This is a genomic window from Dapis brunnea BLCC-M229 (genome assembly GCF_050015995.1).
Classification (GTDB): domain Bacteria; phylum Cyanobacteriota; class Cyanobacteriia; order Cyanobacteriales; family Microcoleaceae; genus Trichodesmium.
This window is the reverse complement of the sequence record NZ_JBNHEP010000127.1, coordinates 41,524-99,194: the sequence shown is the minus strand read 5'-3', so window position 1 is coordinate 99,194 and position 57,671 is coordinate 41,524. Positions and strand designations below refer to the sequence as shown.

Here is a 57,671-nt window from a genome sequence, read left to right as displayed (position 1 = left end):
CGAAGTTGGTGACGACGTTGTAGTTGGTTTAGCAGGTCACTTCAACTTAGCAGATAGATTCAGAAACGTAAACTCAACTTTAGCAACCTTCTTAGAAGGTGTGCAAATGAGTGAAATTTTTGCATACGACATTGATGGAGTTACTGGTTTCGGTTGGGCTACAGAAACTACTAATGAAGAAGCTTTCTCAATTACTGACAGTGATGGGTTCTCTTACAATGGTAACTATGAAGTTACTCTAGAAGAATTCGGTGGTATTTTATCTGAACCTCCTGCTTCTACACCCGAGCCTTCTACATTATTAGGTCTAATGGCTATTGGTGGTTTGGTTGCTGCTACTAAGCGTAAGTCTGCAAAGTAAAATTAGAATAGCTTCTCTGTTTTTGTTAGTGAGTATAAAAGTCTGGAATAGGGAGTCGATGAGGCTCCCTTATTTTTTTGTGATGTTGTAAAACCTAGGAGCGGGTTCCGTATTAAATTAATGGGATTCAATATTTAATCAGATAAACCCGCTCCCCAATCATACAATGGTTTCAGCATTACCCGCCCAATAATGTAGGGGCGGGTTTTGATAACTATATTACTAATTTCCAGACTTTGGGTTAGGAGCCGTGTAAAAATAACCTGAACAGTTTTTTTAATGGCAGCTAGATTTCACAATCTATTTCAGATAAAATTTGTACAACTTATTTTTACATGATGCCTTAAACCAGCCCCTACTGAGCAATAAAATCAAAAAAAATAGGAGCCAGAATATATCAAACATTCTGACTCCTAAGTTTTAATTTTTCCCAATCAAAACCCTTTTTTACCGAAAAATTTTGGTTTAAAGCCTCCCCTTGGATAGGGGATAATAAATAAAAATTTTCATGATTAGTCAATCCTATCCGTTTTCAAGGAGGGGTAATAATGAATAATTAATAATTAATTATTCATTATTGAAAGGTAGTTTTTCAGTTCCTATTTATAACGGGGCGGGTCTTGAAAAGTTATCGCTAATTTCCAGACTTTGAGTTAAACCCACCCCCACTGCACAATAAAATCAGAACTTATGCATTTTTGAGTTCTAAACACTACATATTTATGGTGTTGCTGAATCAAGGGATGAAACTTTTGGGAATAGGTAAATCCCATCTTTTACTTCCTCTTTCTCCAAAACTACAATTCATCCCACAAATATGCAACGCCCCAATCAAAACTTCTGACTTCCGCGTAGCAGTACTAGGAGCCAGAATATATCAAACATTCTGACTCCTGACTCTTAAATTCTTTCGTTTGAAGGAAGTTGTTTACTCTGCTTTTATTTTAATGGGCAAGTGCCAGTTGTACAACTGTCATATGCACTGAAACCTCCTTTTTCAATAACACATTCTGCTCCAGCTTGTATACTCATACTCCCACCTGCAGTAGCAGCTCCACTACACTCGACTAATCCCCACGCACCTATTTGATTTTGCACACACATTAGATCGGCGGTACAACCTCCAAGGGTTACAGATGTATATTCGTTTAGCTCTGTATCTAAACCTAAACTTGCATCACCATAAGAACTTTCATTTGATAGTAACACCATTCCAAGGTCATCTATAGGAACATCAACAACTTCTGCCATACTAGGTACTGCAGCAGATAAAGTTAAAAAAGCTGTAGAAGCGATCGCTGTAAGTAATTTTTTCATGGATATATACCTGTAAATACTGAACAAAAATTATTGATTATCAGAACTTAGATATTTCGGAGCTAATAAGTATTTTTTTAATACTCTCAGTTTCCTAAATAACTAGGTTGCTTTAATAACTATAAACTCTAAGTTATTTGAACAAGAGAAAAAGCATTGGTAGGTTTTTAATTTTAGCTAATCCATACTCTTGTTTAATTACATTTCTATCGTAACTACAAAAAACAGGATAGTCAATTAGAGTAAATACGCAAATTTTTTGTAAAGATAATATGAAGATAGGATTATATGGTAGAAATGATATCTAAATAGATATAGACAGAGTATTAACTGTGGGCAATTTTTGCTCCAACTAGATTGACGTACATATTATAAATCTCAACCATGAAAGGAACTAATATCAGTCAAGTACCAGTCCAGGCAGTTAGATTTATGAAACTAGCTGGAATTATCTTGGTACTGTTTACCATTATCAATTATTTTTTGCTTCTATTCACTATCAAGATAGGAGATACAGACTGGAGTCTCAATTTCACGACCACAATAGTAGAAGAGGGTATTGTACCAATTTTAGGAATAGCCTTAATGTTTTGTGCTTATGGCTTTGAAGAAATTCTAGGTTTAGCTCCACCACAACCTAAACTTAAGTGGGATAGCTTAAAATTTTGGGTTTATTTATTATCTTTCTTTTTCGGTATCATATTTTTGCTAATTATTCCTCTGCATATTAGTAATGCTGTAGCAGTAAGTAATGAAGCAGTGGAAATAGCAAATCAAACTGCTAAAGAAGAAAAAGAAACATTAGCAGAACGTTTAGATGAGCAACAAAATGTAATAGGGGATATGCTCCGAAATAATCAGAAATTAGAGTCATTTACCAGAAAAAGACAATTGAGCGAAGAACAAATAGCTAATTTAGAAAAATTTAAAAGTAATCCTAATACTTTTAAAGTAAAAGTAGAAGAAGTTCGCGAAACTCTAACAAAACAAATAGAAAGGAAACAACAGCGAGAAATACAAAAATCACAACTATCAACGTTTCATTCTAGTATCAAAATAGGTTTAACCAGCTTATTGCTAGCAAGTTGTTATTTAACTATTGGTTGGAGTGGGTTTAAAGGCAATAAACCGAGAAGAGTTCGGTGAATAAATATTGTGAAATTAATGGTGATGGGGGATAGGTTTATTATTATTTATTGTTAGGTATGTAATTGAACGGATAAACCCACCCCTACGGGTTGATTTTTTTGATGAAAAATTGTCGGTGCATTTTGTCATTAATATTGTAGGGGCAGGCTCCATCATTGATTTTGATGTTAATAATTGAATTAACTAAACCTGCCCCCAACTCATGAATAAATATGGTGGAATTAATAGTTATGGGGGTGGGTTTATTATTATTTATTGTTGGGTATGTAATTAAACGGATAAACCTACCCCTACCGGGTTAATTAATTAATATTGTAGGGGCAGGTTCCATCATTGATTTTGATATTGATAATTGAATTAACTAAACCTGCCCCCAACCCATGAATATCCCACAAACGGATAAATAAATATGGTGGAATTAATGGTGATGGGGGGTGGGTTTATTATTATTTATTGTTGGCTATCTAATTTAATGAATTAACCCGTAAGGGTGGGTTAATTCTTGGGATTATATTGATTGTTGTGGCATTTCGTGATTAATATTAATATTGCAACATTTTAGGTGTGTCACACCAATACTATTATTTCTGCCGCTCTAATTTCAAAGCATTAATAACTTTTTCATACTCAATTTTCACCTCAGCAAAAATCTCTATTGCTTCTCCTGGAGTAGAATTTCCCGACTCATAAGCTAAACGAGCTAACACTTCTAATTCCTGACAAACTTTATAAAGATTCATCGCCCCTAAAGTACCACTAATAGACTTCAAAGAATGAGCAGCATTCTTAAGTATTAATGGGTTAGCTTGATTAATAGCAATATGAATATTCTCTAGCAGTTCGGGAGAAGTATCCAAATAAATTTCTATTACTTCATCTAGAGCTTCCACTTCCCTCAAACTTTCTATTACCTTACTCTCAAGAATAGTCTTTTCACTAGAAATATTATTATTATTTTCCTCAGTTTGTGTAAAAGTATTTGATTGTGGAAAATTCAGTTTTTCTTTCCCCTCAAAGACCAGAGGTTTACATTTACTCAAAGCTTCAATAAGCTGCTCCATTTGTATAGGTTTACTAATATAATCATCCATTCCCGCAGCTATACATTCCTCGCGATCGCCCTGCATTGCATTAGCAGTCATAGCAATAATTCGAGGTCTTTTTTGAGAAGCTTTTTCAGGATATTCTGTGGGATTTTCGTATTCTTGCCGAATGCGACGAGATGCTTCGAGACCATCCATCAAAGGCATTTGTACATCCATCAAAACTACATCATAAGGCAAACCAAATACAGCTTCTATAACTTCTAAACCATTACTAGCAACATCAGCACGATATCCCATCCGTTGTAAAATTTGCAAAGCTACTTTTTGATTAACTAAATGGTCATCAGCTAATAATATTCGTAATGGTAATTCTTCTGCCAATAAAGGAATTGCCTCAGCATTCCATTTACTATTATTTGTGACTCTAACTTGAATACCTTGACCAGAAAAAATATTTAGTAAGATTTCATAAAGCTGAGATTGTTTGACAGGTTTATTAATAACTGCTGCAAATAATTGTTGAGAAAGATTAATTTCTTGCTTACCTAAAGAGGAGAGAAGTACCAAAGGTAAATCTTGATAAATTTGATTTTGGCGAATTTTTGTAGCTAAAGTCAAACCATCAATTTCTGGCATTTGCATATCTACAATTGCTACATCAAACTTATTCTCTGTCGCCATTAATTCTAAAGCATGATTAGCATTTTCAGCAGTACTGACTATCATCCCCCAAGATTCAGTTTGTTTCAATAAAATTTTTCTATTCGTACTATTATCATCAACAATTAGTATTCTTTTATCTACTAAATTATGCTGACTACCATCTAAATAATTAGTTTCAATTAATTTATCCTTAACGGTCTGAATACTACATTTATTGACTATCGTAAAATAGAAAGTTGAACCAAATTTTTCATTTGTATTAGCCAACTTTTCATCTAAAGTAGATAACCTATAGCCTATTGGGGGAATTCCGCCAATTACACCCATACTCTCAACCCACATCTGACCACCCATCATTTCAGCTAATCTTTTACTAATAACTAATCCTAAACCTGTACCCCCATATTCTCGACTTGTAGAAGAATCAACTTGACTAAAAGACTTAAATAAACGATTCATACGACTAGCAGGAATGCCAATACCTGTATCTTTAACTGAAAATTGTATTTCATACACAGGCCAAATATCACAAGTATTAGATTCAGAAATATTTTTTGCTGCTAAATTTTGTAAATTTTCCTGTGTTTCTAGCCTTCTTCCACTAACAGAAACTAATACCTCACCATGAGAAGTAAATTTCACAGCATTGCTCAAAAGATTCACTAAAATTTGACGTACCCTAGTAATATCTCCGATAATCATAGTAGGAGTTTCTGGGTCAATAAAATAGGCAAGCTCTAATCCTTGCTCAGAAGCTTTTGCTGCTAATAAATCAATCGATTCTTCCAGACAAGTTTGTAAATCAAAAGGATGTTCTTCTAAGTCTAATTTTTCTGATTCTATTTTGGAGAAATCAAGTATATCGTTAATCAGTGATAGTAAAGCATCACCACTACTCCGAATAGTCTCAACAAAATCTTTTTGGTCTGATTTTAGAGGAGTATCTAATAGTAGACCAGTCATACCAATAACTGCATTCATTGGAGTTCTAATTTCATGGCTCATAGTTGCTAGAAATTCACTTTTAGCTCTAGTAGCAGCTAGTGCTTCATCTCTAGCTTTTTCTAGATCCCGTGCTGTTTTTTGACGCTCTAATTCTCCACCTATCCACTGAGCCATTAGTTTTAATAATTCTTTATCTACAGCTTTAAAAGGTTCGCTGAGAGCTTGAGGACTCCAGAAATTAAGAGTACCGTAAACTGAACCTCCTAACATAATTGGCGCTCCCATATATGCTTCGATGGGAAAAACCATATCTATGGTGTTATAAAAACCCGAATACTTGATAGATTCAAAACATATTGTTTCTTCTCCTATGGCTGCAAAAATAAAAGTTTTTTCTAAGTCGAATTTTTGTCCTGGAGAAATAGAATTATCGGGACTTTTAGCGGCGACAATAGTATATTGATTATCCTCAACTCGAGATAATACTCCTATTTCTAAACCAAACTTTTCACACCCCATTTCTAATAATTGTTGGAGGCGATGATTAAAACAAGAACTCAGACAATTATCTGGATTTTTATGTTGATAAGGAGTGGAAGTTATTTGATATAGTCTCCGAATAGCTGCTTCACTTTCTTGCAATTCTTCTTCTCTTTGTTTACGGTCAGAAATGTCACGAGAAACTGCAATAATTTCTTGTACTTTCCCAGTTTCAGGATGACGAATTGTCCGAGCAGTAGTTTCAAACCAAATGTATCTACCATCTTGATGAAGGATACGATAGGTAAGAGTATAAGTTACTGGTTTTTTGAGAATAGTATAATAAGCCTTAGCAAGTAGTCTAGTATCTTCAGGTGCAAAAAATTGTTCGGGATGAGTATGCACAAGTTCCGATGGAGAATATCCCATGAGAGTGCGACAAGCAGGTGATACATGAAGGAAAACGCCATCCCAAGAGTGACGAGAAATCATATCAGTGGAGTTTTCTGCCATTAGTCGATAGCGCTCTTCACTGTCTTGATAGTCAAATTGAGAATTTTCTAAAGCTTTTAGCATTTTATTCATAGTCTGCGCCAAGCTAGACAACTCATCATTCCCTGGCATTGATACACGGGTTGAAAGGTCTCCACTGGAGGCTATTTTCTTTACTACTTTACTGAATTGCGAAACGCGGGAGACGACCAATTTTTCTATAACTGCAATTGTCAGTACACAAAAAACGAAACCTACTATTACCCATGAAAGAATAAAGTAACCCCAGAGCGATCGACCGTGGTGGTGAATTATTCGATCTATTTCTACTTGTAAAATTAGAGCAGGTTGATTATAGATATCTTTGATAATTGTGTAGCCAGCTATTTTATTAGCGCTCAGGGGTTGTACGACTATTTCTGAAGTTTTCAGTTGCTGATTAGTTTGTAGGGAAAGGGAATTATTTTCCCACCGACTCAAAGTTAGTGATAATTTTGTAGATTCAGCTAACGTGGCTATTGTTGTATTATCTAAGTAACGTCCAACAATTAAAGTATCTTTGCTCAAACCCTCTTTTTCATTGGTAATAGAAGTAGCAGCAATTAGAAGAGGTGCTTCTGGTAAAACAATAATACCTGTTTTGGGAAAATAATTTTCCTGCTCTAGATTTTGAACTAAAAGTAAATGTTTTTCTAAACTTTCAGGTATTAGTATTTCTGTTTGTTTATCTCGATCAAATCCTTGACTAAATAAAATTTCTCCTTGAGAATTCAATCGTAATATTAAGTTAAGTTTTTGATTAATAAAAAAGTTTTTAACTAAATTGAAATTAATCAATTTCTCTATAGCTAAGTTAACATCAGGTTCTACTTTATTCTTATTAGCAAATTTTTTTGATAATAACAATATTGTATCCTGTTTGACTATGGCAGATAAATTGGACAACTGCTCATCTAGTTCATGTAATCCTCTCGCAACATCTAGACGAACATAATCTGCCTCCAAATCTTGGAAGTCATAAAGCAACATCATTGATGCTGTGGTACACAAGACCACTATAAGACTAGCGATCGCTGTACTAATAATAATTAGTGTCTTTTGACGAAGTTTCATCGGGTCGTTCCCTATTGCTCCTATTCAGCAACCAGCCACCCATTTTTATTACTCTTGTTGGAGTATAAAAATTGTGAATTGGGAATTTGCTTTTTTCTGACAGCTATTACCCTAGGCATGATTGTCTATAAAAATTTTCCTGGCATCAAATAGTTTCCTAATTACAGCCTAGCAATTTAGAACAACAGAAGGTATTAATCTCTAAATAATTATCAGGGTTTTCTCAGGATAGATAGCTAAATTAATAGCAATTATAATTCGAGTATTTTGTAGCAACAAAGAGTTAAATGAAGTTTCTACTTAAATGGCCAAAGAATTGGAAATTCGGACAATTTAATGATTCATCATCTTTACAAACACGTCTCACAGTCGGTATTGCAGTATTTTCAGTATTAGGACTAGGCAGTGTAGCTTTGTGGACAAGTTGGAAGATGCAGCAATTATTGGTAGTCAGTCATAAGCATAACATTGAGCAGATGGCTCAACGTTTTCCTAAAGATGTTGAAATGTATAGCAAAATGTGGTACTCAGAAAAAAGTTTACAGAAAGCCATTGATAATTTAACAAGGGCCAATGTATTTCTTTGGGTTAAGAGTCAGGATGGAAATATTTTGGCTGAATCACAAAATTTCCGCAACGATACTGACCACTTCATTTTAAAGTCTCTAGCTGAGATGCCACCCAAATCTTTAATATATCCGATTAATGGACGTGATTTTGTTTTCTGTGGCGGTCCATTAATAGTTAATGGAATGAATATTGGTAAACTTTATGTTGCTTTGGACATTACCCGCGACCAAAAGATGTTAGTGACTATGGTAATGACTCTGAGTGTAGCTAGTATATTAGCAATAATGGGAGTAACAGTAGCTATTACTATTTATATTCAACGTTCTCTCATACCTCTACGTCAAATTAGTCAATTTGCTGATAATGTTAATGCGGATCGTTTGGCTCAAGCAAGGGTTTCTTTGGAACAAGCTCCTAGTGAAGTAAAGGAGTTAGCAAGAACTTTGGATACTATGTTAGGTCGATTGTCTGATTCTTGGGAGCAGCAAAGGCAATTTGTGAGTAATGTTTCTCATGAGTTAAGAACTCCTTTAACTATTGTTTCTGGGTATCTCCAAAGTCTTCTGAGACGAGGTAATAATTTAACTGAGACTCAGAAGGAGGCAATTGTGGTTGCTTCTGGGGAAGCACAACGGACGATTGAGTTATTGAAAGATTTGCTGGACTTAGCTAGAGCAGATAATGGCCAAATTCACTTTCATTTGGAATTGGTAGTGCTGAATAATTTGGTGGCGGAGGTAGTGGAAATGGCAAAGCAGTGTAGCGATCGAGAAATTATTCTGAGATTGGAGAATGGGGGTAATATTGTTAATCAAGAAAAAGTATCTAGTTTCAGTAAAAATGAAGTTTTGACAGGAACAAATAATTTAGTTTCTTTTGATTTCGAAAACTCTAATAAATTATCCTCAGAGATTAATTTAGATGATAATTATCTGGGTACTGGGTTAAGTTTAAAATCAAAAAATATTCCTCAAATTAAGCAAGGCTATGTTGCTCAATCTAGAAATTTATCGTTAATTGAAGTAATAGTAGATCGTAATCGTCTTAAGCAGGTTTTACTCAATTTAATTGACAATGCTGTTAAATATTCTGACCAACATTCTCCTGTGATATTAAATGTGTATCAACAAAGTGGTGAAGCAATAATTCAGGTTTCTGACCAAGGTAAAGGTATTCCTTTGTCCCAACAAGCTAAGATTTTTGAACGTTTTTATCGAGGTGATGAAGCTAGAAATCGTTCTGGTAGTGGAGCTGGTTTGGGTTTGTCTATTGTCAAAACTTTAGTAGAAGGAATGGGAGGAAATATTCAGGTTTATTCTAAGTTAGATCAAGGGAGTGTATTTACAGTTAAATTCCAACTAAAAAAATAGCTTTTTTTTCAATGTTAGTATTAATTAATCTCAGCTCCATTTGCAGAATTACTATTGATAAGTAGTAGGAGATAAATCAACATTTCTGTTTTGTGTTAAGAAATGTAAAAAGATAAGTAATTTTTATGTCATAGATCTCAAGGTTAGAAACTCGCCATTTAAAACTGTAGGTGCTCTAAGCCTTTTCCAGTAATACTTTCAGTCTTGAAAGGAAATCGTTTTTCATAAGAACTTTGTACTATCCAGTAAAGTACCTGTGCAAAATTAATTTGACCTTATTTAAGGCAGTAGAGTGTAGGGTGTAGGAGAAAAAATATACTTGTATACTTTATAAGTAGATCAAAAATAATTTGGCCTACCTAGTTAATTTAAGCACCCAATATACAATTCATTCTGCTTGACTACTTATAGCAATTCTAAGAAACTGAATGGTAAGCATTCAGCCGTTAGCTAGCCTCCTTTCCTATGGAATGCTGCGCAAACGGAGGAACTACGTTAACAGCGGTCAGCTATAAGTTATTAACTTAAGTAGGTAGGCAAAAAAGTTATAAAATGCTATAGACGCGCATCTGAGGAAAACTTAAATTTTACAGCACAGAGCGTTTTATATTTAATTATGCCTAGCTAATTATTATCTTACTCATATGAAGGAGAAATTAGTCTCCAAGGAGAATTAAAAGTTACGACTAAAGTATACTTCTTTAACCATATAAGAAATTTTCATTCATGCATCTGATTGCTGACCGCGAGCTAGCTGAATCCTTACACTGAATGTATCATTCATTAATGGATAATGGATAATGGATAATTACTTCTCCCTTTTAGGGAGAGGATTGACGCGGTAGGGAAAAAATTTATTTCTCGAGGGGAGATTGGATATGGCGCACTTCGAAGCAGCTCTGTCAAGAGCGGGAAACCTCGCCATCCCATCCTACTCATGCTCCGAAACGACCGCTTTTTCCCCTTTATTGGGGAGGCTAACAAAGCTGAATTATTTAATTATTTAATTATTTAATTATTTAATTATTTAATTATTAATTCTTCGGTAAATCTAAAAGGAGTAGGAAATAGGGGGGAAAGCAAGAATACACAATTCTTGGCTACCAGAAAATAGTATTGGCAATACAACTAGATTTAAAAATTGAAACAAAACTAAGAGGAAGAGCAATTGCTCTAGATGCAGGAATTAAATATTTTTTGGCTGATAGTAATGGCAATACTGTTGAAAATCTTCACTTCTATATAAAGTTTGAAAAGTACTTATAGAGCAAATTGTCATTAAGTATAAGAAGTACAGACGATGCAGATATTGTAAATTTCACATCTTCTTTTATATTTTTTCATATACTTTTCTTTATCTGTTCCCTGCTCTGTGCTGAATTTGCAAGCTAATGTAGAATATTTGACTACCATAAAATTAAATATTAATCAGTTTTGGGCACAAAATTAAAATATATTAAATATTTTACTGATGGGATTTTTTATTACAGATAGTTTAGGTAATATTGTTGAAATTAATCAAAAAGCAAAGCAGATTTTTGGCTGGCTAGATCGGGAAAGTGAGTCACTCAAAGCTACAAAATTAAACTGGAAAATTATTAGAAATGATGGCACAGATATGCCAAAAAATGAGTATGCTTGGGTTGTTGCCTCCAGAGAAAAACGCAGTGTTGAAAATTTAGAAATGGGAGTAATAAAAGATTGCCAAGAAGTTATTTGGCTAAGTGTAACATCTACTCCTATATCAAGTTTCACTGATAGAATTTTCACAGCTTATGTGGATATAACAAAATGGAAAAAAGTTGAAAAAAAATTACAAAATTCAGAGATAAAGTACCGTGCATTAATGCAAGATGCTGGTGAAGCAATTTTAATTGCCAATTTACAGGGTAAGATTATAGAAGCTAATTATAAAGCTACAGAAATATTGGGTTATCAGAGAGAAGAGCTTGTGCAAATGCACACCAACCAAATTCATCCACCAGAAGCACAGCAAAAATTAATAACAGAAATACTTGAAACAGCAAAAAAAGGTAAAAAATTCATCCCAAATATTTTGGCTTTAAGAAAAGATGGGAATTGGGTTTGGGTGAATATTATCTATAAAATTATTCAGTTAGATCGAGATGAAAAATTGTATCAAGTAATTTTACAAGATATTACTCCCTATGTAATAGCTGAAGTAGCATTGAGAGATAGTGAAGAACGATTTCGTGCTATTTTTGAACAATCTGTACTGGGAATATTTTTGGCTACTTTATCAGGAAAAATTTTCCGCATTAACCAATCATTTACAGATATTTTAGGTTATAGTGATGCTGACTTATCAAATTTTAATTTTGTGGATCTTATTGAGCTTGAGCAACGACAAGCTTATGAGATTAATTTACGATCTATTATTGCTGGAAAAATACTAAATTTTGCAACTGAAAATCGTTTAATTCACCAAAATAGTAGGTTTATTTGGTCATCTTTAACTCTATCTTTAATCAAAATTTCTGAAGAAAAAAAATACTTAATTGGCTTGATTGAAAATATTAGTCAACGTAAACAAATAGAATTGGATTTGAAAAAAAGTGAAGAACGTTGGCAATTGGCATTGCGTGGTAATAATGATGGAATATGGGATTGTAATCTTCAAACTAATGAATGTTTTTATTCAGCCCGTTGCCAAGAAATTTTAGGTTATACAGAAATTGATATTTTTCATCACCTAGATAATTGGAAAAGTCGTATCCATCCTGATGATATTAATTTGGTAACAGAGTCAATTCAACAACATCTTGCTCGGCAAAAACCCTACTTTATTGCTGAGTATCGTATTCGGTGTAAAGATAATACATATAAATGGATTTTAGATAGGGGTCAAGCACTTTGGGATGAAGCAGGAAACCCATTGCGAATAGTTGGTTCCCATACTGATATTACAGAACGTAAACAGACAGAAGAATACTTACGCAGACAGACTCAACAAGAACAATTAATTCGTAAGATAATAGAGCGAATTTGTCAGTCTTTAAACTTATCAGAAATTCTACAAAATACTGTAGATGAAGTGCGGAATATTTTACAGGTAGAGGGAGTAATTATTCAACGGAAAATCTCAGATAAATCTGTTATTGTTGTAGCAGAATCTTTAGCTGTGGGTAAACCCTCAATGTTAGATTGGGAAATTAATGATTATATAATTACGACTCAGGAATTTAGACAAGAAAAAAAAACTGAGCAAGTCATAGTAATAAAAGATATGGAAAAATCCAATGTGTTAGATTTTTTTCAGATTAAAGATTGCCTAATAATGCCAATTTTTATCCAAAAATCAACAATTAATAATAGTCAAAAAACAAGTTTATTTACAAAGGAGCCATCTACTTCTGACCACCCACTTTGGGGAATATTAGTTGCTCATGATTTTAGTAATCAACGACAGTGGCAAGAATGGGAAATAAATTTACTAGAACAATTAAGAATCCAGTTAGAAATTGCTATTCAACAATCAAAACTTTATCAGGAACTACAAAATACTAATAAAAAATTATATAAACTTGCTACATTAGATGGGTTAACTCAAATAGCTAATCGACGTTACTTTAACGAATATTTAGAGCAGGAATGGTTACGAATGGCACGAGAGAAAAAACCATTGTCGTTAATTATGTGCGATATAGACTTCTTTAAAAAATATAATGATACCTATGGACATCAAAAAGGTGATGAATGTCTTCAGCGAGTAGCAAAGACTATCTCGGAATTAGTAAAACGTCCTGCGGATTTAGTAGCTCGTTATGGTGGGGAAGAATTTGCTGTTATTTTGCCTAATACTCATTTGGAAGGAGCAATTTATATTGCCAAAATAATTCGTCAAGAAGTATGTAACTTACAAATTCCCCATCAGGAGGCACTAATATATAAACAAGTTACTATGAGCTTAGGAGTATCTACTATTATACCATTTCTCGAAGCGACTTATCAAAGTCTAATTGCCGCAGCAGATCAAGCACTTTATCAAGCAAAAGAAAAAGGAAGAAATCAGGTAATTCCCTATGTTGGTGATATAATTATTTGTTAATATAATCTCCTTTGAACATAAATATTTATAATATAGCAGTTCCCATATTGGTGAGGTACAAAATTCGTTGGTTTTAGGGAGTAGGGAGTAGGGAATAGGGAATATAAAAGAAGAAAAACAACTGTACCTCAGTAACTTGAGACACCCTATACCAATTTGATAAAATATTGCAGAGGGTTATGGAGTAAGGAACAGGGAATAAGCAATAGGGAAAGAAAAGTATATGAAAAAATTTAAAAAAAATTTTTAATTATTTGAAATAATACAATATCTGCAAGAGCTCAAGTGTTGGATTTTAAGCATAAACAACTTATTAATACCAGTTTCAAAAAATAATGCTACATTGATTTTTTTTGTAGTTAGGTAAGACTTGGATTTGGCTATATAGGAAAATTAAATAAATAGCAAGTTTTTTCCCTATTCTCTATTCCCTTTTTGACTGTAACGACATTTTTAAAATTTGGTATAAGATGTAATTAATTGTGCTTTAATTTAGTGAAATGGTAGGCACTATAGTAATCCCAAATAAGTCAATAAATTAGCCATATTTCACAACAATTATCAATTATGAAAATCAATATTTTTTATAAACTAAAAGTTAGGTTTTTCAAATCATTAGGAAAACTTAAATCAATACATATATTAACAATATTTATCAGCTTATTTGGATTGTGGGTAGTCTTTGACTTATCAACCAATATATTGGCTGAATTTTTATGGTTTCAAGAACTGAATTATTTGCCTGTCTTAATAAGTAAATTGCAAACAGAAACTTTAATTTGGATAATTACTTTTTTAATTACAGCAGGCTTTTTTTTAGCAAATCTGAAATTAGCCAGTATATTTAAATATCCAAAAAAACAAGTTCGGATAACTCAAGTATCTGAAGAAATGATGCTAATTCCTCCAGTTACTATGCCGTCAAGTAAATTGCGTATTGAACCGTCACTAGGACTAGGCTGGTTATTATGTTTTATATTAGGATTAATTCTATTAGTAGGATTAATTTTAACTCATTATATAGAAGTATTTACAAATTACTGGCATCCTGATTTCACAGTTGCTAAGGTATCCCCACAAATCCCATCAGAATTTAGCATAGAATCAATTTGGAAAATACTCACGTCAATACCATCTAACTGGTGGTTCTTAGGATTATTTATTCTGTTATCTCTTGCTGTGATTATTAATCCTATATTCTGGCTAAGTCTATTTGCTATAGTCCTCAGTTTAATTTTTAGCTTTATTCTTTCCAGCCATTGGGGAAATATATTACAGCTATTGAATGCTACTCCCTTTAATAAAAATGAAGATTTATTTCAGATAAATATCAGCTTTTATGTTTTTCAACTTCCCGTTTTACAACTATTAAAATTTTGGTTAATCGGATTATTTTTATATGGACTAGCTGCCTGCACAATTATATATTTATTGTCAGGTAAAAGTTTAAGTAAAGGGAATTTTTATCAATTTTCTCAAGAACAACAACGACATCTTCATACTTTAGGTGGAGGTTTTATATTAACCGTAGCATTTAGTTACTTTCTGGCTTGTTTTGAATTGCTTTACTCTCGACGCGGTGTAATCTATGGTGCTAGTTATACCGATGTAAAAGTTCAGTTTCCTGTCTATATCTTTTTGGCAGTTTTGGCATTATTAATTGCATTTTTTCTATTTTCGCAAGCAATTTTTTCAGTCAAAACTATTCAGCCTTATATTGAAGCAAGTCTGTGGTTTATCCGTTTAGGTCGTAAGAGGAAAAGAAAGAAAAAAGTTAGCGCAAAATTATTTGCTAATAGCTATTCATTAAGAGCTATCTTGACATGGTATTTAACAATAGCAGTAGTAGCTAGTTGGCTTATACCAGAAATTGTACAAATAGCAATCGTACAACCTAATGAGATAGAACGAGAAATTCCTTATATTAAACGTAGTATTAAATTTACAAAAGAAGCTTATGTTGACGTAGATAAATTAGAAGTAAAACTTTTTGACCCAGATAATAAACTTACCTATACTGACTTAATCAATAATAAATTAATTATTGATAATATTCGCCTTTGGGATACAAGACCAATTTTACAAACAAATCGGCAATTACAACAAATTCGACCCTACTATGAATTTATAAATGCCGATATTGACCGTTATACATTTCTGAAAAAATTTTCAGAAAGAACAAAAGATAACTCTACTGAAAAACAACAAGTAATTATAGCTGCTAGAGAACTAAATTATGAATCTGTACCTAAACCAGCACAGACTTGGGTGAACAAACATTTAGTCTATACTCATGGTTATGGTTTTACTATTTCTCCAGTTAATCAAGTTGAAAATAGTGGATTGCCAGAATATTTTGTTAAAAATATTGGACCCGATCCAACTATTGAAAAGAATAGCACTTTAGAAGTATTAGACAGAATTAGATACAGCATTCCTATCGGTAAACCGAGAATTTATTATGGAGAACTTACTAATACTAATGTCATTACTTCCACCGCAGAAAAAGATAGAGAATTAGATTATCCTAGTGGAGAAGCAAACTCCTATAATACTTATGATGGAACTGGAGGAATTGTTATTGGTAAAGGGTGGCAAAGATGGATATTTGCTAAATATTTGAAAAACTGGAGAATGTTATTAACTAATAAATTTACACCCCAAACAAAACTCTTATATCGTCGCAATATTAATGCTAGAGTCCGAGCGATCGCTCCATTTCTACGTTATGACAATGACCCTTATTTAGTCGTAGCTAATCCTAACTTTAGCAAGGAAAATATTACTCAAACAAATCCTAATTATCTCTATTGGATTATCGATGCTTACACTACAACTAATCACTACCCTTATTCTGACCCAGAAAATAATGAATTTAATTATATTCGTAACTCAGTAAAAGTTGTAATTGATGCTTATAATGGTTCGGTCAAGTTCTATGTAGCTGACCCAAAAGACCCTATTATTAGAACCTGGAAAAAAGTATTTCCAGATATGTTTAATTCTATAGCAGAAATGCCAAAAAGTCTTCGTACTCATATCCGCTATCCACTAGATTTATTTCAAGTACAATCTGAAGTATTGGCAACCTATCACATGGATGACCCTCGTGTATTTTATAATCGAGAAGACTTGTGGCGGGTGCCGATTGAAATTTATGGTAGTCAACAACAAAAAGTTGAACCTTATTATCTAATCACAAAATTACCAGAAGAAACTTTAGAAGAATTTATTTTACTTCTGCCTTATACTCCAGCAAGTCGTAATAATTTAATTGCTTGGTTGGCAGCTAGATCGGATGGGGAAAATTATGGGAAGTTACTGTTATATCAATTCCCTAAAGAACGATTAATATATGGTCCTGAACAAATTGAAGCTTTAATTAATCAAAACCCAGAAATATCACAGCAAATTTCTCTTTGGAATCGTGAAGGTTCAAAAGCAATTCAAGGAAATTTATTAGTAATTCCAATTAATAAATCTCTGCTTTATGTTGAACCTATTTATTTAGAAGCAGAGCAAAATAGTTTGCCAACTTTAACAAGAGTAATTGTTTCTTATGAAAATAAAATTGTAATGAAACCTACTCTTGATGAAGCACTTCGAGAAGTTTTTCAAGAAAATAGGGAGTAGGGAGTAGGGAGTAGGAAGCAAGGGGGAAGATAGGGAGAAGTTAAATTTCTATGTAAACTAATAACTAATAACTAATAACTAATAACTTAATATAGCAATCCTAAGTAGGTAGGTGGGAAAATTTACAAGTACGTCATTGCGACTGGAACGGAGTGGAAGGAAGCAATCTCAAAGGTTTGGACTGCATAAACATTTCGTTACATAGTGAGGTTTATTCGCGCCTACCTACTTAAATAGGTTGTAATATTCGATCGTAGGGGTTTGGTCTCCAAACCTAAAGGCATAAGGGATTTGGAAACCAAACCCCTACAGTTTTTTTCACAAACCATTTCATATTGCTATAACGGATAACTGAAAAAAGGGGGTTGACAAAAGAATTTGACATGGTATTATACTTATAATGGAAAAGGTGCGCTCATATATATTCAAACGAATGAAGCCAAAAAAAAGACATTTTCCTAACTCAACAGCAAAATCAAATTACACACCTAGGAAAAATTTGGTAAACAATAAGGTAGGCAGATGTAGCATAAGCATCTTGCCTGTAACAGATTTAGATCGCTGAAACGAAATTTGTAGTTAGTAGCATAGGCATCTTGCTTGTAAAGAACAGACCTATATCACTGAAACGAAATCTGCTGTAAAAGAGGGAACAGGGAACAGGGAACAGGGAACAGGGGGGAGTAATTGATAATTTATGGATAATAATTAATTTGATTTTTCATTTTTGGATAAGTCTAATGGCGATTGTCTAACTCCTAATTAAAAAGCATTTTATATTTTACGCTCTTGAAAATTCATAGCTTGATTCACCAACACCTTACCTATTCTGTAATTGAGCTAAAAGAAATTTTTTTCTTCTCTTGGTCAATTGGATATGATTAGGTAACCCATCCATCCCTAAACCGCTTTTTCTCCATGAATGGAGAGGCTTTATACCTTAATTATTCGGTAAAAGTTAGAAGTTAAAAGCTAAATATGCAAACTAATAACTGAAAAAGCTGATAACTGAAAAAAGGGGATTGACAAAAAAACTTGACATGGTATTATATTTATAATGGATAAGGTGCGCTCAGATATACTCAAATAAATTTGGTCAAAAAACCACATTTTCCTGGTAGGAGGAAATCTGATAACTGATAACTGAAAAAGTGATGCAGTCTGGAAAAATCCTGAGAAACCACTACAAAATTATTGACTCTCTTGGAAGTGGAGGATTCGGAGATACCTACTTAGCTGAAGATTTAGATTTACCAGGAAATCCGAAATGCGTAGTCAAACACCTCAAACCTAAAGTTCCAGACCCAGGAGTTTTGAAAATTGCTCAAAAGTTGTTTGAGAGAGAAGCAAATACTTTATACAAATTAGGGCAAGACTCAGACCAAATACCAAAATTATTTGCCCACTTCCAAGAAGGAACAGAATTTTACCTAGTACAAGAATATATAGAAGGGCAAGATATAAGTAGAGAACTTACGTCTGGGAAAAAATTAAGCGAGTCTTACACCATTGCCCTACTCAAAGGAATCTTATCAGCATTAGAAACAGCTCACCAAAAGAATATAATTCACCGAGACATCAAACCAGAAAACTTGATGCGCCGTAAGTCAGATAAAAAAATAGTATTGATAGACTTTGGCGCCGTAAAAGAAATAAGTGTATTAACCACAGCTAACCAAAAAGGAACAACTACTTTTACTGTAGCAGTTGGAACGCCAGGATATATGCCAAGCGAACAAGGTATCGGCGACCCCAAACTGAGTAGCGATATATATGCAGTGGCAATGGTAGGAATAAAAGCGCTGACTGGTAAAAACCCAAAAGATTTACCAAGAGACCCAAAGACGCGAAATGTTATCTGGCGAAACGAAGCACAAGTAAGTAACCGCCTGGCAAATATATTAGATAGGATGGTACATGAATATTTTCCACTGCGTTATGAAAATGCGACGGAAGTATTAGAAGCATTAAATATTCCAACTCCACCACAACCAACACCACAACCAACACAACCACCTACTCAAACAAAAACAGTAGTAGCCAAACCTCAACCCCAACCCCAACCCCATAAAACTAGAAGACAAATATTAATATTAGGAGGTTTAGCAGGAAGTGCGTTTGTCACAGCAATATTAAGTAGAGGTTTTGGGAATAAACCATCTCCAGAAATAATTTCTCCTCCCCAACCAATACCAGAAACAACACCAGAAAATATTTCTCCTCCCCAACCAACTCCAGCACCTCCCCCTCCACCACAACCTGAATTTCCCATTCAGACATTTACCACGGTAAAAGTTAACCGCACAGGAGAAATAATAAGTCGCACCCCTGGTCAAGCAGAAGTAATGACAGAAAACTTCAACGGAGTCTCCCTAGAAATGGTAAAAATTCCCCCAGGTAGATTTCTCATGGGGTCTCCAGAAACAGAAGCAGAAAGATGGAATAGTGAAGGTCCGCAACATAATGTAGATGTGCCAGAATTTTTCATGGGAAAGTATCCAGTCACTCAAGCACAATGGGAAGCAGTGATGGGAAATAATCCTTCTAGGTTTAAAGGAGCAAACCGTCCTGTAGAAAAAGTAAGTTGGAACGACGCGACAGAATTTTGTCAGAAACTCTCAGAAATAACGGGTAAAAAATATAGTTTACCTAGCGAGAGTCAGTGGGAATATGCTTGTCGAGCAGGAACAACCACGCCATTTTATTTTGGTGAAACTATAACGTCTGAGTTAGTTAACTATGATGGGAATTATCCTTACGGCGATGCACCGAAAGGAATATATCGTGAAAAAACAACAGATGTAGGAATTTTTCCACCCAATCCTTTTGGTTTGTACGATATGCACGGGAATGTCTGGGAATGGTGTGCTGATAATTGGCATGATAATTATGAAGGTGCTCCAACAGATGGAAGTGCTTGGGAAACTGGAGGTGATAGTAATAGAAGACTGCTCCGTGGCGGTAGCTGGGTCAACTATTCTTGGTTTTGCCGTTGCGCCAGGCGTTACAACTACTTTGCCGACTTCTTCTACATCTTTTGGGGTTTTCGGATTGTCTCGTCTATCTCGGTCGTTTATGTCTCTCGTTCCTAGGATTCTTCCCCTTTATTCTTTTCCTCTTTTCCCTCTTTTTCTTTTCTCTGTTCCCTCCCGCGAATTAATCCGTATATCCGTGCCATAATCCCTGTGAGCAGGAGTCTTGGCAAGACAAGGATTTTGCCAGGGATGCACGGATGGATGTCGGGATGATTATATGACCAGAAAATTAGGTCTCAAGTTTCCCGTTTTAAGGGGATAAAAAGCGGTCGTTTGCGGAGCATTCCGTCAGGATGGGATGGCGAGGAAACCTCGCCATAAATCGACCAAGAGAAAAGAAAATTCAGTATTTCAAGCCTCCCTATTCCATTGAGGTACTGATAACTGATAACTGAAATGACCTAACCCCCCAACCCCCTTCCCTGCAAGGGAAGGGGGAGCAAGAATTTCTCCTCTCTCCTCGTAGGAGAGGGGTTGGGGGAGATGTCTCATTCTGTGGAGCTACCAAAAAAATCGGCGCGGAAAGGATTTTTCCCTTGCATCGGCAAAAAAATCATGGTACTATGTAAATGTTGGGGGTTGCTTGTACCTAGACATGACTATTTATTCAACTAAAAAAATATATTAATTGACACTTATGAAATATTGCCCGGCGACGGATTGCTCAATCCATTTCAGAGTCTAAATTTAAGCAGTCTAAGACACCCTACTGAACTACCACCTTTCGTTCCTAGAATTCTTTTAATCCCATAAGCGATAGGGCGACCTGCCACTTTGCTACCCACATGAAAAGCGATCGCTCAAATTCCGAGAAAAATTATTTTGTGAAGCACTCCAGAGAAAAAGTCAGTGGCAGGAAGATTTGACTGTTTCATAGCAAGGCAAAAATTTTGCCATAAATGAATGAGAGAATCTGCATTTTGTGGAGCTACCAAAAAAAAATCGGCGCGGAAAAGATTTACCCCTTGCATCCGCAAAAAAATCATAGTACTATATAATTAGTGGGTTTTGCTCGCACCTATACATGACTTTTTATTCAACCAAAAACATAAAAATATATTGTAGATAAAGTTTTAAGCTGTCGCCGAAGTAACAGTAAAATCACATCAATTTAGATAAAATTTTAAATATATCAAAATATTAAGTAAAAATGAAAGTCGAAGAAGCATTGGAAGTTCTGGAGACAGTTCTACCTCCAGGCTCCTTAAACGCTGTAAAAAGAATGGTATTTTCTCAAGCATGGGAAGGTAAAGGATATTCTGAAATTGCAGAGCAAGCAGGTTATGACCCAGACTACATCAAAGGAGTAGCAGCCAATTTATGGCAAAATCTTTCTAGTGTCTTAGAAGAAAAAGTAACCAAGAAAAACTTTCGCCCTCTACTGAGACAAAAATTTGGCACTCAGAAATCATGTCTTGCCCAAACCGAGCCAAATATTCAACAGCAAATATTCCAGTCTTCCACAGAAACAAAAAAAATACTGCATAAGCCAAAAATTGATTGGGGAGAAGCCATAGATGTTTCTGTTTTTTACGGACGCTCTCAAGAACTAAACCAACTCCAACAATATATTATCGCAGATGGTTGTCGCTCGATCGCCCTACTTGGCATGGGTGGCATTGGTAAAACAGCACTAGCAGCAAAAGTAGCCAAACAACTACAGAATAAATTTGACTATATAATTTGGCGATCGCTCCGCCACTCTCCGCCACTAGAAACAATTTTGAGGGAACTTACCTCATTTTTCTCTGACCAAGAATGTACTCAAGGAGAATTAAGCAAACTTATTGAATGCTTACGCAACTCACGCTGTCTAATAATTTTAGATAGTGTCGAAACAATATTAAAACCTGGATGTACAGGTCATTATCGTTCTGGTTACGAAAATTATAGTCAACTATTTCAGTTAATTAGCCAAACATCCCACTCTAGCTGCCTCATTCTCACCAGTCGAGAAAAACCCCCAGAAGTAGCAGCCTTTGAAAGTATAGATACAGCAGTACGATCGCTACAACTATTAGGTTCAAAAGAAATAGCCAAAGCCTTACTACAAACAAAAGAAATATCAGGTTCAGAAGCACAAAAACAACAACTCAGCGAACATTACAGCTATAGTCCCCTAGCATTAAAAATAGTCATCACCTCCATCAAAGACTTATTCGATGGAGACCTAACAGAATTTCTCCAACATAATACTGCCACCTTCAATGGTATTCGCCGACTCCTCGACCAACACTTTCATCGTCTCTCAGAAGTAGAAAAAAAGATCGTGGTTTGGTTGGCAGTTAACCAAGACTGGACTAATGTACAAAAATTAGAAACCGATATTCTACCAGCAGTTTCCAAAGTTAATCTTCTAGAAAGTTTAGAAGCTCTCATCTGGCGCTCTCTAGTCAAGAAAAAATTAAGTATGTACGCAGTTGAACCTCTAATAATGGAGTACATTCTTAACTATTTAATTGAACAGATAGTTACTGAATTAACCACTACTAACTTAAATTTATTTATTAGTCATTCCTTAATTATAACCACTGGCAAACGCTCTATTAAAGAACGACAAAATCAGCTAATTATCGAACCTATTGCCAGACAACTCAGTAAAATATTTAGTTCTACTCAAGCCCTCGAACAACAATTATTATTAATTTTAAATAAATTACAAGCTGACCAAACTGCCTTATGTAGTTATGGTATAGAAAATCTGATTAATTTGTGTATGAAACTAGAGATTGACTTAATGGTAGGCGATCTTTATTCTCACAAAATAGAATGTCGTCAATCTGCTCATATCTATTCCCAAAAAGCTATTGAAACATTAAATAAAACTCACCACAAACACTCAGAGTTTTGTGCAATAGTTCCTGGGAAAATTTGCCCTGCAAGTCAAACCGATCGACACAAATGCCATGAAAATAATGAGTCACAATTGTTAGATAATAACTCCTGTATTTGTCCTACTAATTTTGTAGATTTACCTGACCATAATTACCAAGAATCACAAAAGCAGCAACTAGATCGAAATATTTTAGAAAGCCCAATGTTGTTAGAGAAAATACAAATACCAACATTAGACAATATTTCTGTCATAGCTTCTAGTCCGAATAAAGAATTTTTAGCGATCGCCGATAAATGGGGAAATGTTCGTCTCTTGCCAATAGTTAATAGTCAATCACATATAGTTCTTGAGGGTCATACAGAAGAAATATATTCAATCGTTTGGAGTCCAGATGGAAATTTTCTAGCGACTGGAAGTGACGATCTAACAGTAAGATTATGGGATATTTATACAGGTAAATGTCTACAAATTTTTAATGAACATACAGCTCGAATTTATGCTTTAATTTGGAGCCAAAATAGTCAAACTATTATTAGTAAAAGCGAAGATGAAACTATTAAGCTCTGGGATATTTCTACTGGTAAATGTTTACATACTTGGTCAGCAGAGAACTTTATTCAATCTTTTGCCGATCTAGATTCATCAACAACTAATACTTGTGAATTTTTAGCTCCTACTTTTTATGAAGTTGAATGTCCTGTTAGTCTAAGGATGAATAGTTTAAGTTTTGTTAGTTTGACAGATTATCAGTTGGATTCTACCCCCTTAGTATCTTTTATATTTACATATAAAACTTAGGGAAATTATTTGATTTTTTTTGTAACTTCACGGCACATTAAAAATACCAGTATCAATTATATTATTTTGGAATAAAAAATTAAGAAAACAGTCAGTTGCTCAAGGAGTTCTGATCCTGGAGGTAAAACCTATCATAAAATCTTGAAAGAGGACTCGCTATAATTTCTAATTTAGCGGTGAGACGGGGCGTATAAACTACCAGGGAAACCTACGCAGATAGCCCCTCATAAATTACAAAATTGCCAATTAATTGAGCGGAGCGCGAATCAATCCAGTATCAGTTATAATATAGATATTTATCAACGTTTTACTTTCAACCTTTGATTACTTTAACTTACCAGTACAAACCTTTTGCTAAACAAACAACAAGAAACTGAAATTAACCAGATTTTTCATGTTTGTCAAGACGTATATAATTACGCATTAAGAGAGCGGAAAGACTGGTGTGTTTCAAGAAAATCACCAATTAATAGTTGTTCAATTATTTTTGAATACATTATTTATGCTGATGCAGCTTATCCTAATTACAATCATCAAGCAAAAAAATTAATAATAGCTAAGAATACTAATCCCAGATTAAAGTCAGTTAATGCTCAAGTCTTACAACAAACTTTGAAGACTTTAGATAAAGCTTTTTCTGAGATGAAATCTCTTGGTAAAGGTTTTCCTCGGTTTAAGAAAAAAGGATATAAAACAACACCACGAACTCCTAATCAAGTTATCATCAAAGGCAAAAAAATTCCCAAAAACAACAAAAGGTTTCTATAGGAGCAGACGATAACTCTTACAGCGGTTTTCATGTCGGTAGACCACAGTAGGGGCGAATGGCCATTCGCCCTTACTTACAAGATTTTGGTTGTGGCGATGTGGTTCATCCATCTGAAAAGCACTGTAATTATTGCTATTTTTCAGTGATTATATTCACTGAATACAAGGAAATATTTCTCCAACTTAGTTAGCGTAAATATGGCGCTAACTATTTTTATTTTTGTCCAAAGTACAAATCTGTAAAGCTAGTTGATTATGGCATTTTCCATTGATTATATTTTCTTAGGAAGCTCCCAAATCGATTATATATATATAAAATGATTATATAGAATGATGACTAAATATTTTAGTATTTTTGTTGAGCGACCCAATCAAGAATTAGATCATTAACGATTTCGGGACATTCATCATGGGGACAATGACCAGCGCGATCTAATTCTCTTAATTGTAAACGGGGATTAAGTTTGGTAAACTGACTGGGATTAGAAAATTTAGGTGGAATTAATAAATCTTGCTTGCCCCAAATTAATAAGATAGGAACTTCCAGAGTAGGAAGTACAGCTTTTACACTAGGCCCTAACTTTGTACTACCCATAATCTTATATAAAATACAAAAAGCACGGGTAGCACCCCGATCGGTGGGGGGTCCTGCTAATATGTCCACCAATTCTTCTGTAACTAGATCGGGATTATTATAGGCAAGTTTAACCCAACGGCGAATTATTGCAGGTCTGCGAAGAATAAAAAATAAAGCTCTTAATAACAGTGGAGAAGCAATAATATTTTGAATCAACTCAACAGTGGGTAAAAACTTAGGTGGAATTAATTCTGCTTGAGCCCCCGGGTCGGGTAGATTAATCATTATCAACCCTTCAACCATATCTGGATAGGTAGCACTAGCAACTAGAGAAATTAATGAACCAGTCGAGTTACCCACTAATATTACTGGTACTTGAATAAAAGTCTGCCAAAATTCGTATACTTGCTCTACCCAAAAGCTACTATCGTAGTTAGCGATCACTTTTTCCGAAGCGCCAAAACCCACTAAATCTAGTGCATAAACTGTGTGTTTTTGACTTAATACATTGATATTGTGTCGCCAATGGCCTATTGATGCTCCAAAACCATGTAAAAGTAGTAGAGGAGGGTTTGCTAATTTATGGCCTGCCAAAGTTTCCTGATTATTTTGGCACCGAGAATAAGTGTATCGAGTTTGCCATCCTCGCCATACCCAGTCTCGTTGATTACCTATTTTTTGTTGCCAGTCACTAGTAGTTTGAGTCACTATACATTTATATTATATTTCTAAATATTAAGATTTGTGGCGTTGCTGATTTTAGGTATAAAACTCCATGGGTCAGAGATAGTTAAGGGTCTATTGCTTCCAAATTCAAATTATACCTATTGACGAAGAATGTGGGTATAAAAGCAAACATTTCAATAAGTCTAGTCTTTTTGGGAGGAATAGATGCAATAATATCCTATTGTACCAGGCGCGATCGATACTTGCTACAAATAAATTTTTAGTTAAGTGCTAGGTTTTAAGTAGTTCAAAAATCTTAATATGGCATATGGCCAGGATAGGAAATTCGGAAATTAGGTTTTCAAGCATACTAGCTCGTTATTTGTAACATTCTTTTTTCAAGTATGATATCACTCACTTCGAGTGTAAGGGCTAACGACTGAAGCAAAATAATTGGACAAAGTTTGACATATATATATTTATTTACGGATAATATAAACCTTGAAAAATTTTAAAAGTTTGCTACAATAGTTTAAAGAAAAAACGAAGCTAATTTAATTTAATTTAATTTAATTCAATTTAAGGCTTGAAATCCTGTACAAAACTCTTCTATAGTAGGTTGACTCTTAAAGGGTGGTTAATGGATTTAATCTCAACTTTGGTTAAAGACCCGCTTTCTCCCGTAGGAGAGCGTCGGGATTATGTCAATAACCTTAACCTGATATGTCCCGAAAATAGTCCAATAGAGTAGCAAAGTTTTCAAAACAATCAAAGGCCATAGTTAGTGGAGTTTCCACTAAATTTAATCCTTGGTAGAGAATTAAGTTATAGACTTCGGTCACTTGTTCTCCGTGAAGCAGGAAGCTAGCCTCCAAAACTCAAACTCTAGTTTTGGTAAATTTGGGTAAGTTCAGTAGAACTGTGAAAGTCTCAATAACTAAATACCGTAGCCTCATTTGGTACGGATGTCCCTCTGAACAATCGTTTTAATAATCCTAATTAATGCCAATCGAAAAAAGAAATAATCGTAATCAGCCTCAAATTAATGAAAGTATTCGAGTTCCTAAAGTCAGAGCTATCGATCCAGATGGCAAGCAATTGGGAATTATGGATACAAAAGAAGCGTTGCGTATGGCCGAAGAAAAGGAGCTTGATCTGGTTCTCATAAGTGATACAGCCGATCCACCGGTTTGTAAAATAATGGACCATGGTAAATACCTGTTTGAACAGAAAAAGAGAGCACAGGAAGCAAAAAAGAAGCAGCATAACGCAGAAGTCAAGGAAGTTAAGATGCGCTATAAAATTGAAGAGCATGACTATAATGTTCGCTTATCTCATGCAAAGCGCTTTCTTGAATCTGGTGATAAAGTGAAGGCTACTATTATGTTCCGAGGCAGGGAGATACAACATAGTAACCTTGCAGAAGAATTATTGCAACGGATGGCAAAAGATTTAAAAGATTTAGCTGAGGTTCAACAGGCTCCTAAGAGGGAGGGACGCAGTATGATGATGTTGTTCTCCCCTAAAAAGTAAAGTTGGATATTCAAAGTATTTACAACTCTAACTATACTATTCATACAGTATAATAGAATACTAATTTTTTAGTAAGTAAAGCTAGTGCAGGATAGCATAAATAATTGAGCAGTCGGATCTATGCCCTGTTATTGAGATAGAATACTCATCCATTTGATCGCTATAAAAAACAAATGTTCCCCAGCCAAACTAAATATGATCATCATCATCATTTAGTATGATGATTGAGCCAGTATAAGCGTGGCATATTAATCTACTTAATCATACTTTGAAAACCCCTAAAACTTCAAGACAAAAGGCTTGGCAAGAGTACCGTTGAAATAGTCAATAAAATTCATAATCTTCTGCTTGAGGTCTGAGGTGGAAGATAAAATGTAGTATGTACGAGAGTAAACTACTGGCCAAAATAGAGAAATTACACTTTCCAGTGGAAAGAATTTGGTTGTTGCTAGGTACAGAGTCTAATTGAGGATATTTTCTATAATCTTCTTGAATTTCTTGTGATTAACCTCTTGAGTTTTAGCACTTGCCAGTTCCTCAGAAGTATCTAAGCCCCTTTTGAGGATATTTTCTATAATCTTCTTGAATTTCTTGTGATTAACCTCTTGAGTTTTAGCACTTGCCAGTTCCTCAGAAGTATCTAAGCCCCTTTTTAGTCACAGCCTCACTTGCCTTGGATGCAGTTGTAATTATTCACCAATTGTTCTATTATTGCTTCCGGAGGTAGCTGTGAAGATGACTTTTGCTCTTTTAACTCGGCTATCATAATTAGTGGTATGACTTGCTAAGAATTGAAATATAGTTTTCTGTATTTGAGACAGGTTAATGGTTTGAGCTTAAATGAGGGGATCGAGAAGGAGGTTGATTAGGCCAGAACAAATTCTAGTGCATGATGGCGGAAACAACTGAACAGTTACAAAACCCCAAAAGCCTTACCAATCAATACTTTTGATTTTTAACTTTGGACTTTTGACTTCCCCATAGTGGCACTAGTTTACTAACTATACACTTTAGTTATTCAGTAAACTACATGGAACTGAGAAGTTTAAAAAGTTATACAGGATTAGGAAATAAACTGCTAATCTCCCTCAATCTCCGTTATGAGGAAGTAGAGCGAACCTTACTAATGTTCGTGGTATACACTCTTACTTCTGTAGGATTAATTTGGTTAGAACTAAGTACAGTTAGTCTATTCTTAGACCAATATGGTGCTGACAAACTACCTTGGATATATATTGCTAGTGCTGGCATAGGTTCAGGTTTAGGCTTTATCTATTCCTGGCTACAGAAAATCATGCCCCTGCGCCGAGTAATAGTGGTAATTCTATTACTAATGGCAGTTCCTTTATTCTTATTTAGGTTTGGGATTGGCATTGAAAATATCACGATAGCTGGTCTAAGTTTAGCTTTTCTTACTACTTTTATGATGTGGTTGTGGGTAGAAGCTTGTTACTTGCTTAACGATTTGAATACTTCAATCACAGCTAATCAGTTATTTAATATTAGAGAAATTAAACGGACATATCCAATAATAAGTAGTGGTTTTTTAGTAGCAGGAGTAATTAGTGGATTTTCTTTACCTTTAATACTATACTTTGTACCGCTGAATAACGTCACAATAGTATCAGGATTAATGATAATATTGGGTTCAGGAATACTATTATATTTATCAGAGAAATATCAACAATCTTTTCCTGATTCTAGCCGTTGGATACCAGAAGAGGACGAAGAAGAATTTTCTACTCGGAGAATAAAAGGACCTTTACAAGGTTATATACTGCCATTAATCATATTCTTTGTGATGGCAGAAGTGCTATATGTATTAATAGACTTTCAATTCTTTTATCAACTAGAATTGCAAAACCAGGCTGTTGATGGAGCAAGTAAAATAGCAAGTTTCTTGGGGTTGTTTGAAGGAATTTTGAGTAGTTGTCAAGTAGCAACTCAATGGTTTGCCTCTAGTCGTTTGGTAGAAAGAATAGGTGTTTTTGGTACAGCAATGGTACTACCATTAGGCGCAATAGCTTTAGGGTTATTTTCTTTTACAGGTGCAATAACAGGATTATTTTCAGTATTTGTAGGATTAGTAATTCTGAGATTTTTAGATGAGTTACTACACTATACATTAATTGAAACTACCGGACCGGTTTTATTCCAACCTTTACCAGAAAATATTCGTAGTGATGTTCAAACAATGGTAAATGGAGTAGCAGAACCATTTTCTACAGGTTTGAGTGGATTAATAATATTAGCAATTCTCTGGTTATGTAGATTAATATTAGACTCCAATCAAACAGGGTTTCAAGATCGGCAAGGTCTGATATTTGTCATTGCAATAATTATATCTGGTTTGTTATGGCTAGGAGTGATATGGTTAATTAGAAACCAATATGTAGGCTTGTTGGTAAGAAGTGCTGGCAAAGGAAGATTTGGTGTATTAGATGTAGATATGCGTGCTCTGAAACGCTCAGTAGTAGAAACTTTGGAAAAGGGTGTTTCAGAAGAAGATAAACGTTCCTGTATTGAGCTACTAAGTCAAATAGACCAAAAAAATTTAGGTGAAATATTAGCCCCACTCCTGCAAGTAATGTCACCTGCATTACAATGCCAAAGTCTGGAAGTGATGTTAAATCACCCTAACCCAGTTTATCTCAAACAAGTACAATCCCTAACCCAGGCATCAGTACCACCAGAAGTTCTGGCTTTAGCCTTACGCTACATCTGGCTCACAGAATCAGAACCAGATATTAGTCAGCTACGACCTTATTTACAATCTTCAGTAGACCCAGTAGTAAGAGGTACAGCAGCAGCTTTAATTATGCGTCGAGGAGACAGAGAACAAAAAGCTGAAGCTACTAATGTTTTACGCAGGATGATTACTTCCAAGCAAGAAAAAGAAAGAGTAATGGGAGTTCGTGCCTTGGGAGAAGCAGATTATTTGCAAGGGTTACGATTGTATGTTCCTAGCTTATTACAGGATGAATCGTTACGAGTGCGAAAGTATTGTATGGATGTAATCGCTGCTACTCATTTAGAAAGCTACTACCCCTCGCTTTTACGGGGTTTATCCTACAAATCAACCAGGGAAGCTGCATTGCAAGCATTAGTAAGATTAGGTAATGATGCAATTCCGATGCTGGTCAGGTTGGCGGATGATACTCACAAGTCCGATTTAGTTAGATTACAGGCTTGGACTGCTATTAGTGAAATTGGTACAATTGAAGCACTGGATTCTCTGGTAAATAGAATGATGACTACCTGGGGTATGACACGCCGTAATATTTTACGCAGATTGTTGAAAATGCCAGGAGAAGTTGGAATTGAAGGTGTACTTGAACGAGTAGGTCGTAGTGGACTTGAAATTTTAGTAGAGCAAGAGTTGATGTTTCTGGGACAGATTTATGCAGGTATAGTAGACTTATCTGGGGTAGATATGAATTCAACTACTTCTCACTCTACTGCTCTAGAGGAAGTTAATGGAAAACTAACAACTGATTATACAGAAATATTGCTACGGTCTCTCAAATTATTGGAGTTAGATGCTATAGAACAGTGTTTTTTGTTAATGAAATTTCTTTACCCATTGGGTTCTATTCAAGCAGCAGCTTTTAATATTAAGTCTGATTCCCGTTCAAATGTGGCCCGTGGTTTGGAGATTTTAGATAATACTGTAGATATTTCTTGTAAGCGCTCGTTAATTGATATTTTGGATCAAAATAGTTATGAGGAAAAATTAAGTAGTTTGTCCGATCTCGTTGTTTATCAACCAATGGCTCCTAGCGATCGCTTACGACATCTCCTAGATTTTCGTCATTTTCTTTCTGACTGGGCTTTAGCCTGCTGTTTACAGATGGCTCGTGAGGCTCGTTGGAGTTTAACTGCAGAACAAACTTTAGTTTGTTTAAGCCACCCTACTGGTTTTGTGCGAGAGGCTGCTCTAGCTTACTTGCGGATGGCATCTCAACGTGCATTGGTTGAATTATTGCCTAATTTGAGGAATGACCCAGACCCTCTGGTGGCTGATCAGGTAGAGCAAATGATTGTTGAGTTTGGTATTGGTTAGGTTAAAAATATAGCCAAGGGATTGAGGAGTGTGGGAAGTGTGCGGAGATGAAGATGAGAAAAGTTGCGATTAAATTTCAAGATTAGGTTTGGGAGGGTCAAATTTTTTCTGATGAGTAATTTGACGTTCATTCTCCCATCTTACAGCGGTTTTCATTTCAGTAGATCACAGTAGGGACGTTCTATGGAAGGTCTTTACAAGCTTTTGGTTGTGGCTATTGGTTCATCAATCTGAAAAGTGCTGTACAATTTACAGCACTTCCCTGTGTTATAAGGTACACAGCTAGCGGGCAAGATGCCCACACTACAATAATTTTACCATTCAAAATAGACATCTCCAGAAAAGAAGGAGTAAGGATAAAGAATTGATGATCTATGTGCGATAATTGATTTTATTTTTTATTATTGGAGATGTCTAATAATTACCGAATTATTAATTGTTAATAATTAATAATTAAATAATTATGGTTTAAAGCCTCTCATGAGCAAGGAGAAAAAGCGGTCGGAAAGCGGAGCATTCCGTCAGGATGGGATGACGAGGTCTCCCGCTCTTTCAGAGCCGCTGCGCTTTTCATGTCGGCTCTTAGCCGAAACGCGAGCCTCCAATCTCCCCTTGAGAAAAGAAATAATATTTCCGATAATTCAATTCCGTAACGGTTAAAACCCGAGGCAATTATCAATTATCCATTATCCATTATCCATTAATGAAAACTGTTCTCTTATTCATCTTCCCACACCTCCCACACTCCTCACCCTCCCCATCACCCCACCACCCCATCTCCCTATGAGGCACCACTTCTTTTGAATTATTTAACCTCAATAGTTTTCCCTGTTTCTGATGCTTTTCTGGTAAAGTCAGCAACTTTTAAAGTATACAAACTTGCTTCTGGAGTTACATATAAGGGAACTCCTCCCAACAAATGTTCAATTACCATTTTTGTATCTTTGGCAAATAAACCACGCCTAGCAGCCACTTCTATAATTTGTATTTTTTCTCCCTGCAATAGTTGACCTTGTTGGGGAGTAAAAATTAATGTACCTTTTTCGCCGTAAAGAGTAAAGATGTTTTCTGATTGCCAAAATGTTTCACCTTTACCATATACAACTTCCCCAATTACATCATTATTAAACCTTAACTGAGCAGTACACAAACAGGCTTTATAAATATCGATATCAGTATACCAAAACTGACTTTGGCAATTAACTGTATCAACTTGACCAAATAGATCGGTAAACCGATGCAAACGAGAAAGTGCTCCCACAAAAGGAAAGCCAAATAGTGAAGAGCGATAAGTCCACTTTTGGGGTGCAGGTTGTTTAGAATTAATTGTGACGTAACGAGCGTAGAAAATTTTACCAATTTTAGACAAAGATTGTTTAATGGCATTGTGGAGACCACCGAGAAGTTCTATATGTTCAACGTGCAATAGTTTATTTTTCTTGGCTGCTAGAGAAATTAATGACTCGGCTTCAGTTGGGTCTAGGGAGAGAGGATATTCAACTATAATATGTTTGTCGTTTTCAAGAGCAGCGCGAGCGATCGCTCCATGATCTCTATTAATAGTAGAAATGATGACTAGATCTAAATCGTCTCGTTCTACTAGTTGTTGCCAAGAAGTTGTATTCTGAACTTGGAAGGTTTGACTAAATTCCTCAGTTTTTTCTGGGGTATTACCTGCAACCGTGACTAGGAGAGATCGCTCATCTTCTTTTAATGCCTTAGCTCTAGCGTTAGCGGCATAACCAGTGCCAACAATACCAACTCCGATCGGGATAGTAGAGCAAAAAGGGGAAGATATATTTGTCTGAGTCATAGCAAAAATAGAATGAAAAAAATTTTCTTATCATAAATTATATATTCATATATTTGTGCTATATTTTATTATTTTTTAATATTTAGGCCATAATGATTGGCCAATAAGATATAAGTAATCAGAATTAAATTAGAATTATTTATAATAAATTCTATAGTAATTTTGGGTCTAATAGGTTTTACAAGTTTGCTTTTTTCCCTTAATATCAGAGATAGAAAAAAAACAAGTACAAATTAACTGGCTAATCAGCCTTGGTTAATTGTATAAGTTTAACTTATAATATTTAACTCTGGAGAGAAAAATTAAATGGCTACTTACAAAGTTACTCTAGTTACACCAGATGGTGAAAAAGTAATTGATTGTCCTGAAGATGACATCATCCTTGACGTTGCTGAAGAGCAAGGAATCGATTTACCTTTTTCCTGCCGTGCAGGTGCTTGTTCTACTTGTGCTGGTAAAGTTGAGTCAGGCACAGTAGATCAAAGTGATCAAACTTTCTTAGAGGACGAGCAAATTGACGAAGGATGGGTACTAACTTGTATAGCCAAGCCAACATCTGATTGTAAAATTTTAACTCATCAGGAAGATGGGCTGTAGTTATTAACTGCTGTAGAAAATTGTAAAACCTGGTTGATATCCACAAGAGTCTAAACAAGAATTTGCCAGTCTTAACATCCCAAGTTTTTTGCTGTCGCTAACATGAAACCTGATGGGAAATGAAATGGGCAGCGTTGGAAAGCGCAAAATACCTTGACGGAAGGATAGGAAAAACTAGGCAAATTCCGAGACATTCAAACAGTGGAAACCAGTAAGAAAGTAATTCTCACATCTACTAAGCGTTGTGTGTGAGAATTACTAGTTAATTTGCCCACGCTGTTACTACTTGTTCCAGTAAATAAAGAGTTAAACTATTACTATTTTCTAGAGTTTAGCTATTTTGGGAAAACAGTCCCTAAAGAATTATCTCTGATAATTCTTTACCTGTCTGTACTGGGACATTGTGATGTGTCGCGATCAAAACCCAGCTAGATAGAAATATAAAACACAGAGGGGTGAGGCATCCCGTACTTAAAGCAGGCGTCTGTCCAACGCAACAGGGGGACTCAGAAGCAAGAATCAACACTACACCGCAAGATTAGTGTGGGAGTATGTTACTTATTAGCTGGTGCAGATAAAGACGAAAGTATTAAATAAAGGAGCATAATATGGCAACTTACAAAGTCACCCTGAAAACTCCAGATGGAGAGTCAACAATTGAATGTGCTGATGATAAGTATATTCTTGATGAAGGAGAAGAACAAGGACTAGATTTACCTTTCTCCTGTCGTGCTGGAGCTTGTTCTACCTGTGCTGGTAAAGTTGAATCAGGCACAGTAGATCAGTCTGACCAATCTTTCTTAGATGACGACCAGATGACAGCAGGATATGTGCTAACTTGTGTAGCTTATCCTACCTCTGATTGTACTATCACAACTCACAAAGAAGAAGAACTTTACTAAAGACTTTAGTTGACAACTTCAAGTTAATCAAGAATCATCAGAAAAATTCGGTAAGTGGGAAACCCACGGTATTTTAAGCGTTGGATGGAAACGAGGAGAGGAGTTTTAACCTGTAGTCAAATGTGCTATAATGGAAATAGACACGATGACCCCTGAATCATGGTGAAAGCTTGAAAACGTTGGGACAATCCATGTTAAATGGTAGTTAATCGAAAAGATGTCTCAGTGTTCGTACTCTGTTTCCAGCCCTTCGCCAGCACGTTGTAACTCAGAGCGAGTGAATCAATAACTAATACCTAAAAGTAGCCTCAATAGTCGCCATACTGGAGAGAGTAGTGGCGATTGGCATCGCCTAGTGGGACTTAAACATTTTTAGGCCAAGAAATAGCTGAAAGTCACTCTAGATCAGGGAATTACGTCAATGCCCTAAAAATACCTAGAACTATTGGTAATTAAGGATTTATGCCTTTTTGATGTAAAAACCTTTGCCTGTCTATATTTTAGCCTATTTTCTACTTCTATTTTGTGTAAGTCCCACTAGTGGACTGCTTCTGTAGCGTGCTATTGTATGGTACTGGCAATGTGGCCGTTTCGAGCAATGTGGAAAACGTGGCAATAGCGCCCGTTTGACAGCTCCTGTGAAGAATCCACCCGGATTTATCCAGTGGAGTGTCAACAAGATTTGTCTACCAATTTTGAGAGGAAAATTACATGGCTACATATAAAGTTACTCTGATTAATGAAGCAGAAGGAATTAATCAAACTATTGATTGTGAGGATGATACATATATTCTTGATGCTGCTGAACAAGCAGGTTTAGACCTACCCTACTCCTGTCGCGCTGGTGCTTGCTCAAGTTGTGCAGGAAAGGTAGAAGGTAATGCAGATGATTGTTTAGATCAAGGCGATCAGTCATTCTTAGATGACGATCAAATTGCAGCAGGATGCGTACTAACTTGTGTAGCTTATCCGAAAAAAGACTGCACTATTATGACTCACCAAGAAGATAATATATAAAATTAGGGCGTTGGTGAATCAAGCTATGAAACCTAAATTTTGCCAAATATAAAATGCTCAATGTTAATAGTTAGGCAATTAGCATTAATGTAAAATTAATACATAATCATAGCCAAAATCACCAACGCCAAAATTAGTTATCAATTATCTTAGAATGTAGGATAATTTAGAATTTTTTGATTGTTTATAGTTGATTGGAATTAACTATAAACAACCAACCTATTTCGCCTTGATCGCTATAACTATTATTGTCCAAAGGTAACTAACTCGCTGAGAGGTTGGAGTTCGGTTCCCGGAAAATAAAAACTGAGAATACGATCGCTACTCCAACCTAACTCAGCTAACTTAATTGAACCTTTCTGACTAAAACCAACTCCATGTCCAAACCCACCGCCAACAAAAGCATAACCCCATAAACTTTGATCTGGTTTGTATATAGGGTCTAGATAAAATAGCGTACTCCAAGGCACCCAAAAAGCATTTTGCACTTCATCCTTATTCAGTTGTATAGTACCTAGGTCTGTTTCGACATTCATTTTCAATACACGACCACTAGGCGATCGTTCCGTTACCTTTACCTTTTTTACTGTTTCAAATTGAGCAAAAGGGCTTTTTTTCTGTCGAAAATAACTCTTTAAATAGCTAACTATACCTGGTAAACTAACAACTTCCCGCCAACGAAATTCTATCCAACCCTCTTCATTAAATCCTTTTTTAAGACTCATAAACTTACGGAAGTTTTCTTCAGAAGCTAAACTATTTGTAGATAAATCCCAAATATTATTAGCTGCATCAACAACAGGTTGTAAATAAGGACGTTCATCACCATTCCACAAATCATTAAAATCTGCCGTAACACCCCCACTAACAGCAAAATAAACTGCATCTATCAACTCATCTTCATAAGTCATAACTTTTCCCCTAGTTACTGCTACTGCTGCATCTGTTTCTGGGTAGACATCTAATCCTTTATAAACTTGGCAGTGAGTATCAGCACACAACTCATAATTATCTGCTGCAAACCGACGTAAATTTTTGAGTGCATAAGTTCTAGCTAAAATTGCCTGAGCTTCTAGGGATGCTTTTGGTGGCCAAGCTCCTAATTCATGGGGTACTACTCCCCGAATATAAGTTTCTATTGGTACATTGTTCACCAATGTATAAGTACCATAAGCATTAGGTTTGAGTTTTAATGAGCCAGCATAACGTCGTTCTTCTGGTATTGCTGTGTCTTGATTAAATTGATTATTGATGATAATTTCATTTTTCCCGGCAGTAATATGTAGTTCATGGCGATGATAAGTATAACCATTCATATTCCAGTAAGCTGTGGGTTGTTGTTTTAAAGCTTCCAGCTCGAGATAGACATTTGTATTACTATGAGCTTGTATACTTTCTAATAGCCAGCGTCGTAATAAAGGAGTTTTATAGACTTCTCTTTTTGCCCAAACTTTCCATCTTCCTGGTTGAGTTACTTCTACTTCTATTCCTTTATTTTTCCAGAACTGGGCATCTTCTTCTGCATTTTCATAACTGCGGTGACTACTGAGAATTAACCGCTCTTTTAAGAGAGGTTTTTCTAGGGGTTTCATTTTAATTTTTACTTCTACTTTTTCAGTAGTAAGAGTTTCTTCTCCTCCTGGAGTTTTAAAGCGTAAAGTTAATTTATCTCCAGGAGTAGCTTTAATAATAATTTTATCTGTTGGTTTAGTACCAAATCTTTGTATAATTCCTATTTTAAGTAATCTATTATATTCTTCTAAAGCGTTGACTGGGATTATATTTAATCCTAGTAGCAAGCCTGTTATAAAGATTGTATTTGGTATTAATTTGTAAGGGAAATACTGTTTAGATATTTTATTGGGCAATTTTCTTCACCTCTGTAGTATTTATTTTATGATTATTGTACATAAAAATGACTATATTGAAAAACCTAATATTTTAATCATTATAGTTTTTCATTTTCCTAGATATTTTCCTTTCAACAGTCTTATATTGCGATTATAGTGGGATTATCCAGCAGCTATTTTCGATCGAATTATTAATGAAAAAGATTATGTAACTACCTGGCGATAAATAAAGTTAATTTTGAATATAACGTAGGGTAGACAATAGAATGTTAATTTACAGATAGAGTTACCATGGGTAGTTAATATCACAATTATTTGGATTAATTTACTTTTTTGAGTGATTTTGTGTTTAATTTTATCTACCTATTTAATAGTATTACTAAAGCATTTGAAAACATCAGCAAAATTATTCGGATAATGAATTCAAAAAACAGATATAATAGGGCTTTGTGAATGAAATGGAAATCAAAATGTCTCAAGATGAGCAAGAGTTATTAAAAGTTAATAAGCAGTGCTATTTAGGAGTATTCATACTATCAAAATCAATAAAAATTTTGGGTAGTCCTGTAGATGTAGTGATTTAGGGTAGAGGTAGGGAACACTTAACACTTAACTGGGAACAGAAATTATCTTAAATTCTTAGTTTCAAAGAAATAGTATTTCCTTGACTACTTGACTTTTTTTAATATATCACTACTTGTATACCACTACCAAATTTTGAATATAAAGTAGTAAATTAATGGGGTTAAAGTAACCGAAAAACTATTTCTATATTGGGTCTTCCCTATGCTAGATTAGCAGTCCGCAATAAAAATTAAGGACAAATATAGCAATCCGCGCATAGGTTGCGGGTAATCAAAAAGTAAATAAAAAAACTGAAACTATTACCAGTTAAGAGTTAAGTGTTTTCTGTTCCCTAAAAAGCAGTAAGATTTTTGACAGGAATAAAATAGGATTGCTATAGATAGAGTCTGGTAAACTATTTGCTTTTACTAATATTTTTGGTAGTGGTAGATACTAATGGTATAGGGAGTAGGGGAGTAGGGGAATGGAAAAAACTGTGAGAATAAAAAAATCCTTTTAGCCAATCCTCTTCTTTATAAGAAGAGTTCATTAATGGATAATGGATAATTGATAATTGATAATTACCTCTGGTTAAAACCGTTACGGAATTGAATTATCGGAAATATTATTTCTTTTCTCTTGGTCGATTGGATATGGCGTTTCGGCTAAGAGCCGACATGAAAAGCGCAGCGGCTCTGAAAGAGCGGGAGACTTCGCCATCTCATCCTAACGGACTGCTCCGCTTTCCGACCGCTTTTTCTCCTTGCTCATGAGAGGCTTTAAACCATAATTATTAATTATTGAACTAATTACTTAAAACAAATACCATGTCAGGAAATTAAGCCGGGAAAAGTCAAACTAACATGAGGCAAATATAAATCGAAAAAAAATCTCAAATTATATTGAGTAAATTCAAAATGGAATTTTTTAATAACTTTATACTACCAATAGTTAGCAATTATGATATATTCTATACTAGAAAAAAAAAGTTTGCTCTTTTCCTTTAGTATCTGGCGAAATGAATCACTCTTTTACAAGAAACTATACCCCCCAGTTACAAAACCTAATGCAAAACGCAAATATTTCCAGCTATAGACAATTAAGTCAAAAAGCTAGAATTTCTGAACTACAGCTTATGCGCTTGCAACGTGGCCTAGCATCAAAAATGCGACTAGATGTTTTACTCAAAATTAGTCAAGCATTAGGAATAACTTTAACAGAACTATTAACTAATTTTGCACCTGAACTTATCAAAAAATCTCCAGAAAATTCCACCTCAGCAGTAGAACAAAAATATAACAATCTCCAGAAAGAATTAGAGCAACAAAAAAAATTGTTAATGCAAGAGTTTCAGCATTCTAGTTTACAAATTTTAGAATCTTGGCTACAGCAATGGCCTACTGTTGTAGAGAAAGCAAAACAAAACCCTAGTCTAGGGGCAGTAAAAATATTGCCTTTGTTACGTCCAGTAGAAAAACTGATGGAACGGTGGAATGTCGAATCTATCGCTAATGTTGGAGCAGAAGTTCCTTTTGACCCCCAGTTGCATCAATTGATGGAGGGGTCTGTACAGAAAGGAGAAATGGTAAAAGTTCGTTATACTGGCTATAAGCAAGGGGATAAACTGCTATTCCGTGCCAAAGTTAGTCCCAAAATTTAAATCAAAGAGCAGAGAAGCTTAATGTAATAGTTGCTTTTGACTTATCTGTTCTTTAAACTTAAGAATTGATTTGGATATACTTGGACTTAATCTCAGTAATAAGCTATACTAGCCTAGGTTTCCTAATGCTGAGAATTATAGCTGCTAGAAAATATGACCACTGTTGTTAAATATATTCAACCCTCTGGTATTTTAGACGGTACTAAAGCTACTTCATTTCGCCAAGAAATTAGTGAACAAGTTGATGCTGGAGCTGATATTGTATTGATAGATTTTAAAGAAGTAACTTTTATGGACAGCTCTGGTTTAGGTGCTTTAGTTTTAGCACTTAAAACTGTTCGTGCTGCTGGCTCTCAGTTAGTTGTATGTTCTATTAATGAGCAAATTAGAATTCTGTTTGAACTAACAAGTATGGACAGAGTTTTTGAAATATTTCCTAGCCGAGAAGAGTTTGAAAAAAATCTTATTGAATCTAATACCAATCTTCAGCCTCAAAGCCAATCATAAAAGTTGTAAATAAGTATCTTAGATTTTAGAAAGTATGTAGTTAGTAGATTCAATCTTCCTCTATAAATCCCTTAATAATTAAAACAAAATGTGAAATATTTATGGGTAAAAAGGGGTGCATCCATGAAAAAGCGTACATCTAAAAAAAAATTGAGTAGGAAGAAATTTTTGATTTGAGATGAGATTAACTATCTATATCTAAATTGATGTCTGGAAAAAAAATCAAATCAAAACGTTCTAACGAAGCTTCTACTTATCTGAATTCTAAGATACTTTAGCTTGAATAATTTCTATGTTTGATTTGTAAGTGCCATGAAGATTAAAGCCATCTAAGTTAAGTAATCATTTTGAGGCAATTCTAGTCAAGAGTTAAACCTAGCCTAATCAGATTAAAGTGTTTAGCATTTAACTTCGGATATAGTATAAATCAAATTTCGGAATTAGTTAGGATGAAGATACTAACTCCAAATTACCATGCTCTCAAGTTTCATTAATTAGCCATAAAAAAATGTATTTCTATTGAGAGAGAAAATATCCTAAATTTGCCTTTGTTCCTTATTCCCTGTTTTCTAAAATCTTTATTTGTAAGTATTTAAAGAGAAATGATATTAGCTAGAGGAAAATAAAAATTACCCATAGCTCTTAAAATAGAATAGAAATGAGAATCATAGGGAAATAACTATCATATTATTTAACTAAAATTGTTCTGAAAATGATTTTTTTTGTAGAATAGAACCAAAAATCAAGACTTAGTAGTAGTTGATTTAGTCTGAATCAGCTACCAGATATATCCCGATCAACAATAATTCTGGAAACAAGCATTAAACTTAGGAATGATAGTTTGATTACTTATAGAATTTCGACAGAGTGATGCTTAATCTATTTAAACGTTGCTTTTTTAATTGTATATTTTATTTAATCTCAATCCTGCAATAACTTGAGGAGACATAAACAGCCTAACCAAAAACAACTTTTAGTAAAGAAAAATCATCACTAAAGACATTACTACCATTCAACTCTCTCACATAGTCCAATATCTTATCTAGATGACAAAAACCATGTTGATTGTATTCTAAAATTAGATTAATAAAGTTATCTATACCCCAAATATCACCTCCAGGTTGAGGTATTTCATAAACACCATCACTAAATATATAAAGAGAGTTAGACTTTTCAACCACACAAAAATCATCTGTATAAGTAGCCTCTGGAAACATACCAATGGGCATTCCAGGAGTTTTCAATTTATTGGCCTGAGCGAGCTGACCATCACCCGAAATTAAAATAGCTGGGGGATGACCAGCACTTGAATAAACCAGTTGACCTTGAGAGCGATTATACACGCCATACCAAATTGTAAAATATTTGTCATTTTGATACGTCATTTGGTAAGTATTATTGAGGGCCTTAAGTACATCACTAGGTTGATGGTAATTGATGTTAGGTATGGCCTTTGACCTCAACAAATTCAAAACCGAAACAGAAGGAAGTGCAGCTCGTAAACCATGACCTGCGACATCCAATAAATATACAGCTAAGTAATTTTCATCTAACCAATAATAATCAAAGCAGTCTCCCCCTAACTTGCGAGAAGGAATAAACTGGGATTCAACTGTTACTGGTTTTGTTAAAGACTCTGGTAGGAGAGAACGCACATAGTCAGCAGCTTCAGCTAATTCTGCTTCTAGTAGTTGCTTTTGAGTCTGCAAATCTTGAGAAAGCTGATGTAGTCGCAGTCCAGCTCTGACCCTAGCCTCCAGTTCATTCATTTCTATGGGTTTAGAAATAAAGTCATCAGCACCAGCATCAAGACCTTGGACTCGATCTTCAACCGTTCCTAAAGAAGTTAGTAAAATGAAGAAAGTTGTGGACAAATCAGAACTAGCTTTAACCCTACGACATACTTCTATTCCAGTGAGTCGTGGCATGATCCAGTCACAGATAATCAAAGCAGGTTGCAGGAGTTTTGCCTTTTGAAAACCTTCTTCACCATTACTTGATACTGTTACCTCATAACCCTGATTCCGCAGAACTCTTTTGAGCAATTCCTGAATGGCAGTATCATCATCAATAACCAAAACTTTATATATCATGGACTTAGTTAAACAATTCACCGTTTGGGCCAAAGCCGACATAAAAGTGAGTAGACCATTAGGAGTTTTTGACTACTCCCCAGACTAAAGTCACGGGGATTAATTATTGTAGGGTTTTGGGGACCAAACTCCTACTACACAAAGGGATAAATAAACCTTAGGACAGCTCTTATGAACTGACCAAAGGAATATTATCTGGGGACAAGTCAAAATGCCCATACGCAGTCGGCTTGAGTATTAACCTAGCTTTGCTGCTTACTTTGCTGATGATATTGCCCCATCATAGTCTGCATTTAGATACCTATTATTACCTGTTCTATAGAAACCAAGCTTTTAGGTAATTTTAATTATTTACATGGATTTTATACGGATACTCCATAATATAACTTAAAATATACCTGAAATATTATCCAATTACTTAATAAGCAAAGTGTGACTAACGTGAAAGGTTCCGATAAATTACCAAAGTTTCGCAAAGTTTATTTGCAAGTTCATTCAGACCTGGGAGAAAATGACAAAGTTTTGTCATGGTTTGAGCAATTGCATCAAGCACCAATTCCAAAAACAGTTTGGTTACAGTGTGAGTTGGCTTTGGCTGAAGGTTTTACTAATGCAACTCGCCATGCTCATAAATATTTGCCCAGAGAAACACCTATAGATATTGAAGTTACAATGTATACTGACTACCTGGAAATTAGAATTTGGGATTGTGGTCAGCCTTTTGAGTTGACAGAATGGTTAAAAGTACAACCAGATGCAGATATGTTTGCTCCTGGTGGACGGGGTATAAAACTAATGTATGCAATAGCAGACCATATTAGTTATACTCGTACATCTGATAATCGTAACTGTTTGTTAATTATCAAAAATTATTGGTTATATCCTCAAGTTCAAAATGGAAATTCTGATTCTGATATAATTTGAATTTTCTCAGTGTGAAGCTATAATATTACATCTCAAGGTTTGGCTCTTGAAATTTTTATACTTGTAATCTACAGATACTCTACAATCATATTATGTGAAATATTATGTAATTACTTAAGAAGCGAAGTGTGACTAAAGTCAAAGATTCTGATAAATTACCAAAGTTTCATCAAGCAGATTTACAAGTTTGTTCAGACCTGGGAGAAAACGATAAAGTTTTATCATGGTTTGAGCAGTTGCACCAAGCACCAATTCCAAAAAAAGTTTGGTTACAGTGTGAGCTAGCTTTAGCCGAAGGTTTTACTAATGCAACTCGTCATGCCCATAAATATTTGCCTAGAGAAACACTTATAGACATTGAAGTTACAATATATACTAATTATCTGAAAATTAAAATTTGGGATTATGGTCAGCCTTTTGACTTACTTGAATGGCTAAAACAGCAACCCACTCAAACAGATATCTTTGCTGGTGGTGGAAGGGGTATAAAATTAATGTATGCCATAGCAGACGATATTAGTTATACCCGTACATCTGATAATCGTAACTGTTTGTTAATTGTCAAACAATATTGGCCAGATTCGCCAGAAGATAATGATTCTTATGATGATGACTCCTAAATCTGGAATTTATCAGGATGAAGCTATGATATTGGTGCTAGGGGATTCAGCCAAAGTAGGATTTCACGTTTAAGTTGATTTAAGTCCCGATAAACTTCTTGTTTCAGCCATTGACCAATGGCATCTACAGGGGTATATACTTGTCCTACAGACCAACTTAAGTCTTGACCCAAAGGTGTCAAGTGGTTTCCTTTTAATCTATGAACTGTGACCATACTGGGAAAACGTAGTCGTAATATATCGCTCAAACGAAGAGTTTGATCTATATTATCATCATTAAATTTAATCAATAAATTGCGCCGAATTCGATAACGTTTTTGAATTAAGCTGTTTGTGATTTTTGGGGAGGGAGTAAACTCTACTTTCACTACAGAAGATATTTGTTCGACCAGGGGGATGGCATCACGAGCTGCAAAATTATTGAAAGATATGAGAATATTGCCAGCCCTTTTTATGGAAAATAAACTACCTATAAGTAAATGTAACTTACATCCCATACTATGCCCAATTCCATATATAGGTAAAGATTTTTTCCTGAGTATTCTACTAGCATATAAATGATTAAGACAATTCTCAAAACTGCTGAGAACATTTTTAGCCATTGCTAAATGATCTAAAGTATTGACAAAAGGAGTAGCTATTACTGCATAGCCTTGATTGGCTAGAATCTCCAATAACCAGCGATAAGTGACATGGGGTGCAGTTGCGACAAATGCTCCACCCAAAAAATGTATGACTGCTTTGGGCTGAGAAGGTATTAATACCCAATTACCAGAATTTTCTTGCCATTCCATAATTGAAAACTATAAAAGAATTTAGGAGTCAAGAACTCAGTACTCAGAATTTTTCCTGAAGTTTTAAGTTGCCAAACACTTAGCCAAACCTAGGATTATACTGCTCCTAGCTGTCTAATGTCTTTTATTCCCTGACTCCTGTTTCAACTTTTAATAAAATTGCAATAGTCATTAATTGACATTTTTCCGACCCCAAGCATTCGCGATAGACCGGAATTCCTAAACCTCACGATTCAGGTTTTCTGCTTCTACTGATTTTTGCCTAGATTAATACTCAGTATTAATCCTTGCTAAACCATCTCCACAGACATTTTTGTTTTAAGTCCACCAAGTGCCCCGAGGTAGACAGATTTAAAAAAAATCCTTAATAAAATTTTAAGTCAAATTTGTAGAGTTTGACACATTAAATTATTTGATTGACCTGTTATATCAAATTTTCTTACTTTGGAGTTGGGATATTATACCATCATTATTGGCAAAAACTCCTAGTTTCGTAGGGGTTTGGTCACCAAAACCCTAGGAGGCGTGAATTGTACTGATACTAACGGATTTGATATTATTTGTCCATTACAGTAGTTTTCAGTTAATTAAGACACTGATTAGGGATATGATATGTAAGATATCTACAGGGTTGTAGTTTTTTCTATGTATAGCATTACCTTAAATTTTGGTTGAAAGGTAACATAAGGGACTTCCAAATAAAAAAATATACACCCTGAATTTAGGGAGTAGGGAGCGGGGAGTAGAAATTATGGAAATTAGGCAGCTAAAGTTTCCAAGTCTAGTTATTTAATTTGGATAATTTATTGACTTGAGCTTGAGAAGGGCGATAAATATTTTTGATAAATTTTTCAATTTTTGTTTTAAGTTTTCTCAAATAAAAATTCTACAAAAAAAGTTTAAACCACAAATCATTATAAATTTAGGGGAGTAAAGAACAAATTAAAGTTAATCCTAGTAGTTGCTAAATGCCTCAGATTCGATTCCCTAAGACTAAAACCCAAATACTAATATTTAGTTGTGTAGCTTTTTCCATATCACTATTTGGCTGTACCCCCAACTCTCGAAAATCTCTACCTCTAGCAGAATTAAAACGGAGCAAAGAAGGTATGGTAGTTTCTGCTCATCCCCTAGCTAGTGAAGCAGGAAAGTTAATGCTAGAAAAAGGGGGCAATGCAGTAGACGCAGCGGTTGCTACTGCCTTTGCCATTTCAGTAGTAGAACCATTTTCGGCAGGTATTGGAGGGGGAGGTTTTTTATTATTGGGAACTCCTCCAGAAAATTCTGAGACTCAACAGTATAAAATTCAAGCATTAGATTTTCGGGAAAGAGCACCTAAAGCAGCAACTCGAAATATGTACCTCAACGAAAAGGGAGAAGTAGATAAAAGAGCAAGTTTAGATGGACATTTAGCAGTCGGGGTGCCGGGAACTGTGGCAGGATTATATACTGTTCACAAATATTATGGCAAGTTACCATGGTCAGAATTGGTAAAACCAGCTATTCGTTATGCTCGTGATGGGTTTGAGGTTAGGGATATCTTCGTTAGTAAACTGGAAGAACAGTTAGAGGTAATTAATAAAAATCCGGCAGCTAGGGATATATTTACTAAGAATGGTCAAGCATATCGATCGGGAGATTTGCTGATTCAAACGGATAAAGCTCAAACTTTAGAAAGTATTGCTGAAAATCCTCAAAGTTTTTATACGGGTAAAATTGCTCAGGCGATCGCTAGTGATATGGCTAAAGCGGGAGGTCTAATTACTTTAGAAGATTTGAAAGATTATACACCAATATGGCGTCAACCTATTTGTGGTAATTTTCGGGAAGCGAAAGTTTGTGCTATGCCGCCGCCATCTTCTGGAGGGGTACATCTACTGCAAATGTTAAATATTGTGGGAGAGACCAACCTGCAAAAGTGGGGTAGAGAAAATCCTGATACTATTCATTTACTGACTGAAGCAATGCGGGTTGCTTATGCCGATCGCTCTAAATATTTGGGAGACCCAGATTTTGTGGAGGTGCCAGTCAAGGAGTTGACTAGCTTGAGTTATGCGCAAAAACGGCGTGAGGAAATTAATCTTGAACAAGTCAGACGTTCGAGTGAAGTAGAACCAGCATCACCAGAAGTTTTGAGGAGTTATATTTGGGAGTCTCCCGATACTACTCATTTGACTGTGGTGGATAAAGAGCGGAATGTTATTAGTATGACATATACAATTAATGGTAGTTTTGGTGCTGGAGTGGTAGCTGCTGGTACAGGAATATTGTTAAATAATGAGATGGATGATTTTGCTGCTGCTCCTGGGGTGCCAAATTTGTATGGTTTGGTGGGGGGTGAGGCAAATGCTATAGCTGCTAGAAAAACTCCTTTGTCTAGTATGACTCCTACTATTGTGACAGAAAATGGTAGGTTAATTATGGCGACTGGTTCTCCTGGAGGAAGTACAATTATTACGACGGTTTTGCAGGTTGTCTTGAATGTATTGGAGTATCAAATGAATGCTGCGGAAGCTGTATCTGCTCCCCGTTTTCATCATCAATGGTTGCCAGATAAGTTGAGGTTGGAAACAGGGGGGGTTAGTGAAGCAACTGTGAATGAGTTGAAACAGCGCGGACATAATGTAGAAATGCGAGATGGTTGGGGTAATGCAAATGTAGTTGTGGTGGATGAGAGTGGGATGTTGGAAGCAGCGGCAGATCCCCGTGGGGAAGGGGAGGCAATGGGGAGTGGGGAGTAGGGAGTGTGGGAGGTGTGGCAGGTGTGGCAGGTGTGGTAGGTGTGGGAAGTGACAAATTTGCTTGTTTTGGGCTAGGCGATCGCTTCATAACTAGAAGCGATCGCTCACTTGCTGGACTTACACTCAATCAATACAAGTATTTGAGCAGAGAAACTTCTAAATCTCCCTTTTTCAGAGGGACTGTAGTCTGAAAGATTAGTTGTTATACCAATTACCAAAAGTAATGCTATACTTCCGCCATACTTCAAAAGTTAATAGTTACCAAGATTAAAAGTCTGTTTTTGACAATTATTAGTCGGTTAGTATAAATTTTTCCTACTTTTATTCTCCCCACACCTCCCACACTTCCCACACTTCCCCACCCAATCAGATATAGCATTCTTTTTGAGAAATGGTATTAGACTCAGGTAAATTAGATTTGCTGAATAAATCTCAAAGTCAGGATAGCTAAAGTAATAATGAAGCTACGATCTATTGCCGTTGCCTTGTTATCTACTGGAGAGTACAAAGTTCTTCTAAAAAACGATTTGCTTATATGGCTGAAAGTTTTACTGGAAAAGGCTTGCAGCACCTACAAGTATGAATGGATAGTTTCTAAGCTTGAGTTGCTGAAAGCCTTAGCTAGCAATAGTTATTCAAAGAACTTCGCACTGTCTAGTTATCTACTTTGTCTTTAAAACGCGTCATCATGCCAGTCCCAGTTTCGCTTATCCTCTTGGATTTTTCTAAGTGCGACCATTCTATTCTCTTGATCTTCAAATATTTCCCGATACAATTTCTTCGATAGGATGTTTGCCCATATTTCTTGCTTAATTGAAGACAATATAGAGCTTGTATCGACTTCCTTCGATGATTTTGTAAGCTTTTTCCCAACCACTCCCACTTCTTCGTAACACGGGTAATTCTTTAAGAAATCAACAACACGCTTCACTGATGGAAAGTGTACATCATCAATGGCAAGGATACCCCCTACTCTTAGCAGTCGAGTTGTATAGAAGCAATCTAGCAGTGTATGATCGAAAGTGTGCCATCCGTCTATAAAAATGAAATCAAATTGACCTTCATTGGTTTCTAAGAGTTTTGGAAGCGCAAATTCTGATTTCTTTTCGATTAGGGTGTAGAAATCAATTCCTGCAGCCTCCAATTGCTTTATTCCAACACCATCCCATTGGGTATTTTGGAAAGGATCTATAATCGTGTGTGAAGCGCCCGACCGTTCGCTTGTACCCGAGCAAATATATAGCGAGGAAAGTCCGTATGCACAGCCGACTTCTAAAGTGTTGCGGATCGTGGAATCACTATTAATGATAGAAAGTAAAAACTCACCTTCTTCGCGATCGATAGTGGAGTGTAGTTTATGAGTTTTCCCACTACGCCCTACAACCGAGTCCCCTTCATAGATATTCTTAATAAATTCGTTCATGTTAAGCCTCTTCATTTTTCCAGCTAACCTATAATTCTAATTTGACAAGTGAGAGATTGGTATTGTTGACGTTTGAATTCTTTCCAGTTGTTGATACATTTGGGCAACCGAACCCGCACAGAATTGCTTTTTTCCAAGCAGTGAAAGAGTATGTAAATCAGGATTTACACATAGCATCGTCACTTTTCTATCTAGAAAGACTTGAAAATCTTGAGCAGACTCAAAAGCAGAATCTGTTGCCGTTAGCAGTATAAATTCTGCCTCTTCAGGTTGGTTAACTCGCGAGTAGGGTAAACCGGTAAACCCTGCAATAACTGCTCATGTTGAGCCTCACCCATGTAATAATAACGGGAACCAACAATTGTTTGATTAGTACCTGTCTCAGCAGAAAGCAGATATCGAGTTGTGTCTCCAGAAGTAACAATGGCTTGATAAAGTGTTTGGCTAATACCCAGGCATGAAAGTTGGTCAGACATGAATTCTCCCATTCTCGGTGTATTGCCGATCGAGACAACGGTTTTTCCCTGACTCTTGAGAAATGTCAGCCACTCTATGGCATAGGGAAAGCATCGCTCACCATCTATTAGCACACCCCATAAATCAATAAAAAAAACATCGAATTTATCGGCGAGTTCATGCCAGGAATTAATAAAACTATTAACGCTCATAATGCTTCAAGATTGGACTAGAATTGATAGAAAGATTAGAAAAGAAATCTAGGGCAACTACAGCTTGTTCGACTAGCATTCCCAAACCATTAATTGATGATTTAGCCCCAGAAGCGAATGCCCATTTCTGAAATATCGTGTGTTCGGCAATTTTGTAAGCACACTCCAGACAATGAGTATCTGGGCCAATGATAGCTGGATTTAAAGGTAAGTGATGTCCCTTAATACTGGCTGACGTGGCATTGATGATAAAATCGAAAGGCTCTTGAGGAATATTTTTATAAGTGCAAGTGCTAATCAGATCAAAAGGAAAATCCTGTTTAATCCTTTCAAGACGTTCTTGACTCCGATTACAAATTAAGATACTTTTAGGACACTGGTCAATCAGCTCCATCAACATACCCCGCAACACGCCACCAGCACCTAAGACTAATAATTTCTTATTGCGAAAAGATAGTCTATGATTGCTCTTAACATCTCTGATAAAACCTTCTCCATCAGAATTATCACCGTAAAATACTCCCTGTTCATTGCGAATAATATTAACCGAACCCGCTTGACGGGCACGCTCTGTTAAAAAATCACACAATTCAAAAGCTTGAACTTTATAAGGCACGGTGATGCAAATGTGGGTTCCTGACTGAGATTTTAGGTCTAACATCTTTGCTTTTAATTCTTTCGGCTCCACTTCAAACTGTCGAAGTTTCAGGTCAATTCCCTGTGAGTGACAGCATAGTCTGTAGACTTCTCCTAAACAACTATGAGAGAGAACACGTCCGAAATAAGCAAGTTTAAATTCTTGGATTGAGCTAACAGCAGTTGGAGACTTTTGCGTGTATACCATGAGTTAAAAAATTTATATTGTACAGATGTTTTATTTGACTAACAGTAATAGGTAGCCTTGGGATGGACTGTAGTGCCGTGTCAAGACTAAAATTGTGGGTTAGGAGCGAGCCACCTTGGAGACCTCTCCCCTAACCCCTCTCCTGCGAGGAGAGGGGATTGCCCCCCCTTCCCTTGCAGGGAAGGGGGTTGGGGGGTTAGGTTTTTTAACCCACATTTTCAAGCTTGACACGACAGCAGGGTTTCGACAATTTTTAAATAACTTCATCCTGAATCAAGATTTGCTTGTTTACACTTTGACTTAACTGAGCTAAGTAAATTCCAGTTAAGACAACAAAGAAAGCTATCCCATTCATAACCGTTAATTCCTCGGCAAAAATAATCCATGCTAAAAAGCCCGTAAAAATGGGTTCTAGCAATATAAAAAGAGAAACAAATCCTGATGAAAACTGCTTTAAGCTATAAGCCATAATTCCTTGACCAATAACTTGACAGAGAACACCCAGGGCAATAACGACTAACCATCCGTTCGCTGAAGAAGGAAAAAGTTGATTTTCAGTCAGCAAAGTTGACGGAAAAACAACTAATAGTTCTATACTGCAAGCCCAGAGAAGCACTGTAGTTGTCGAAAATTTTTCTCGTAGTTTTTCAACAAGCATATAAGTCCCTGCATAAAACCAAGCAGAAAGTAAAGCGGCTATGTCACCTATCAGGTGAGCTGAAGAAATCTGAAAATCTTCTATGCTAATTGAAATCGTTCCTCCCAATCCCAAAACTAAACCGCTCAAAAAGTAATAATCAAATTTTTTCCCTAAAAACAACCATCCAGTCAAAGCGACAAATAATGGCATTAAATTATGGAGTAAGTTAGAGTTGGTAACGCTAGATTCTTTTAAAGACCAAGCCCATAACAATACACAAGGTACACTAATCAGACCAGAGATTACACTCAGAACTATATCTTTCTTGGTGTAAGTTTCGGGTTGAATGGAAACACCCTCAATGATTTGGGAGCGTGCTTTCATAAAGGTTTTCCAGACTACTAAAGCAATAATCGCAATCCAAAGACGATTAAAGATAGTTGCAAAAGGGCCAAGTTCGTTTTCGCTGAGTCGAATCAAAATTGAAGCTGAAGATAAAATCAAAATGGCAGTTGATAAGAGTATCAATCCCATCCAATTTGCTCTTGCTGTTGTTTGTGTGTGTGACATTAAGTTTATTTTTGCTTCATTATTCCTGAAATTATCAGCTTGATTTAGCTGCTCTATAAAACCAATATAAAACATCTCTCTTGGTGCGCGTTCCCTCTCTTGGTCAGCATTCCCTCTCTTGGTCAGCATTCCCTCTCTTGGTCAGCATTCCCTCTCTTGGTGCGCATTCCCTCTCTTGGTCAGCATTCCCTTGCGTCTTACGCCGACGCGGGATCTGACCGCTTGCGCCTGTCGGCGACGCGGGGTCGCACCGCATAATGTGACATTTTAATGTTTACTTCCTGCTTCTACCGGAACTGTCGGCAGCACTCCGTCTACAGGCATTCACGGTCAAGGCAACCGCATTTCTTAAATTAATACTTGCATTCAGATCGAGGTCTATATGCCACAATTTGGCCACTCATATGGTGTAAATCAAAGACTTTAAACTTATTTTAGTGGTAAGCTATCTCGGTGGATAATCGAAAATTATAACTTTCTAAGTTATAGAAATTTTAAATTATTTTTTTGATTTTTATTAATTTTACTTATAAATTGTTTGATTATTTTTTAAGGATTTGAATAGCATCAATTTTTAAATTCTTATTAAAGGGAGCGATCGCTCACTTCCTGGACTTACACTCAATCCGTAGGTCTTGATATTGCCAAGCCATTGTTAAGATGCCAGGCAGTGAGTAGGTTGTGTTTTCAGCTAAGAGCCGACATGAAACGCCCCTACTGTGGTTTACTGAAATGAAAACCGCTGTAATTATTAATTATTCATTATTAATTATTAATTATTTACTTAGCCCAAATTTTGGACGAGGCGAAAACCAATGTGAGTAGTTCCAGTATCGGGTGACTGAGACTCCCGTGCAGCCGGACGGTATCGACTGCAATAGTTGGGCGCACAGAGGTGAGAACCACCCTTAATCACGTGTAACGCACCCTCGACAGGTTTTTTGGGGTCAAAACTTTCGGCTTGTCTGGGACCTTCTGGGTTAACGCTATGAGCCATGTCGTTTCGTTCAACCCGATACCAGTCGGCAGTCCATTCCCAAACGTTACCCGTCATGTCATACAAACCGTAACCATTTGCCGAGAACGAAGCAACAGGAGCAGTTCCTAAATAGCCATCTGCTTTGGTATTTAGAAAGGGAAAAATTCCTTGCCAGGTATTGGCTTTTTTGGCAGAATATTCTTTACCCCAGGTGTAGGTAGATGCTTTTAAACCGCCTCTGGCAGCATATTCCCATTGGGCTTCGGTGGGTAGTTGTTTTCCTGCCCACTTGGCGTAGGCTAAGGCGTCTTCGTATGCAATATGAACAACGGGATGTTTTTCTTTCCTCCTAATATTGCTATCGGGGCCGTAGGGATGTTGCCAGTTTGCCCCCGTCACCCAATGCCACCAACTCAGATAAGCGACTTGTTGAATGCCTTCTGCGGGAGGTTGAAAAACAAGAGAACCAGGCGATCGCTGTTCATCGGGTAAATCAGGAAACTGTTCTTTTGATAGGGGACGTTCGGCTACGGTAACGTAACCTGTATCTTCAACAAATTTGGTAAATTCGGCGTTGGTAATTTCGTGGGAGTCAATGCAAAATGAACTGACAGTCACATTTTCAACAGGTAGTTCTTCGATAAATTCTGGTTGCTCCGACCCCATTTTGAAATCTCCTCCGGGAATGAAAACCATATTTGAAGGACAAGTTGAAGAGGATGCAGCAAACGCTCTCGGACTAAAAATAGTAACGGTAAGAATAAAAACACTGAGAAAAATTAGGAATTTTTGAATATAATTTTGAGAATTATTGATCATTTGAGTTGCAGAATTATTGAATCGTGGTGGAGAATAGCTTTGAGCAGAGAAACTTCATTTATTTGATCTGAGTTAAAACCGTAGGTTGGGTAGAGCAATAGCGAAACTCAACACCAGTAGGGCTTTGTTTGGTTTCGGGGTTCCTCTACCCAACCTACACTCTATACCTCCAGGCGAAACTCAAAACTCAATTGAGAATGCAAACTCGCGAGGGCGAGAATTACCTAATGTCTTTTTGTGACAGTAAGCCTAATAGTATAGTTAAAATTCATATTGTTAACTCAACTTAATCAGGACTTACGCATGAACGCTATTAGTAGGGTGTGTTTTCGGCTAAGAGCCGACATGAAACTTATAGCGAGCGCGACATGAAAAGCGGTAGCATAACTGAACGACAACCTACATATAGTGTCTTTGCGTAAGTCCTGTTTATGATAAGCGGGAGTATTTTGGCAAATTAGATAATTTTTAAACAAACTACATTAGCCTGTCTTTGCCATCTTCTCGAATTTTGTTATTTAGGCGATCGCTGTAATTTTTTTCAGCGGTCCCTATATTTGCTATACACTATAAGTGTCTTTGCGTAAGTCCTGATTTACCTTTGGAAAACGTAAAACTTAGTAGATTTACTTCATCTACTTAGTTGAATAACGTTTCTCAACCTGCTTAATTATTGTGTCCCAAAAATCTTCTTGAGATACATCTTCAACAGCTTGGGCAGACAAGGCATCAGCAGGAGCTTCAGCGGGGCCAAGATTAGTTAAAGCGGGTGGTACCCACCACTGCGACAACGCTGGGTAGCCTGGTAAGTACAGGCGCATGAACATAAGGAAATTGCCTTCGGGCGCAGGCAACCAGTTGGGACACTCGTCCGGACTGGGACACTCACTTGGAACATCATGCTGGATGGAAATAGTGAGACTGCCATCTTCAGCGATCGTCATCCCGCTTCGGTCTCCCACTGAGAATCGATCGATTGGGTTACCAACTAGGTTGTATTGGGGGTTGTACATGGTGATAGACCAAAACGCATTGACTTCAGGTTGCTGACCATGCTCAAACTTAAGCTCATAGCGGTTCGCCCCCGACAGGGGGTTGCCATCCGCATCCAACGATACATTAATATAAATTGCCTCGATCGGATCGTTGGCAACAAAACCAGCCTCGGCTTGAATTGCACGAACCAACCAGTCATGGCTTGCTGAAGGTCTACCCGTCTCTGGAGGCGGATAATTCCACCCATTGACCTGTTTCTGAGCGTACCCTGTAGCGAAGGCATCTTTGATCATCTGAAGCCCATCAGTGCTGGCACGTTCAAGGCCACGCTTGATACTGTCGTTTTGCAGCTCAACATCTAAATCTGGCCCAATGCCAATCTCGGCAAACAAGGCGAGTAAGCTGTTATCGTAAGGGTCAGGTGGGTTCTCGCCCATGGCATGGTTAATATTCTTCCAATACGCCAGTGGATCGTCAGAGGATTCATAGAGATAAGGTTCCCAAAGGTCAGGGACTGAAGGCGTAACAGTGGGATCGAGCCACTGGGACAGCGGTGTTAATTTATACTGGTCCTGAATCTCGTGTACAGCAGTTAAATCGCCCGATTGCCGCTCCTCTTCAGTCACAAGTGTTCGTCCCTGGATATATCCCCAAGGTGTACTCGAAGAGCCTTCAATCCTCTGCACATCTGGAGGCAGTTCACCTTCCCAATTGGGACCAATCAAGGCATAGTTACCTGCTTCTTGTCCAGTTGCCCGCTCACCCACATAGGCAAAATTGTCTCCCCTGTAATCAACTAACTCCATTGTGTAGTAGCGATCCATCGCAGGTACTGAGAGGATGAGTGGCTCATCTCCAAGGTATATGACTGCCTGAGAATATATGGTGTCGTTGTTGGGGCCGCCACCCTGAGTATGGGTTTCGTCCTTGAGGTCGCGGTAGTGATAAAACTGGTTAACTGTCCCGCCTGCTTCTGTCATGCGAGTCCAGTAACCATCTGACATATAAGCCCAAGGATACGCGTAGATAAATGCCTGTACACCCAGGCTATAGGCATATTCTTCTTCCCAATCAAAACTAGGTTCAGAGGTATCTCCCGTTAATTCAGCAAGAACAGGGCTTGTGGGTAATATGACATTTCCAAGGAGAAGAGAGGTAGCGATCGCCACTACCACTATCATTCTCCAAATTCGATTCAAAATCATCGGTAAAACCTAATAAACAAAACTAAATATTTGGATACTTTGTTGTTTAGCTCTTCAACAAAGTCAGTTTTCCTGGCTTTACAAGGCCATAATTGAGTCACTGGGTCATGCTCACTTTCTGACTTTAAAGTTTAGTTTAGTGGTAAGCTATCTCTGTGAATAATCAAAAATTATAACTTTCTAAACTATAGAAATTAAATAATTTATTTTTAAAACCTATTAGTTTAAATTATTATCATTGTCGATGAATACAAAAAATAGTAAAGTAGCCCAAGCCAAAGATACTCCTGGGACAGGCAATCAGAAGATTATCTGCAAATCCTTTACAGATGTGGATGGTTTCAAAGAGTTTTTTGCTGATCGAGGGAGAGAAATAGTACAAATTAGTCCCGGTTTTCTTCAAGCTGAGGTTTTGTCAATTCAGGTTGGTAACTTATATTTCGTATATAATCAGGCCAACCAAGGGCTTCAATTCTCGGGCGATCCTCCTATAAAGGGCAATATAGGTTTTGCGATAATTTGGTCTGAGAGTGAAAAGGAATATTACTCTTTCCGTCACCCTATTGATCCTCAAAGGACTATTTTTGGTTTCAATAATAAGGAAACAGACTTCATCAGTTCTCACGGTGGAACGTTGACACAAATTTTTATACCTGTTCAAACTTTTCATGCTTATGCAGACAAACTACAACGCCACGATCTCGATGATAGTTTCCTGAGTAAAAATCATGTAAATTTGTTACCCACTGGGATGACAGAAATTAAAGATTATCTGAAACAACTATTTTGGTTAGCAGTACACCAACCGAGTTGGTTTCAAAACCCTCACATTGAGAAACTGGTTGCTGATGATTTCATTCCTTTGTTGATTAGTCAGATTCCTATCAAGTTGAATTCCAAGTGTTTCTTCAAACCTTCCCGAAGAGCAAAGTTGATTGCCCAAGCTGAAACAGAAATACTAGCAAACTTGGAAAAACCTCTGACCTTAAAACAACTCGCTCAAAATTTAGGGTCTAGCAGTGCTGCATTATCTTTTGGTTTTAAAGACTTATTTGGCGTGAGTCCGATGCGCTATCTGAAGGTACGACGACTCAATGCAGTGCGACAACACCTGAAGGCAAGGGAACCAGAAAATTGTACCATCGCCATCCTCGCTAGTGAATTTGGGTTTTATAGTCCATGTCATTTTACTAAAGATTACAAAACCATGTTTGGGGAGTTGCCTTCAGAGACATTGCGAAAGAATGCAAAATAAGGCGATCGCTTATTCTTTGATTAAGTCAATGCTCTCATCTCAGACACATTCGACGTAAAGATATTATATCATGTCCGGTTGAACAGTTATAAATAATTAGGGAGGAGACAGGAGACAGGAGACAGGAGGTAGGAGGTAGGAGGTAGGAGAATTGAGATCGGGAAAAAAGTGTTTTCATCACTAATTATCCGGACATGGTATTACTCCTTTCTACTGATTATTCAGTCGAGCTGCTTCTAATATCAAACGTTGTTCAGCACGAGCGATCGCTTTGAAAGAATTCCCCTTAAGAAAAAGAGAAATTAAAATAGTTAGAAAATGCTTGAATTTGTGTAAAATAAAATTATCCTAATCTGTAAAATAAATATGTCATGTTAGAACAAAATATTATTACTATTGAACCAGGAAAACGCAGTGGGAAACCTTGTATTCGAGGTATGAGAATAACTGTTTATGACGTACTTTCTTATTTAGCTGCGGGGATGACTTATGAAGAATTATTAGAAGATTTTCCCTATTTAACAAAACAGGATATTTTGGCTTGTCTTAGCTATGCTGCTGAACGGGAACAACAAACTTTAATAGTACCTAAATGAAACTTTGATTCGACCATAGTTGATGTTGGGTTTCGTTACCTCAACCCAACCTACTGGCGCGTCAAGCTTGAAAATGTGGATTAAAAAACCTAACCCCCCAACCCCCTTCC

The 57,671-nt window shown here is 36.2% G+C and carries 38 protein-coding genes (1 of these 38 running past the window's edge); 23 read left to right on the top strand and 15 right to left on the bottom strand.

Going from position 1 to position 57,671, the window contains the following annotated elements; genetic code table 11:
- A protein-coding gene (locus ACP6PM_RS15285; protein ID WP_426586015.1) for an NF038130 family PEP-CTERM protein crosses the window boundary here: on the top strand, positions 1 to 361 show its 3' portion. Its footprint begins 476 nt before the window's first position; only the last 361 of its 837 coding nucleotides appear in the window; its start codon lies beyond the left edge, outside the window; it ends in the stop codon at positions 359 to 361.
- Between the two features lie 939 nt (positions 362 to 1,300).
- On the opposite strand, the gene ACP6PM_RS15280 is transcribed toward ACP6PM_RS15285, so the two are convergent.
- Positions 1,301 to 1,678 (bottom strand): hypothetical protein, encoded by a 378-nt coding sequence (locus tag ACP6PM_RS15280; RefSeq protein WP_426586013.1) that lies wholly within the window; start codon positions 1,676 to 1,678, stop codon positions 1,301 to 1,303.
- Between the two features lie 384 nt (positions 1,679 to 2,062).
- Between ACP6PM_RS15280 and ACP6PM_RS15275 the strand changes: the two genes are divergently transcribed.
- Positions 2,063 to 2,824: an HpsJ family protein gene (locus ACP6PM_RS15275; RefSeq protein WP_426586011.1), complete on the top strand. Its 762-nt coding sequence runs from the start codon at positions 2,063 to 2,065 to the stop codon at positions 2,822 to 2,824.
- 584 nt (positions 2,825 to 3,408) lie between these two features.
- On the opposite strand, the gene ACP6PM_RS15270 is transcribed toward ACP6PM_RS15275, so the two are convergent.
- Positions 3,409 to 7,566, bottom strand: coding sequence for a response regulator (locus ACP6PM_RS15270; protein ID WP_426586009.1), 4,158 nt, complete (start codon positions 7,564 to 7,566; stop codon positions 3,409 to 3,411).
- Positions 7,567 to 7,853: 287 nt separating this feature from the next.
- On the opposite strand from ACP6PM_RS15270, the gene ACP6PM_RS15265 reads away from it, so the two are divergent.
- From ACP6PM_RS15265 to ACP6PM_RS15235, 7 genes are all read left to right on the top strand, one after another.
- Entirely contained in the window at positions 7,854 to 9,506 is a 1,653-nt protein-coding gene (locus ACP6PM_RS15265) for a sensor histidine kinase (RefSeq protein ID WP_426586007.1), read from the top strand.
- Between the two features lie 1,116 nt (positions 9,507 to 10,622).
- Positions 10,623 to 10,772 carry a hypothetical protein gene (locus tag ACP6PM_RS15260; protein WP_426586005.1) on the top strand — a complete coding sequence of 50 codons (150 nt, stop codon included), beginning with the start codon at positions 10,623 to 10,625 and terminating at the stop codon, positions 10,770 to 10,772.
- Positions 10,773 to 10,977: 205 nt separating this feature from the next.
- Positions 10,978 to 13,575, top strand: a complete 2,598-nt coding sequence (locus ACP6PM_RS15255) for a PAS domain S-box protein (protein ID WP_426586003.1) — start codon at positions 10,978 to 10,980, stop codon at positions 13,573 to 13,575.
- Between the two features lie 567 nt (positions 13,576 to 14,142).
- Positions 14,143 to 17,208 carry a UPF0182 family protein gene (locus ACP6PM_RS15250; RefSeq protein WP_426586001.1) on the top strand — a complete coding sequence of 1,022 codons (3,066 nt, stop codon included), beginning with the start codon at positions 14,143 to 14,145 and terminating at the stop codon, positions 17,206 to 17,208.
- A 1,154-nt stretch (positions 17,209 to 18,362) separates the two neighbouring features.
- Entirely contained in the window at positions 18,363 to 20,300 is a 1,938-nt protein-coding gene (locus tag ACP6PM_RS15245; RefSeq protein WP_426585999.1) for a bifunctional serine/threonine-protein kinase/formylglycine-generating enzyme family protein, read from the top strand.
- A 1,093-nt stretch (positions 20,301 to 21,393) separates the two neighbouring features.
- On the top strand, positions 21,394 to 23,877 hold the full coding sequence (locus ACP6PM_RS15240; RefSeq protein ID WP_426585997.1) for a helix-turn-helix domain-containing protein: 2,484 nt from the start codon (positions 21,394 to 21,396) through the stop codon (positions 23,875 to 23,877).
- A gap of 351 nt (positions 23,878 to 24,228) precedes the next feature.
- Positions 24,229 to 24,645, top strand: a complete 417-nt coding sequence (locus tag ACP6PM_RS15235; RefSeq protein ID WP_426585996.1) for a helix-turn-helix domain-containing protein — start codon at positions 24,229 to 24,231, stop codon at positions 24,643 to 24,645.
- A gap of 346 nt (positions 24,646 to 24,991) precedes the next feature.
- Here ACP6PM_RS15235 and ACP6PM_RS15230 read toward each other — a convergent pair whose 3' ends face one another.
- On the bottom strand, positions 24,992 to 25,930 hold the full coding sequence (locus ACP6PM_RS15230; RefSeq protein ID WP_426585994.1) for an alpha/beta fold hydrolase: 939 nt from the start codon (positions 25,928 to 25,930) through the stop codon (positions 24,992 to 24,994).
- 671 nt (positions 25,931 to 26,601) lie between these two features.
- Positions 26,602 to 26,730 carry a hypothetical protein gene (locus ACP6PM_RS15225; protein WP_426585992.1) on the bottom strand — a complete coding sequence of 43 codons (129 nt, stop codon included), beginning with the start codon at positions 26,728 to 26,730 and terminating at the stop codon, positions 26,602 to 26,604.
- A gap of 160 nt (positions 26,731 to 26,890) precedes the next feature.
- Between ACP6PM_RS15225 and infC the strand changes: the two genes are divergently transcribed.
- The gene (gene infC / locus ACP6PM_RS15220; RefSeq protein WP_293096231.1) at positions 26,891 to 27,421 is read left to right on the top strand and encodes a translation initiation factor IF-3; all 531 of its coding nucleotides are present in this window, start codon (positions 26,891 to 26,893) and stop codon (positions 27,419 to 27,421) included.
- A gap of 1,030 nt (positions 27,422 to 28,451) precedes the next feature.
- Positions 28,452 to 31,484 carry a HEAT repeat domain-containing protein gene (locus tag ACP6PM_RS15215; RefSeq protein ID WP_426585990.1) on the top strand — a complete coding sequence of 1,011 codons (3,033 nt, stop codon included), beginning with the start codon at positions 28,452 to 28,454 and terminating at the stop codon, positions 31,482 to 31,484.
- 805 nt (positions 31,485 to 32,289) lie between these two features.
- Here ACP6PM_RS15215 and ACP6PM_RS15210 read toward each other — a convergent pair.
- On the bottom strand, positions 32,290 to 33,297 hold the full coding sequence (locus ACP6PM_RS15210) for a Gfo/Idh/MocA family protein (protein WP_426585988.1): 1,008 nt from the start codon (positions 33,295 to 33,297) through the stop codon (positions 32,290 to 32,292).
- Positions 33,298 to 33,603: 306 nt separating this feature from the next.
- On the opposite strand from ACP6PM_RS15210, the gene ACP6PM_RS15205 reads away from it, so the two are divergent.
- From ACP6PM_RS15205 to ACP6PM_RS15195, 3 genes are all read left to right on the top strand, one after another.
- Positions 33,604 to 33,894, top strand: a complete 291-nt coding sequence (locus ACP6PM_RS15205) for a 2Fe-2S iron-sulfur cluster-binding protein (RefSeq protein WP_426585986.1) — start codon at positions 33,604 to 33,606, stop codon at positions 33,892 to 33,894.
- A gap of 608 nt (positions 33,895 to 34,502) precedes the next feature.
- Positions 34,503 to 34,796: a ferredoxin gene (locus ACP6PM_RS15200; protein ID WP_426585984.1), complete on the top strand. Its 294-nt coding sequence runs from the start codon at positions 34,503 to 34,505 to the stop codon at positions 34,794 to 34,796.
- Positions 34,797 to 35,507: 711 nt separating this feature from the next.
- Complete coding sequence (locus tag ACP6PM_RS15195) at positions 35,508 to 35,813, top strand: 2Fe-2S iron-sulfur cluster-binding protein (protein WP_426585982.1); 306 nt, start codon at positions 35,508 to 35,510, stop codon at positions 35,811 to 35,813.
- A 245-nt stretch (positions 35,814 to 36,058) separates the two neighbouring features.
- Here ACP6PM_RS15195 and ACP6PM_RS15190 read toward each other — a convergent pair whose 3' ends face one another.
- Complete coding sequence (locus ACP6PM_RS15190) at positions 36,059 to 37,612, bottom strand: SpoIID/LytB domain-containing protein (protein WP_426585980.1); 1,554 nt, start codon at positions 37,610 to 37,612, stop codon at positions 36,059 to 36,061.
- Positions 37,613 to 38,121: 509 nt separating this feature from the next.
- Between ACP6PM_RS15190 and ACP6PM_RS15185 the strand changes: the two genes are divergently transcribed.
- The 3 genes from ACP6PM_RS15185 (at position 38,122) to ACP6PM_RS15175 (ending at position 40,394) form a co-directional block, all read left to right on the top strand.
- The gene (locus ACP6PM_RS15185; protein WP_426585978.1) at positions 38,122 to 38,247 is read left to right on the top strand and encodes a hypothetical protein; all 126 of its coding nucleotides are present in this window, start codon (positions 38,122 to 38,124) and stop codon (positions 38,245 to 38,247) included.
- A 1,046-nt stretch (positions 38,248 to 39,293) separates the two neighbouring features.
- Positions 39,294 to 39,887: a nucleotide exchange factor GrpE gene (gene grpE / locus ACP6PM_RS15180; RefSeq protein WP_426585977.1), complete on the top strand. Its 594-nt coding sequence runs from the start codon at positions 39,294 to 39,296 to the stop codon at positions 39,885 to 39,887.
- A gap of 153 nt (positions 39,888 to 40,040) precedes the next feature.
- Positions 40,041 to 40,394: an STAS domain-containing protein gene (locus ACP6PM_RS15175; RefSeq protein WP_426585975.1), complete on the top strand. Its 354-nt coding sequence runs from the start codon at positions 40,041 to 40,043 to the stop codon at positions 40,392 to 40,394.
- A 956-nt stretch (positions 40,395 to 41,350) separates the two neighbouring features.
- On the opposite strand, the gene ACP6PM_RS15170 is transcribed toward ACP6PM_RS15175, so the two are convergent.
- Positions 41,351 to 42,484 (bottom strand): PP2C family protein-serine/threonine phosphatase, encoded by a 1,134-nt coding sequence (locus tag ACP6PM_RS15170; protein ID WP_426586019.1) that lies wholly within the window; start codon positions 42,482 to 42,484, stop codon positions 41,351 to 41,353.
- 435 nt (positions 42,485 to 42,919) lie between these two features.
- On the opposite strand from ACP6PM_RS15170, the gene ACP6PM_RS15165 reads away from it, so the two are divergent.
- The gene (locus ACP6PM_RS15165) at positions 42,920 to 43,411 is read left to right on the top strand and encodes an ATP-binding protein (RefSeq protein WP_426585973.1); all 492 of its coding nucleotides are present in this window, start codon (positions 42,920 to 42,922) and stop codon (positions 43,409 to 43,411) included.
- Positions 43,412 to 43,539: 128 nt separating this feature from the next.
- A complete protein-coding gene (locus tag ACP6PM_RS15160; RefSeq protein ID WP_426585971.1) occupies positions 43,540 to 44,031 on the top strand; it encodes an ATP-binding protein in 492 nt (163 codons plus the stop codon).
- 23 nt (positions 44,032 to 44,054) lie between these two features.
- Here ACP6PM_RS15160 and ACP6PM_RS15155 read toward each other — a convergent pair whose 3' ends face one another.
- Complete coding sequence (locus ACP6PM_RS15155) at positions 44,055 to 44,825, bottom strand: DUF1350 family protein (protein ID WP_426585969.1); 771 nt, start codon at positions 44,823 to 44,825, stop codon at positions 44,055 to 44,057.
- Between the two features lie 968 nt (positions 44,826 to 45,793).
- Here ACP6PM_RS15155 and ggt point away from each other — a divergent pair.
- Complete coding sequence (gene ggt / locus ACP6PM_RS15150; RefSeq protein WP_426585967.1) at positions 45,794 to 47,566, top strand: gamma-glutamyltransferase; 1,773 nt, start codon at positions 45,794 to 45,796, stop codon at positions 47,564 to 47,566.
- Between the two features lie 5 nt (positions 47,567 to 47,571).
- Positions 47,572 to 47,757 (top strand): hypothetical protein, encoded by a 186-nt coding sequence (locus ACP6PM_RS15145; RefSeq protein ID WP_426585965.1) that lies wholly within the window; start codon positions 47,572 to 47,574, stop codon positions 47,755 to 47,757.
- Between the two features lie 53 nt (positions 47,758 to 47,810).
- Here the strand turns inward: ACP6PM_RS15145 and ACP6PM_RS15140 are convergent, their stop codons facing one another.
- The 7 genes from ACP6PM_RS15140 to ACP6PM_RS15110 form a co-directional block, all read right to left on the bottom strand.
- Complete coding sequence (locus ACP6PM_RS15140) at positions 47,811 to 47,945, bottom strand: hypothetical protein (RefSeq protein ID WP_426585963.1); 135 nt, start codon at positions 47,943 to 47,945, stop codon at positions 47,811 to 47,813.
- A 294-nt stretch (positions 47,946 to 48,239) separates the two neighbouring features.
- Positions 48,240 to 48,989: a class I SAM-dependent methyltransferase gene (locus ACP6PM_RS15135; protein ID WP_426585961.1), complete on the bottom strand. Its 750-nt coding sequence runs from the start codon at positions 48,987 to 48,989 to the stop codon at positions 48,240 to 48,242.
- A gap of 242 nt (positions 48,990 to 49,231) precedes the next feature.
- The gene (locus ACP6PM_RS15130; RefSeq protein WP_426585959.1) at positions 49,232 to 49,657 is read right to left on the bottom strand and encodes an HAD family hydrolase; all 426 of its coding nucleotides are present in this window, start codon (positions 49,655 to 49,657) and stop codon (positions 49,232 to 49,234) included.
- The gene (locus tag ACP6PM_RS15125; RefSeq protein ID WP_426585957.1) at positions 49,647 to 50,501 is read right to left on the bottom strand and encodes a shikimate dehydrogenase family protein; all 855 of its coding nucleotides are present in this window, start codon (positions 50,499 to 50,501) and stop codon (positions 49,647 to 49,649) included. The genes ACP6PM_RS15130 and ACP6PM_RS15125 overlap by 11 nt, the downstream gene beginning before the upstream one ends.
- A gap of 253 nt (positions 50,502 to 50,754) precedes the next feature.
- Positions 50,755 to 51,840, bottom strand: coding sequence for a DMT family transporter (locus tag ACP6PM_RS15120; protein WP_426585955.1), 1,086 nt, complete (start codon positions 51,838 to 51,840; stop codon positions 50,755 to 50,757).
- 655 nt (positions 51,841 to 52,495) lie between these two features.
- Positions 52,496 to 53,509: a formylglycine-generating enzyme family protein gene (locus ACP6PM_RS15115; RefSeq protein WP_426585953.1), complete on the bottom strand. Its 1,014-nt coding sequence runs from the start codon at positions 53,507 to 53,509 to the stop codon at positions 52,496 to 52,498.
- Between the two features lie 635 nt (positions 53,510 to 54,144).
- Positions 54,145 to 55,710 (bottom strand): DUF1254 domain-containing protein, encoded by a 1,566-nt coding sequence (locus ACP6PM_RS15110; RefSeq protein WP_426585951.1) that lies wholly within the window; start codon positions 55,708 to 55,710, stop codon positions 54,145 to 54,147.
- A 244-nt stretch (positions 55,711 to 55,954) separates the two neighbouring features.
- Between ACP6PM_RS15110 and ACP6PM_RS15105 the strand changes: the two genes are divergently transcribed.
- Both ACP6PM_RS15105 and ACP6PM_RS15100 read left to right on the top strand, forming a co-directional pair.
- Positions 55,955 to 56,965: a helix-turn-helix domain-containing protein gene (locus tag ACP6PM_RS15105; RefSeq protein WP_426585948.1), complete on the top strand. Its 1,011-nt coding sequence runs from the start codon at positions 55,955 to 55,957 to the stop codon at positions 56,963 to 56,965.
- A 371-nt stretch (positions 56,966 to 57,336) separates the two neighbouring features.
- A complete protein-coding gene (locus tag ACP6PM_RS15100; RefSeq protein ID WP_426585946.1) occupies positions 57,337 to 57,561 on the top strand; it encodes a DUF433 domain-containing protein in 225 nt (74 codons plus the stop codon).
- Positions 57,562 to 57,671: the final 110 nt, after the last annotated feature.

What these genes read in the sequence shown, in the direction of transcription:
- ACP6PM_RS15280 (WP_426586013.1), bottom strand. Translation starts at nt 1,678, where the DNA reads ATGAAAAAATTACTTACAGCGATCGCTTCTACAGCTTTTTTAACTTTA.
- ACP6PM_RS15275 (WP_426586011.1), top strand. Translation starts at nt 2,063, where the DNA reads ATGAAAGGAACTAATATCAGTCAAGTACCAGTCCAGGCAGTTAGATTT.
- ACP6PM_RS15270 (WP_426586009.1), bottom strand. Translation starts at nt 7,566, where the DNA reads ATGAAACTTCGTCAAAAGACACTAATTATTATTAGTACAGCGATCGCT.
- ACP6PM_RS15265 (WP_426586007.1), top strand. Translation starts at nt 7,854, where the DNA reads ATGAAGTTTCTACTTAAATGGCCAAAGAATTGGAAATTCGGACAATTT.
- ACP6PM_RS15255 (WP_426586003.1), top strand. Translation starts at nt 10,978, where the DNA reads ATGGGATTTTTTATTACAGATAGTTTAGGTAATATTGTTGAAATTAAT.
- ACP6PM_RS15250 (WP_426586001.1), top strand. Translation starts at nt 14,143, where the DNA reads ATGAAAATCAATATTTTTTATAAACTAAAAGTTAGGTTTTTCAAATCA.
- ACP6PM_RS15245 (WP_426585999.1), top strand. Translation starts at nt 18,363, where the DNA reads ATGCAGTCTGGAAAAATCCTGAGAAACCACTACAAAATTATTGACTCT.
- ACP6PM_RS15240 (WP_426585997.1), top strand. Translation starts at nt 21,394, where the DNA reads ATGAAAGTCGAAGAAGCATTGGAAGTTCTGGAGACAGTTCTACCTCCA.
- infC (WP_293096231.1), top strand. Translation starts at nt 26,891, where the DNA reads ATGCCAATCGAAAAAAGAAATAATCGTAATCAGCCTCAAATTAATGAA.
- ACP6PM_RS15215 (WP_426585990.1), top strand. Translation starts at nt 28,452, where the DNA reads ATGGAACTGAGAAGTTTAAAAAGTTATACAGGATTAGGAAATAAACTG.
- ACP6PM_RS15210 (WP_426585988.1), bottom strand. Translation starts at nt 33,297, where the DNA reads ATGACTCAGACAAATATATCTTCCCCTTTTTGCTCTACTATCCCGATC.
- ACP6PM_RS15205 (WP_426585986.1), top strand. Translation starts at nt 33,604, where the DNA reads ATGGCTACTTACAAAGTTACTCTAGTTACACCAGATGGTGAAAAAGTA.
- ACP6PM_RS15200 (WP_426585984.1), top strand. Translation starts at nt 34,503, where the DNA reads ATGGCAACTTACAAAGTCACCCTGAAAACTCCAGATGGAGAGTCAACA.
- ACP6PM_RS15195 (WP_426585982.1), top strand. Translation starts at nt 35,508, where the DNA reads ATGGCTACATATAAAGTTACTCTGATTAATGAAGCAGAAGGAATTAAT.
- ACP6PM_RS15185 (WP_426585978.1), top strand. Translation starts at nt 38,122, where the DNA reads ATGGAAATCAAAATGTCTCAAGATGAGCAAGAGTTATTAAAAGTTAAT.
- grpE (WP_426585977.1), top strand. Translation starts at nt 39,294, where the DNA reads ATGCAAAACGCAAATATTTCCAGCTATAGACAATTAAGTCAAAAAGCT.
- ACP6PM_RS15175 (WP_426585975.1), top strand. Translation starts at nt 40,041, where the DNA reads ATGACCACTGTTGTTAAATATATTCAACCCTCTGGTATTTTAGACGGT.
- ACP6PM_RS15155 (WP_426585969.1), bottom strand. Translation starts at nt 44,825, where the DNA reads ATGGAATGGCAAGAAAATTCTGGTAATTGGGTATTAATACCTTCTCAG.
- ggt (WP_426585967.1), top strand. Translation starts at nt 45,794, where the DNA reads ATGCCTCAGATTCGATTCCCTAAGACTAAAACCCAAATACTAATATTT.
- ACP6PM_RS15140 (WP_426585963.1), bottom strand. Translation starts at nt 47,945, where the DNA reads ATGCTATATCTGATTGGGTGGGGAAGTGTGGGAAGTGTGGGAGGTGTG.
- ACP6PM_RS15135 (WP_426585961.1), bottom strand. Translation starts at nt 48,989, where the DNA reads ATGAACGAATTTATTAAGAATATCTATGAAGGGGACTCGGTTGTAGGG.
- ACP6PM_RS15130 (WP_426585959.1), bottom strand. Translation starts at nt 49,657, where the DNA reads ATGAGCGTTAATAGTTTTATTAATTCCTGGCATGAACTCGCCGATAAA.
- ACP6PM_RS15125 (WP_426585957.1), bottom strand. Translation starts at nt 50,501, where the DNA reads ATGGTATACACGCAAAAGTCTCCAACTGCTGTTAGCTCAATCCAAGAA.
- ACP6PM_RS15120 (WP_426585955.1), bottom strand. Translation starts at nt 51,840, where the DNA reads ATGCTGACCAAGAGAGGGAATGCTGACCAAGAGAGGGAACGCGCACCA.
- ACP6PM_RS15115 (WP_426585953.1), bottom strand. Translation starts at nt 53,509, where the DNA reads ATGATCAATAATTCTCAAAATTATATTCAAAAATTCCTAATTTTTCTC.
- ACP6PM_RS15110 (WP_426585951.1), bottom strand. Translation starts at nt 55,710, where the DNA reads ATGATTTTGAATCGAATTTGGAGAATGATAGTGGTAGTGGCGATCGCT.
- ACP6PM_RS15105 (WP_426585948.1), top strand. Translation starts at nt 55,955, where the DNA reads ATGAATACAAAAAATAGTAAAGTAGCCCAAGCCAAAGATACTCCTGGG.
- ACP6PM_RS15100 (WP_426585946.1), top strand. Translation starts at nt 57,337, where the DNA reads ATGTTAGAACAAAATATTATTACTATTGAACCAGGAAAACGCAGTGGG.